49 protein-coding genes and 5 tRNA genes (1 of these 54 running past the window's edge) are annotated in these 57671 nt (G+C 74.2%); 28 read left to right on the top strand and 26 right to left on the bottom strand.

Annotated features, from left to right (window positions below):
• The 5 genes from C569_RS0125090 to C569_RS0125070 form a co-directional block, all read left to right on the top strand.
• Positions 1-67, top strand: partial view of an Ig-like domain repeat protein gene (locus C569_RS0125090; protein WP_081636019.1) — the 3' portion only. The gene continues 1751 nt to the left of window position 1, outside the view; only the last 67 of its 1818 coding nucleotides appear in the window; its start codon lies off the left edge, out of view; the stop codon is at positions 65-67.
• A gap of 181 nt (positions 68-248) precedes the next feature.
• On the top strand, positions 249-3434 hold the full coding sequence (locus C569_RS0125085; RefSeq protein ID WP_018788492.1) for an FtsX-like permease family protein: 3186 nt from the start codon (positions 249-251) through the stop codon (positions 3432-3434).
• The gene (locus C569_RS0125080; protein WP_018788491.1) at positions 3431-6157 is read left to right on the top strand and encodes an FtsX-like permease family protein; all 2727 of its coding nucleotides are present in this window, start codon (positions 3431-3433) and stop codon (positions 6155-6157) included. Before C569_RS0125085 ends, C569_RS0125080 begins: the two co-directional genes overlap by 4 nt.
• A gap of 1 nt (position 6158) precedes the next feature.
• Positions 6159-7193 carry an ABC transporter ATP-binding protein gene (locus C569_RS0125075; protein WP_018788490.1) on the top strand — a complete coding sequence of 345 codons (1035 nt, stop codon included), beginning with the start codon at positions 6159-6161 and terminating at the stop codon, positions 7191-7193.
• Positions 7193-7918 (top strand): ABC transporter ATP-binding protein, encoded by a 726-nt coding sequence (locus C569_RS0125070; protein ID WP_018788489.1) that lies wholly within the window; start codon positions 7193-7195, stop codon positions 7916-7918. Before C569_RS0125075 ends, C569_RS0125070 begins: the two co-directional genes overlap by 1 nt.
• Before the next feature lie 60 nt (positions 7919-7978).
• Here the strand turns inward: C569_RS0125070 and C569_RS0125065 are convergent, their stop codons facing one another.
• The 3 genes from C569_RS0125065 to C569_RS0125055 form a co-directional block, all read right to left on the bottom strand.
• The gene (locus C569_RS0125065) at positions 7979-8431 is read right to left on the bottom strand and encodes a GNAT family N-acetyltransferase (protein WP_018788488.1); all 453 of its coding nucleotides are present in this window, start codon (positions 8429-8431) and stop codon (positions 7979-7981) included.
• A gap of 101 nt (positions 8432-8532) precedes the next feature.
• A complete protein-coding gene (locus C569_RS0125060; protein ID WP_051090533.1) occupies positions 8533-10137 on the bottom strand; it encodes an alpha/beta hydrolase in 1605 nt (534 codons plus the stop codon).
• 19 nt (positions 10138-10156) lie between these two features.
• Entirely contained in the window at positions 10157-11269 is a 1113-nt protein-coding gene (locus tag C569_RS0125055; RefSeq protein ID WP_018788486.1) for an ATP-dependent DNA ligase, read from the bottom strand.
• 136 nt (positions 11270-11405) lie between these two features.
• Here C569_RS0125055 and C569_RS0125050 point away from each other — a divergent pair, with 136 nt between their 5' ends.
• Entirely contained in the window at positions 11406-11618 is a 213-nt protein-coding gene (locus C569_RS0125050) for a hypothetical protein (protein ID WP_026268617.1), read from the top strand.
• Between the two features lie 90 nt (positions 11619-11708).
• Positions 11709-12230 (top strand): DUF1990 family protein, encoded by a 522-nt coding sequence (locus C569_RS0125045; protein WP_018788484.1) that lies wholly within the window; start codon positions 11709-11711, stop codon positions 12228-12230.
• Positions 12231-12234: 4 nt separating this feature from the next.
• Here C569_RS0125045 and C569_RS0125040 read toward each other — a convergent pair whose 3' ends face one another.
• From C569_RS0125040 to C569_RS0124995, 10 genes are all read right to left on the bottom strand, one after another.
• Complete coding sequence (locus tag C569_RS0125040) at positions 12235-13149, bottom strand: DNA-3-methyladenine glycosylase (protein ID WP_018788483.1); 915 nt, start codon at positions 13147-13149, stop codon at positions 12235-12237.
• 148 nt (positions 13150-13297) lie between these two features.
• Positions 13298-13957: a hypothetical protein gene (locus tag C569_RS0125035; RefSeq protein WP_018788482.1), complete on the bottom strand. Its 660-nt coding sequence runs from the start codon at positions 13955-13957 to the stop codon at positions 13298-13300.
• A 205-nt stretch (positions 13958-14162) separates the two neighbouring features.
• Positions 14163-14942 carry an anti-sigma factor gene (locus C569_RS0125030; RefSeq protein ID WP_026268616.1) on the bottom strand — a complete coding sequence of 260 codons (780 nt, stop codon included), beginning with the start codon at positions 14940-14942 and terminating at the stop codon, positions 14163-14165.
• Positions 14939-15637, bottom strand: coding sequence for a sigma-70 family RNA polymerase sigma factor (locus C569_RS0125025; RefSeq protein ID WP_026268615.1), 699 nt, complete (start codon positions 15635-15637; stop codon positions 14939-14941). Before C569_RS0125025 ends, C569_RS0125030 begins: the two co-directional genes overlap by 4 nt.
• An 81-nt stretch (positions 15638-15718) precedes the next feature.
• Positions 15719-16576: a spermidine synthase gene (locus C569_RS0125020; protein WP_018788479.1), complete on the bottom strand. Its 858-nt coding sequence runs from the start codon at positions 16574-16576 to the stop codon at positions 15719-15721.
• Positions 16576-17547 (bottom strand): hypothetical protein, encoded by a 972-nt coding sequence (locus C569_RS0125015; protein ID WP_018788478.1) that lies wholly within the window; start codon positions 17545-17547, stop codon positions 16576-16578. Before C569_RS0125015 ends, C569_RS0125020 begins: the two co-directional genes overlap by 1 nt.
• Positions 17548-17572: 25 nt before the next feature.
• Positions 17573-20047 (bottom strand): AAA family ATPase, encoded by a 2475-nt coding sequence (locus C569_RS0125010; RefSeq protein WP_026268614.1) that lies wholly within the window; start codon positions 20045-20047, stop codon positions 17573-17575.
• A complete protein-coding gene (locus C569_RS0125005; RefSeq protein ID WP_018788476.1) occupies positions 20047-21195 on the bottom strand; it encodes an exonuclease SbcCD subunit D in 1149 nt (382 codons plus the stop codon). The genes C569_RS0125010 and C569_RS0125005 overlap by 1 nt, the downstream gene beginning before the upstream one ends.
• 11 nt (positions 21196-21206) lie before the next feature.
• Positions 21207-22955, bottom strand: coding sequence for an ATP-binding protein (locus C569_RS0125000; RefSeq protein WP_018788475.1), 1749 nt, complete (start codon positions 22953-22955; stop codon positions 21207-21209).
• A gap of 614 nt (positions 22956-23569) precedes the next feature.
• Entirely contained in the window at positions 23570-24382 is an 813-nt protein-coding gene (locus C569_RS0124995) for a pyrimidine reductase family protein (protein WP_018788474.1), read from the bottom strand.
• A gap of 150 nt (positions 24383-24532) precedes the next feature.
• Here C569_RS0124995 and C569_RS0124990 point away from each other — a divergent pair, with 150 nt between their 5' ends.
• From C569_RS0124990 to C569_RS0124965, 6 genes are all read left to right on the top strand, one after another.
• Positions 24533-25078, top strand: a complete 546-nt coding sequence (locus tag C569_RS0124990; protein WP_026268613.1) for a plasmid pRiA4b ORF-3 family protein — start codon at positions 24533-24535, stop codon at positions 25076-25078.
• 393 nt (positions 25079-25471) lie between these two features.
• Complete coding sequence (locus tag C569_RS0124985) at positions 25472-26785, top strand: ABC transporter substrate-binding protein (protein ID WP_018788472.1); 1314 nt, start codon at positions 25472-25474, stop codon at positions 26783-26785.
• 119 nt (positions 26786-26904) lie between these two features.
• Positions 26905-27885 (top strand): carbohydrate ABC transporter permease, encoded by a 981-nt coding sequence (locus C569_RS0124980; RefSeq protein WP_018788471.1) that lies wholly within the window; start codon positions 26905-26907, stop codon positions 27883-27885.
• Between the two features lie 105 nt (positions 27886-27990).
• Positions 27991-28791 carry a carbohydrate ABC transporter permease gene (locus tag C569_RS0124975; RefSeq protein WP_196806780.1) on the top strand — a complete coding sequence of 267 codons (801 nt, stop codon included), beginning with the start codon at positions 27991-27993 and terminating at the stop codon, positions 28789-28791.
• Positions 28788-30221 (top strand): GH1 family beta-glucosidase, encoded by a 1434-nt coding sequence (locus C569_RS0124970; RefSeq protein WP_018788469.1) that lies wholly within the window; start codon positions 28788-28790, stop codon positions 30219-30221. The genes C569_RS0124975 and C569_RS0124970 overlap by 4 nt, the downstream gene beginning before the upstream one ends.
• 82 nt (positions 30222-30303) lie before the next feature.
• Positions 30304-31350: a LacI family DNA-binding transcriptional regulator gene (locus C569_RS0124965; RefSeq protein ID WP_018788468.1), complete on the top strand. Its 1047-nt coding sequence runs from the start codon at positions 30304-30306 to the stop codon at positions 31348-31350.
• Positions 31351-31371: 21 nt separating this feature from the next.
• Here the strand turns inward: C569_RS0124965 and C569_RS0124960 are convergent, their stop codons facing one another.
• Together C569_RS0124960 and C569_RS0124955 are read right to left on the bottom strand one after the other, a co-directional pair.
• Positions 31372-32583 carry an acyl-CoA dehydrogenase family protein gene (locus C569_RS0124960; RefSeq protein WP_018788467.1) on the bottom strand — a complete coding sequence of 404 codons (1212 nt, stop codon included), beginning with the start codon at positions 32581-32583 and terminating at the stop codon, positions 31372-31374.
• The gene (locus C569_RS0124955) at positions 32584-33642 is read right to left on the bottom strand and encodes a phosphotransferase family protein (protein WP_018788466.1); all 1059 of its coding nucleotides are present in this window, start codon (positions 33640-33642) and stop codon (positions 32584-32586) included.
• 151 nt (positions 33643-33793) lie between these two features.
• On the opposite strand from C569_RS0124955, the gene C569_RS0124950 reads away from it, so the two are divergent.
• The gene (locus C569_RS0124950) at positions 33794-34498 is read left to right on the top strand and encodes an amino acid-binding protein (RefSeq protein ID WP_026268611.1); all 705 of its coding nucleotides are present in this window, start codon (positions 33794-33796) and stop codon (positions 34496-34498) included.
• A gap of 81 nt (positions 34499-34579) precedes the next feature.
• A complete protein-coding gene (locus C569_RS0124945) occupies positions 34580-35656 on the top strand; it encodes a GNAT family N-acetyltransferase (protein ID WP_018788464.1) in 1077 nt (358 codons plus the stop codon).
• A 177-nt stretch (positions 35657-35833) separates the two neighbouring features.
• Here C569_RS0124945 and C569_RS0124940 read toward each other — a convergent pair whose 3' ends face one another.
• Complete coding sequence (locus C569_RS0124940; RefSeq protein WP_018788463.1) at positions 35834-37399, bottom strand: aldehyde dehydrogenase family protein; 1566 nt, start codon at positions 37397-37399, stop codon at positions 35834-35836.
• 415 nt (positions 37400-37814) lie between these two features.
• On the opposite strand from C569_RS0124940, the gene C569_RS0124935 reads away from it, so the two are divergent.
• Positions 37815-40685 (top strand): glycoside hydrolase family 9 protein, encoded by a 2871-nt coding sequence (locus tag C569_RS0124935; protein WP_018788462.1) that lies wholly within the window; start codon positions 37815-37817, stop codon positions 40683-40685.
• A gap of 59 nt (positions 40686-40744) precedes the next feature.
• Here C569_RS0124935 and C569_RS0124930 read toward each other — a convergent pair whose 3' ends face one another.
• The 4 genes from C569_RS0124930 to bioB all read right to left on the bottom strand — a co-directional run bounded on the left by C569_RS0124930 (position 40745) and on the right by bioB (position 43581).
• Positions 40745-41698, bottom strand: coding sequence for a hypothetical protein (locus tag C569_RS0124930; RefSeq protein ID WP_018788461.1), 954 nt, complete (start codon positions 41696-41698; stop codon positions 40745-40747).
• Between the two features lie 151 nt (positions 41699-41849).
• Positions 41850-42356: a GNAT family N-acetyltransferase gene (locus tag C569_RS0124925; protein WP_018788460.1), complete on the bottom strand. Its 507-nt coding sequence runs from the start codon at positions 42354-42356 to the stop codon at positions 41850-41852.
• A gap of 3 nt (positions 42357-42359) precedes the next feature.
• Positions 42360-42578 carry a hypothetical protein gene (locus C569_RS0124920; protein ID WP_018788459.1) on the bottom strand — a complete coding sequence of 73 codons (219 nt, stop codon included), beginning with the start codon at positions 42576-42578 and terminating at the stop codon, positions 42360-42362.
• 7 nt (positions 42579-42585) lie between these two features.
• Positions 42586-43581 (bottom strand): biotin synthase BioB, encoded by a 996-nt coding sequence (gene bioB, locus C569_RS0124915; RefSeq protein ID WP_018788458.1) that lies wholly within the window; start codon positions 43579-43581, stop codon positions 42586-42588.
• Between the two features lie 161 nt (positions 43582-43742).
• Between bioB and C569_RS0124910 the strand changes: the two genes are divergently transcribed.
• From C569_RS0124910 to C569_RS0124895, 4 genes are read left to right on the top strand one after another with little or no spacing between them, the layout of a single operon-like run.
• Positions 43743-44879: an 8-amino-7-oxononanoate synthase gene (locus C569_RS0124910; protein ID WP_018788457.1), complete on the top strand. Its 1137-nt coding sequence runs from the start codon at positions 43743-43745 to the stop codon at positions 44877-44879.
• Positions 44876-45607 carry a dethiobiotin synthase gene (gene bioD / locus C569_RS0124905; RefSeq protein ID WP_018788456.1) on the top strand — a complete coding sequence of 244 codons (732 nt, stop codon included), beginning with the start codon at positions 44876-44878 and terminating at the stop codon, positions 45605-45607. Before C569_RS0124910 ends, bioD begins: the two co-directional genes overlap by 4 nt.
• A 46-nt stretch (positions 45608-45653) precedes the next feature.
• Positions 45654-47312: a sensor histidine kinase gene (locus tag C569_RS0124900; protein ID WP_026268610.1), complete on the top strand. Its 1659-nt coding sequence runs from the start codon at positions 45654-45656 to the stop codon at positions 47310-47312.
• Entirely contained in the window at positions 47309-47986 is a 678-nt protein-coding gene (locus tag C569_RS0124895; RefSeq protein ID WP_018788454.1) for a response regulator transcription factor, read from the top strand. The genes C569_RS0124900 and C569_RS0124895 overlap by 4 nt, the downstream gene beginning before the upstream one ends.
• A 15-nt stretch (positions 47987-48001) precedes the next feature.
• On the opposite strand, the gene C569_RS0124890 is transcribed toward C569_RS0124895, so the two are convergent.
• From C569_RS0124890 to C569_RS0124875, 4 genes are all read right to left on the bottom strand, one after another.
• On the bottom strand, positions 48002-48823 hold the full coding sequence (locus C569_RS0124890) for an ABC transporter permease (protein WP_018788453.1): 822 nt from the start codon (positions 48821-48823) through the stop codon (positions 48002-48004).
• Complete coding sequence (locus C569_RS0124885) at positions 48820-49752, bottom strand: ABC transporter ATP-binding protein (protein ID WP_026268609.1); 933 nt, start codon at positions 49750-49752, stop codon at positions 48820-48822. The genes C569_RS0124890 and C569_RS0124885 overlap by 4 nt, the downstream gene beginning before the upstream one ends.
• 137 nt (positions 49753-49889) lie before the next feature.
• On the bottom strand, positions 49890-51053 hold the full coding sequence (locus C569_RS0124880) for a cytochrome P450 (RefSeq protein WP_018788451.1): 1164 nt from the start codon (positions 51051-51053) through the stop codon (positions 49890-49892).
• Positions 51054-51062: 9 nt separating this feature from the next.
• The gene (locus tag C569_RS0124875; RefSeq protein WP_018788450.1) at positions 51063-51731 is read right to left on the bottom strand and encodes a methyltransferase; all 669 of its coding nucleotides are present in this window, start codon (positions 51729-51731) and stop codon (positions 51063-51065) included.
• A gap of 190 nt (positions 51732-51921) precedes the next feature.
• Between C569_RS0124875 and C569_RS0124870 the strand changes: the two genes are divergently transcribed.
• Positions 51922-52722: a hypothetical protein gene (locus tag C569_RS0124870; protein ID WP_026268608.1), complete on the top strand. Its 801-nt coding sequence runs from the start codon at positions 51922-51924 to the stop codon at positions 52720-52722.
• A 197-nt stretch (positions 52723-52919) separates the two neighbouring features.
• On the opposite strand, the gene C569_RS0124865 is transcribed toward C569_RS0124870, so the two are convergent.
• Complete coding sequence (locus tag C569_RS0124865; RefSeq protein ID WP_026268607.1) at positions 52920-53522, bottom strand: TetR/AcrR family transcriptional regulator; 603 nt, start codon at positions 53520-53522, stop codon at positions 52920-52922.
• 275 nt (positions 53523-53797) lie between these two features.
• Between C569_RS0124865 and C569_RS0124860 the strand changes: the two genes are divergently transcribed.
• The 4 genes from C569_RS0124860 (at position 53798) to C569_RS0124845 (ending at position 54994) form a co-directional block, all read left to right on the top strand.
• A tRNA-Gly gene (locus C569_RS0124860) sits at positions 53798-53870 on the top strand.
• 34 nt (positions 53871-53904) lie between these two features.
• Positions 53905-53975 (top strand) — tRNA-Cys (locus C569_RS0124855).
• A 13-nt stretch (positions 53976-53988) separates the two neighbouring features.
• Positions 53989-54063 (top strand) — tRNA-Val (locus tag C569_RS0124850).
• A gap of 112 nt (positions 54064-54175) precedes the next feature.
• Positions 54176-54994, top strand: a complete 819-nt coding sequence (locus C569_RS0124845) for an isocitrate lyase/phosphoenolpyruvate mutase family protein (protein WP_018788447.1) — start codon at positions 54176-54178, stop codon at positions 54992-54994.
• Positions 54995-55076: 82 nt separating this feature from the next.
• On the opposite strand, the gene C569_RS0124840 is transcribed toward C569_RS0124845, so the two are convergent.
• Positions 55077-55322, bottom strand: coding sequence for a DUF6458 family protein (locus C569_RS0124840; RefSeq protein WP_018788446.1), 246 nt, complete (start codon positions 55320-55322; stop codon positions 55077-55079).
• A gap of 158 nt (positions 55323-55480) precedes the next feature.
• Here C569_RS0124840 and C569_RS0124835 point away from each other — a divergent pair.
• The 3 genes from C569_RS0124835 (at position 55481) to C569_RS0124825 (ending at position 57449) form a co-directional block, all read left to right on the top strand.
• Positions 55481-55553, top strand: a tRNA-Gly gene (locus C569_RS0124835).
• An 11-nt stretch (positions 55554-55564) separates the two neighbouring features.
• A tRNA-Val gene (locus C569_RS0124830) sits at positions 55565-55636 on the top strand.
• 166 nt (positions 55637-55802) lie between these two features.
• Positions 55803-57449 carry a PKD domain-containing protein gene (locus tag C569_RS0124825; protein ID WP_026268606.1) on the top strand — a complete coding sequence of 549 codons (1647 nt, stop codon included), beginning with the start codon at positions 55803-55805 and terminating at the stop codon, positions 57447-57449.
• Positions 57450-57671: the final 222 nt, after the last annotated feature.

The following is a 57671-nucleotide window of genomic DNA, read 5'->3' as shown; positions in this document are numbered from 1 at the left end:
CGTACTCGCCGGCACCACTCTGGTCCTCACGGCTCGCCGACTCCGAACGCACCACACGTCCGACTGACCGCCGGGAACCCGGCAGCCAGCGCGCCAACCCTCGTACCGGTCTCCTGGACGAGGGTTGGCGCGGCAGGGCGAAGGGCTGCCGGGGGACCGATAACGATCATGTAACGGACGCGAACCTTTTCTGGGGCGTCACCGCTCTCTCTCGGCATCGGCCCGCCGGGGCCAGGAGAGGACGTCGGATGAAGCTGGTGTGGAGGCGGGCGAAAGAGGCCCGAGGGCTGCTGCTTGCTGCCGCTGTCGCGGCACTCGTCGCGGTCGCGCTTGTCACCGGGCTCTCCGACTACAACCGCCGGGCGGTGGAGGCCGGCGCCCGCGCCGTGCTCGACGCCGCGCCGGCCGAGGAACGCAGCCTGCTGATCAGCGGCTCCGGCGGCGCCGACGCCGTCGCGTTCGCCGAGCGGGACCGCGCGGTCCGGGAGCAGTTCGCCGACGGGCTCGGCGGCGCCCCGGTCACCGTGGCCGCGACCCGCTCCGGGACCGGCCGGGAGCTGACCGGTGACGTGGGTGCCGCCCGTACCGACGACGACCCGATGTTCGCCAACCTGGCCACGCTCGACGACCTGCCCGCGCACGCCGAACTGGCCGCTGGGGCGTGGCCGGTGCCCGGCAGCAACCCGTTGCAGGTGACGGTGCCGGAGAAGGTGGCCGCGCAACTGGGCCTGGAGGTCGGGGAACGGGTGCCGCTGTACGACCGGGGTGCCGAACGCGCTGGCACCGTGGTGGTCGTCGGCACGTGGCGCCCACGGGACGCGACCGCGGCGTACTGGCGTCTCGCCCCCGGGGTGGGGGAGAGCCAGGGCGACGCGGAGGTCACCTCGTACGGGCCGTTCGCGCTCGACCCGGCCGACTTCGCCCGCACCTTCCCGGGCTCCACCTCGGCGGCCTGGGTGGTCGACCCCGACCTGGTGGCGGTCGAGCCGGCCCGGCTGTCCGCCGTGACCACGGCGCTGGACGAGATCACCGGGAAGCTGCCCGAGGCCACCGGCCTGGGCTCCTCGACCCAGCAGGTCAGCCACCTGGACCGGCTCGTCGACCGGCTCAGCCGGGCCGACCTGGTGGGCCGGTCCGCGCTGCTCACCCCGCTGCTGCTGATCGTGGTGCTCGGCGGGTACGCACTGGTGCTGGTGGCCGCGCTGCTCAACGAGGACCGGCGGGCGCAGACCGCGCTGCTGCGGGCCCGGGGCGCCGCCCGGGGGCAGATCGCCGGGCTGGCCGTACGCGAGGCGACGCTCGTGGTGGCCCCGGCGCTGCTGCTGGCCCCGGCACTGACCGGGCAGGCGATTCACTACCTGGGCGCGGACCTGGGGCTGGCCGGCGGCGACCTGGCCCGGGTGTGGATGGTGGCGGTCGGCGCGGCGGTCGGCTGCCTGCTCGCCATGACACTGCCGGCGATGCGCCGGGCCGGCACGTACGTCGCGGACATGGCCGCCCGGTCCCGCCCCTCCCGAGGGGCGGCGGTGCAGCGGGCGAGCGTGGACGTGGCGCTGGTGGCGCTCGCCGTGCTCGCCTGGACCCAACTGCGGCAGTACTCCTCGCCGCTGGCCGGCGCGAACGGCAGCCTCGGCATCGACCCGCTGCTCGCCGCCGCGCCCACCATCGGCGTGCTGGCCGGTGCGGTGATCGCGCTGCGGCTGCTGCCCCCGACCACCCGGATCGCGGAACGCTTCGTCGACCGGCGGACCTGGAACGCCACCATGTTCGGCATGTGGCAGGCGGGCCGCCGCCCACACGCCGGGCCGGTGCTGCTGCTCGCGCTCGCCGTCGGCGGCAGCACGCTCGCCTGGTCGCTGGTCGCCTCCTGGGAACGCTCGCAGCGCGACCAGGCCCAGCACACGGTCGGTGCGGACCTGCGGCTGACCGAGCGCAACGGCACCGCCCCGGCCGACCGGGCCGCCGCGCTCGCCGCCGTGCCCGGCCTGGCCCGGGTGCTGCCCGCCTGGCGCGACGACGCGCGCCTGGGCCGCGAGGCCCGGCAGGCGACGGTGGTGGCGGTGGACGCCGCCGCCGCGAAGGGCATGATCCGGCTGGACGACGCCGACGGCGGCGCGTCCGCCGGGGCCCTGCTGGACCGGCTCGCCGAGGGCCGGGCCACGCCGGTCGGCGGTGTCCTGCCCGCCGGGGCGAAGACGCTGTCGGGCACCGTCCGTACGCCGGTCGAGAGCATGTTCGACACGCCCCAGGTGGTGGTGACCGCGCTGCTCACCACCGACGCGGGGGCCACCTGGCGGGTCCGGCTGGCCGAGGCCGGCGGCGAGGGACGGCCGGTGCGCTTCTCCGTGCCGCTGCCGGACACCGGCGGCGTCCCGCTGCGCCTGGCCGGCTTCGAGGCCGACGGCGGCGACGCCACCGGCAGCTCGTACCGGCTGCTCCTGGACGAGCTGCGGCTCACCGACGCCTCCGGAGCGGCCCTGCCGGTGCCGGTGGAGGGGGCCTGGCGGGTGATCGACCCGGGCAGCGGCCCGCGCCGGGACGCGCGGGCGACCCCCACCCGGGTGGACGCGACGCAGAGCTTCGATGTGCCCGAAGGGCTGTTGCAGTTCGCCCGCACACCCTCGTCCCGGTTCGCCGTGGTGCCCCGGGCCGAGGATCCGCCGGTGCCGGTGCTGATCACGCCGGGGGTCGCCGCCGCGCTGAGCGTGCAAACCGGGGACACCGTCAAGCTGTCCGTCGCCGAGGTGACCCTGGAGGTCACGGTGGCCGGCCAGATCGCCGCGATTCCCGGCACCACCGGCGACGGCGTGCTGCTGGACCTGCCCACCGCCACCACGCAACTGCTGGAACGCAGCGGCGGCGTCCGGCCGGTGGCCGAGTGGTGGCTGGACACCACCCCCGGCGGGCACACCGCCGCAGCCGACGCGCTCGCCTCGACCCGCGGCACGGTCCTGCTGGACCGGCGGGCGGTGGCCGCCGAGGCCGCCGAGAGTCCGTACTGGCAGGGTGCGCGCACCGGCCTGCTGGCCGCCGCGCTCGGCTCGGCGCTGCTCGCCCTGGTCGGCCTGGCGGTCGACGTCTGGGCCACCACCCGGCGCCGGCTCACCGAACTGGCCGTGCTCAACACGCTCGGCGCGAACACCCGGCTGCTGGCCCGCGCGTACCTCGCCGAGCAGACCTTCCTGGCCGCGATCGGCGTCGGCGTCGGGATGCTGGTGGGCGCCCTCGTCGCGGCCACCATGGTGCCGCTGGTGATCCTCACCCCGGCCGCGGGACGGCCGGTGCCCGAGGCGGCCTTCACCGTCCCGTGGGTGCCGATCGGGACGACAGCCGCCGGGCTGCTGCTCGCCGCGCTCGCCTTCGCCGCCCTCATCACCACCGGCATCCGCCAGCGGGTCGCCGCCGTGCAGCTCCGGATCGGAGGAGAACGATGAGCCTTCCTGGTGCCGCGCGCCGGGTCCGCGCATACGGGGGACAGTTCCTGCTGCTCGCCGTCCTGACCCTGGTGACCGCCCTGCTGATCACCGGGGTGCCCCGGGTCGCCGACCGGCTGACCGGGCAGGGGCTCACCGAGTACGTCGCCGGGCAGCCGGTGGCCCGCCGCGACCTCACGTACAGCACCGCGCCGACCGTCGTCCCGCCCGCGGAACAGCCCGTCGTCGCCGGCCGAGGGGCGCAGCTCGCGGCGATCGAGGAGAAGATGCCTGCCGAGGTGCGCGCCACGATCGGCGAGCGCTGGTTCGCGGCGCAGACCGTGCCCGGCCGGCTGGTCGGTCCGACGTTGCGCGACGACAAGGGACTGATCGACCTGCACCTGCGGGCCGGAACCGGCATCCGGGAGGCGGCCACCCTGGTCGACGGCCGGTGGCCCGAACGCGGCGTCACACCTGCCGGTGCGATCGAGGTGACGCTCGCCGAGACGATCGCCACCACTCTCGGCCTGGCGGCCGGTGACCGGTTCCGCTTCTCGCTGCTGAACGCCGACGGCAACGTCCTCAAGTCCCGCCCGGTCGACCTGGTCGGTGTGTGGCGGCCGAACGACCCGGCCGGTGGTGTCTGGGACACACTGCCGTCGATGCTGAAGCTCGCCCCGCCGGAGAACGACGGCGACCCGTTCGTGGGCGTCGCGTACACGGCCGACGCGGGCCTCGACTCGATCACCGGTCAGGGCTGGCCGGTGACGTTCGGCTGGCGTTACCGGATCGCCCCGGACCGGCTCGAACCGGGCCGCCTCGACGCGCTGATCGCCGACGTCGACGGGCTGGACCGGGCCCGGCCCACCGAGATCGAGATGGCGCTCAGCCAGGGCGTGGACATCCCGCTTCGGCGCTTCGCCGACTCGCTGGCCGCCGCGCAGACCCTGCTCGCGGTCATCGCGGCCGGGCTGCTCGCCACGCTGGCCGGGCTGACGCTGCTGGCCGCCCGGCTGGCCGCGCGCCGCCGCCGCGCCGAGTTCCACCTGATCCGGGCGCGCGGCGGCTCGACCGGCGCGGTGCTGCGCCGTGGCCTGGCCGAGTCGCTGCTGGTACTGCCGGCCGCGGCCGGTGTCGGCTGGCTGCTCGGCGGGTTGCTGCCCGGCTCCGGGGCGTCGTGGGGCTGGGTGCTGATCGCCGCGCTCCTGGCCACGCTGCTGCCGCCGCTCGCCGCGCTCGCGGCCGGCCGCGCCGGTGGCCGCTCCGACCTGGGCGGCCGGTCGCCGGCCGTCCGGCTCACCGTCGAGGTGGTCGTGCTCGGGCTCGCCGTGCTCGGCGCGTTCCTGCTGCGCCGCCGTGGGCTCACCGCCGGTACGGTCGACCCGCTGCTGATCTCCGTGCCGGTGCTGCTGGCGATCGCGGCGGCGCTGCTGGTGCTGCGCGCGTACCCCTGGCCGTTGCGGCTGGTGAGCCGCCTCGCTGCCCGGGCGCGCGGCAGCGTCGCGTTCCTCGGCACCGCCCGTGCGGGCCGGGCCGCGAGCACCGGGCCGCTGGTCGTCGTGGTGATGGCCGTCGCCACCGCCGCGTTCTGCGGCGTGGTGGCGACCGGCATCGAGACCGGCCGGGACACCGCCGCCGCCCACGCCGTGCCAGGTGACCTGCTGGTACGCGGGGAGCGCTTCACGCCGGACACCGCTGGGAGACTGGCCGAGCTGCCCGGGGTACGCGCTGTCGCGCCGGTGCTGACCATTCCGGCCGAACGTCCGTACGCCGACCGGGCCGGACGCCCCGCCCCGATCACCGAGCTGCGCGTGGTGCTCGTGGACGGGGAGCGGTTCGCCGAGGTGGCGCGGCAGGCAGACGTACCGGTGAGCGTGCCCGACCCGGTGCGGGCCCGCACCGACGGGAGCACGCCGCTGCCGGCGCTGGTGTCCCCGGCGGTGGCCGGGGAACTGGCCGACGCCGGGCTCGCCGACGCGCAGGGTGACCGGCCCGCCTGGCTGGACGTGCAGGGCAACCGGCTGCCGGTGCGGACCGCCGCCACAGTCGACGAGTTCGCGCTCGTGGGCGAGGACGTACGCCGGTTCGTGGTGCTGCCGTGGCCGGCGTTGCCGGCCGACGCCCCGCACCAGCTCGCGCCCACCGGTTTCGTGCTCGCCGGATCCGGTGTCGACGCGGCCGAGGTGGACCGGGTGGCGCAGGACGGGCAGCGGCGCTACCTGCGCATCGGCGGGGTCGATACCGGGGACAAGGCCCGCGCGCCCGAGGTGACGACCCGTTCGGCGGTGCGCGCCGACCTGGGCGGGGCCGGCGTGAACGGCCTGCTGGTCTTCGGCTTCGTGCTCGGCGCCGGCGGCGGCGCCGCGCTGGGGCTCCTGGGGCTCGCGCTCGCCGTGCTCGCCGGGGCCCGCTCGCGCGGGCAGGTGCTGTCCCGGCTGCGCACCATGGGCCTGTCCCGCCGGCAGTGGCGCGGGCTGCTGATGGTGGAGCTGACGCCGCTGGTGCTGGTGTCGGTGCTCACCGGAGCGGTGGTCGGCGCGTTGCTGCCGCTGCTGCTCACACCGGTGCTCGGCCTGCCCGCCTTCACCGGGGGCGTGGAGGTGCGCCCGAGTTTCGAACCCGGCCTGATGGCCGGGGTGTCGGTCCTGGCCATGCTGGCCCTCGGCTTCGCGATCACCGTGGAAGCCGTGAACAACCGCCGGTTGCGCCTCGGTGAGGTGCTACGGCTCGGAGAGGAGAGCTGACATGACCGCGACCGCTTCCGGCCATCCGGGTCCGGCGCGTCTCACGCCGCGCGGCGAACCGTCGCCCGCCGTACCGGATCTGGCGTCGCTGCAACAGCGGGCCGCCCAGCGCGCCGCCGAACGGGCCGGCGGGCGCGACCGGCTGCGCGGGCACATCGTCTGCGACGGCCTGGTGCGCATCTTCAAGACCGAGGGCGTCGAGGTCGTCGCGCTCCAGGGCCTCGACCTGGTGATCGACCGGGGCGAGCTGGTCGCGATCGTCGGCGCCTCCGGTTCCGGCAAGTCGACGCTGCTGAACATCCTCTCCGGCCTGGACACCCCGACCGCCGGTATCGCCCGGGTCGCCGACTACGACCTGCTGTCGCTGTCGAACAAGCGGCGGCTCGCGTACCGGCGCGACGTGGTCGGGTTCATCTGGCAGCAGACCGGCCGCAACCTGCTGCCGTACCTGACCGCGCTGGAGAACGTGGAACTGCCGATGAAGCTGGCCGGACGGGCCGGCGGCGGACGCAAGCGGCGGGAACGGGCCCGTGAGCTGCTGGACATGGTGGGCGTCGGCTACTGCGCGGACCGCCGGCCGGGTCAGATGAGCGGCGGCGAACAGCAGCGCTGCGCGGTCGCCGTGGCGGTCGCGAACGACCCGGAGATCCTCTTCGCCGACGAGCCGACCGGCGAGCTGGACGAGGCCACCGGCGCCGAGGTCTTCGCCGCGCTGCGCACCATCAACGCCGAACTGGGGGTCACCATCGTGGTGGTCACCCACGACCACGCCGTGGCCGGGCAGGTCCGCCGCACCGTCGCGATCCGCGACGGCCGGACCGCCTCCGAGGTACGCCGGACCGCGCGCGTCACCGCCGACGGCGGCACCGAGATGGTCAGCGAGGAGTACGCGGTGCTGGACCGCACCGGCCGGATGCAGCTGCCGGCACAGTTCGTGGAGGCGCTGTCCCTGCGCGACCGGGTCCGGCTCAACCTGGAACCCGACCACGTCGAGGTGCGCCCCGGCGACCGGGCGCACGGCGAGGAGAGTGAGTGATGACCGACCAGACAGTGGCGCTGCCGGCCGTGCCGGCGTCGGCCGTCGAGGACGTGGTCCGGGTCGAGGGGGTGAGCCGTACCTTCGGCAAGGGGAAGCACGCCGTCCACGCCGTGCGGGACGTCTCGTTCACGGCGGGACGCGGTGAGCTGGTCGCCGTCCGGGGCCGCTCCGGCGCCGGCAAGACCACGCTGCTGAACCTGGTCGGCGGCCTGGACCGGCCGGACGCCGGGCGGATCCGGGTGGCCGGGCACGACGTCACCGCCGCCGGTGAGCGGGAGCTGCTGTCGTTGCGCCGGGGCACCATCGGGTTCGTGTTCCAGACGTTCGGCCTCGTGCCGATCCTGTCCGCGGCGGAGAACGTGGGGGTGCCGCTGCGGCTGGCCAGGGTGCCGGCCGCCGAGCGGGAGCAGCGGGTGGCGGTGCTGCTGGAACTGGTCGGGCTGGGCGGGCACGCGGCGCAGCGCCCGTACGAGCTGTCCGGCGGCCAGCAGCAGCGCGTGGCGGTGGCCCGGGCACTGGCGAACGAGCCGGACCTGCTGATCGCCGACGAGCCGACCGGTCAGCTCGACTCCGAGACCGGGCGGTCGATCATGGATCTGCTCCGGGCGGTGGTGCACGCCCGGGGCATGACCGCGCTGGTCGCCACGCACGATCCGGCGCTCATCGAGCTGGCCGACCGTACGCTTACGCTGCGCGACGGCCGGTTGGTGCCGGAGGACTGATCCGGGTGACCGGGCCGTCACCGGCGGCGGCCCGGTGCTCGGTGCGGGGTGGCGGCCGGGTCAGAGCGCCAGCTTCATGCCCTCGTGGCTGGCGACGAAGCCCAGGTCGCGGTAGAACCGGTGCGCGTCGGTGCGCTGCTTGTCGGTGGTGAGCTGCACCAGGGCGCAGCCGCGCTCCCGGGCCCGGTCGATCGCCCAGCACATCATCGTCCGGCCCAGCCCCCGGCCGCGCCGGTCCGAGCGGACCCGCACCGCCTCGATCAGGCACCGTTGCGCCCCGTGCCGGCCCAGCCCCGGGATGTACGTGAGCTGGAAACAGCCGACCAGTTCCCCGCCGTCGTCGGCGACGATGAGCTGGTTGCGCGGGTCGGCGTCCAGGTCCGCGAAGGCCCGCTCGTACGCCTCGTCCACCTCGGGCAGGTCGCGGGTGCGGCCCAGCACGTCGTCGGCGAGCAGCGCGAGCACGGCGGGCAGGTCGGCGCGAACCGCCTCCCGGAAGATCACCTCGGTCACCCGGCCAGCCTGGCACAGTGCCTCGCCCCGCTGTGGCCGGGGCGGCTTCCCGCCCCGGCCGCCCGCGCACCGTCACCGGCGTCCGGACCCCGGCCGCGCCGTCACCGGGCGGGGCAGCGCAGCCCCTCCCGGGGGACGGTCAGCGAGATCAGGTACGCGTCGACGGCCGACGTCACACACGACGTCTGCGGGTAGGCGGTGTGCCCCTCGCCCTCCCAGGTCAGCACGCGCCCGACCCCGAGCATGGACGCGAGCGCGGGCGTCTGCTCGTACGGCGTGGCCGGGTCGCCGGTGGTGCCGACCACCAGGATCGGCGGGGCGCCGTCCGCCCGGCCGGTCGGGTAGGGATCCCGCTCGCCGGGCCACTCCACGCAGCTCAGCATCCCCACCGCCAACGCGGGACCGAACAGCGGATATTTCTGCCGCCACTGCGACTGCAACGAGCGGACCTGCTCGCGGGTCGGCTTCTCGGTCTCGTCGGCGCAGTTGACCGCCAGATTGGCGTCGAACAGGTTCGAGTAGTGCCCGTCGGGCTCGCGGCCCGCGTACGAGTCGGCCAGCTTGAACACGCCGTCCGGGTCGCCGCCCTGCAGCTCGTCGATCGCCCGGGCCAGCTCCTGCCAGCCCTGCTCGGTGTAGAGCGACGAGATCACCGCGTAGAAGACCCATCCGGCGGTGGCCTCGCGGCCGTCCTGCGCGCGTACCGGGGAGGCCTTCGCCTTGGCGATCGCATCGGTGACCGCGCCCCGGGCGTCCGGGGCGATCGGGCAGCGACCCGCGTTCGCCGCGCACCACCTGGTGAAGTTGTCGAACGCCCGCTCGAAGCCCTTGGCCTGGCTCTCCGACCCGGCGATCAGGTTCTGCCGCGGGTCGACCGCGCCGTCGAGCACCAGTGCGCGCACGCGCTGCGGGTAGAGCTGCGCATAGGTGGCGCCGAGCAGTGTGCCGTAGGAGTAACCGAGGTACGTCAGCTTGTCGTCGCCGACCGCCGCGCGGACCGCGTCCATGTCCCGCGCCGCCTGCTCGGTGGCGTAGAGCGGAAGCTGGTCGCCGTACTTCGCGCCGCACCGCTCGCCGATGCGCCGGTTGAGGCCGACGAAGCCGTCGAACGACGACTGGCTCTCCGGGTCGGGGTCGTAGCCGAAGCTGGCGTCCAGGTCGGCGTCGGAGATGCACTTGACCGGGCTGGACCGGGCCACCCCGCGCGGGTCGAAGCCGACGATGTCGAACCGGTCGGTGATCGCCGTCGGCAGGCCGCCGAACGCCGGCCCGAAGGACAGGTAGACGGCGGTGTCGACGCCCGACGCCCCGGGACCGCCCGGGTTGATCACCAGCGAGCCGATCCGGTCACGCTGCTTGGTCGAGCGGGCCCGGATCAGCGCGATCTCGAACGTCTCCCCGGCGCCCGGCCCGGCGGTCGCGCCGGTGGTGGCCCCGGTGCCCCAGTTGCGCGGTACGGCGATCCGGGCGCAGTCGTAGCGCATGTCCGCCGCGCCCCGGCCGACCAGCTCGTCGGGCACCTCCGGGCAGGCCCGCCACTGCGGGGCGGTGCCCGGCGCAGCGGCCTCGCCCTCGCTCTCGGCGCGCGGGGCGAACGCCGGCAGCGTGCAGCCGGCGGTGAGCACCACCGCCGCGACGAACGCGGCCAGGGCGGGCCGGAACCGGCGGGGCCGGTCGGGGAAGCGGGTCACGTGGACGCCCTCCATGATCGTGTCGACCGTCAGGTTACGCCCGGCCGCGGGTGTCACCGGCCGTCGCCGCCGGGTCGCCGCGCAGCACCTCGTCGACGTCGTAGCGGATCGGGCGGTCGAGCTGGCCGTAGTCGCAGGAGCGGGGATCACGATCGGGCCGCCAGCGCAGGAACCGGGCGGTGTGCCGCAGCCGGTCGCCCTCCATGGCGTCGTACGCCACCTCGACCACCAGTGCCGGACGCAGCGGCTCCCACTCCAGGTTCTTGCCGCCGGTCCACCGGCTCACCCCGCCCGGGATGCGCTGACCCCGTTCGTGGTCGCCGTGCACCCACGGGTGCTCGCCGCCGACGTCGCGGTAGGGCTCCAGCTCGTCGAGCAGCTCCTTGCGGCGGGCCATGGTGAACGAGGAGCTGACGCCGATGTGGTGCAGCACGCCGTCGTCGTCGTAGAGGCCGAGCAGCAGCGAGCCGACCACCGGACCGGACTTGTGCCAGCGGAAACCGGCCACCACCGCGTCCATGGTGCGCGCGTGCTTGACCTTGAACATGAGCCGCTTGCCCGGCTCGTACGGCAGGTCGGCCGGCTTGACGATCAGCCCGTCCAGCCCGGCTCCCTCGAACACGTCGAACCAGCGGCGAGCCGTCTCCGGGTCGGTGGTCACCTGCGTGACGTGCACCGGCGGGCGCACCCCGGACAACGCCTGCTCCAGCCGCTCCCGGCGCCGGGGGTAGGGTTGATCGACGAGCAGCTCGTCGTCGATCGCCAGCAGGTCGAACGCGACGAAGTCGGCCGGGGTGGTCTCGGCCAGCAGTTTCACCCGGGAGGCGGCCGGATGGATCCGCTGGGCCAGCAGCTCGAAGTCGAGCCGCGGCTGGCCGCCCGGGCCGTCCCGGCGGATCACGATCAGCTCGCCGTCGACCGCGCACCGGGGCGGGAGCTGCCGGCGGGCCTGCTCGACCACCTCCGGGAAGTAGCGCGTCATCGACTTGCCGCCCCGGCTGGCCAGCTCGACCTCGTCGCCGTCGCGGAAGACGATGCAGCGGAAGCCGTCCCACTTCGGCTCGTAGGTCAGGCCGTGATCGGTGGGCAGCTCGGACACGCTCTTGGCCAGCATCGGCTCGACCGGAGGGTTGATCGGCAGGTCCACGGCGACCAGTCAACCAGACCCCACCGACAGTGGTGAGGCAGATCACCGCCGGTGGCCGGGTGTCGTGTCCCGTGCCGGCCGCGTTCGTCACCGCCGCCCGAATGGTGAAACCGCAGGTCAGAGCTACCGTCGCGGCGTGCCGGAGTGGAGTTGCGGATGCTGCGGGCGCTGGCGGGTCAGCGTCGAGATGATCCGTGGCCGGTACCGCTACCGGCTGGCGCACCGCTACCCGCCCGAGCACGGCGGCGGGGCGAACGTCCTCGGCGAGGTCGGCTCGGTCACCGAGCTGGAACGCCTGCTGAAGCGGTATGCCCCGGTCACCCTGGCCGACCTCCGCGAAGCCGCCTGACAGCGCGCCGCCTGACCTCCGCGCCGCCTGCCCCGGACCTCAGCTCACCACAGCGCTCCCGGGCGGCCGTACCCTGGCAGGGGTGTTCCCGTGACCGAGGAGGTGACCGGCGTGCCGGAGCTGACGTACCCGGAGGTGGGCGCGACCCGCGACGGCGGCCGGCCGGCCGGTTACCACCATCTGCGCCACCGGGTCCGGCTGCCGGACGGCGCTTTCCCGGTCGCGGCGGACGCGGTGCTCGGCTGGCGGCTGCACCGGGCGGCCGGCGTGGTGATGCGGACGGACGCGCCGCGCGCCGCGCCCGGGGTACGGGTCACGCCGGGACTCGGTGTCGGCCCGCTGCGGCTGTGGGGGCCGACCGAGGTGGTCTGGACGGTGGACGAGCCGGACCGGGCCGGGTTCGGCTACGGCACGCTGCCCGGCCACCCGGAGGTCGGCGAGGAGGCGTTCCTGGTGACCAGGGGCGCCGACGGCGTCTGGTTCGAGGTGACCGCGTTCAGCCGCCCGGCCCACTGGTACGCGCGGGCCGGCGGGCCGGTCGTGCTCGGCTTCCAGCGGGCGTACGCCTGGTGGCTGGGGCGGACGCTGCGGCGGCTGTGCCGGCGGCGCTGAGCGGTCAGTAGCGGGCGAAGGAACGGATCGGGGCGCGCGGGCCGTACTTCGGGGCCTGCACGCCTGCCGCCTCCAGCAGCACGCACACCCGGCCGCGGTGCCCCCGGAACGGCTCCAGCAGCGCCAGCATCCGGGCGTCGTCGCCGCGGGGCTCCCCGGCCAGCGCCCAGGCCACCGTGTTCGGCACATGGTAGTCGCCGACGCTCACCGCGTCCGGATCCCCGTACGCGATCCGCACCACCTCGGCGGCGGTCCACGGCCCGATGCCGGGGATCGCGGTGAGCCGCCCGGTGGCCTCCGCCGAGTCGGCGCAGCGTTCCAGCCGATCCGCGACGGCCGCCGCGCGGCGCAGCGTGTCGGCGCGCCGCTGCTCGACCCCGAACGGATGGAACACCCAGTACGGCGTGGCCGCCACCGCGGCGGGCTCCGGCGGCAGCAGCAGTGGTTGCAGCGGGCCGGGCGCGGGCTCGCGGAAGTGCCGGACGGTCGCGGCGTACGCCCGGTACGCCTCCTTGCCGGTGACCTTCTGCTCGAAGACCGCCCGCAGCAGCCGGGGAAAGATCTGGCCGGTGGCGGGCATCCGCAGCCCGTGGTGGGTGTGTGCCAGCCGGGCCACCAGCGGATGCGCGGCGGCGAGCGCGGCGAACCCGGTCAGGTCGTCGCACAGCCCGGCGATCCGGTCGGCCCGGTCGACCACCCGGGCCGCGCCCGGACCGTACCCCTCGGCGAGCAGCTCGCCGGCTTCCGGGCGCAGCGCCAGCGTGGCCGGGCCGTCCGGGGTGCGGGTGGCCCACCAGAAGGTGCCGGCGGCGATCCGCGCGCACGGATCGTACGGGCTGAACGTGAGCGCCCGCACCGACGGGGCCAGGCGGTAGCCGGCCGGCGGGCGCAGCGTGCGGCGGGCGTCGGGCGAGGTCACCGGGTCACTCTGCCACGCGGCCCGGCCGTGACGCCGGGCACGCCCGGCCGGGAGGCGGGCCGATGCCGGTACGGCCCACCTCCCGGGGTTCGCGACGGTGACCGGCCGCGCCCTCCCCGGCGGCGACCGGTCACCGTGTCCTGGTGCGTCAGTACGAGTAGTCCGAGCCGCCGCCGGAGCTGTCCGAGCTGCCCGCGGCGGGCGGCGCGACCGGCTTGGGGGTGCCGGTCGGCAGGCAGGTCAGGTTCTTCTTGCCGTTCGGGTCGACCACGAACCAGGTGCCGCCGACGCCCTGGCCCTTCCACTGGCCGGGCTCCTTGTCGCCGATGTAGCGGTAGACCGGCCAGCCGCCGATGGTGAGCTGCCGGGTGCCGTCCTGGCGGGTGATGGTGCCGACCTTGTCGTCGGAGACGCCGCGCAGCTGCGGGTTGCCGTCGGTGAGCGACGGCGGCCACACCTCGGCGCACTGGTCCACGCAGTTGGACTGCGGCGGGTCGTCGGAGTCCTTGTCGAACCGGTACAGCACCCAGCCGTCCTGGTCGGTGACGACGGTGCCCATCCGGGGCAGCTTCTTGCCGACCAGCTCGTCGGTGATCTGCACGTCGGACGGGGGCGCCTGGTCCGCGACCGGCTCCTGCTCGGGAGCCGCCGACGCCTCCGGTTCGGCCGCCGCGGTGGGTTCGGCCGCGGCGACGGCGACCGGCTCGGCCGCGCCCGAGTCCGCCCCGTTGTAGCCTGCGGGGGCGCAGGCCGTAAGTGCGACCATCGCGCTCGCGACGATGACGGTCGTCCGCTTGTGGTGTGCCACGTGCCCTCCTCGTTCTTGGCAGTTCGCCGAGTAGTACGGGCGCGGCACTGTCAAGGTTGAACCCGCAATGGTGGCACATTTCACAGTGGACCGATTGAACCGATGGACGCCGGCGTGCGTACGTCAGCACGAGGGGGTCCATCGGCCCGGGCACGACACGACGGCGCCGGGTGGCTCAGCCACCCGGCGCCGTCGTCGTACCGGATCAGATGCCGTCCACCGTCACCAGCGGACTCGCCACGCCGTTCGCGTCGACCGACTGCACCTGGAGCTTGTCCATGTCACGCACCGGTGTCGAGGTGGTGATGGTCAGCTCCAGCGGAAGCTGGTTCTGGTTCGTGCCGTAGCCGCCGACCGGCACCGACCAGGAGGAGACCACCTCGCTCGTGGCGTTCTTGCGGACCATCACCAGCCGGCACGTGCGCGGCCCCGGCAGGCGGCTGAGCTGCACCGCGATCTGCGTGCCGTACTCCTTGCGGGCCAGCCACATCGTGGTCTGCACGCCGGTCGCAGGGTCGGTCGCGTTGTGCTGGTCGCCCTCGATCCCCTCTTTCCCGCCGACGCCCGGGTCGTTCGGGTCGCCCGGCTCTCCGCTCGGCGCCACCGTCGGCGCGCCCGGCGTCGGCACCGCCTGCGGCGGCGCCGGCTCGTCGCCGAGCATCCCGGCCGCCGCCGCGCTCACGCCGCCGAACACCACCACTGCCGCCGCTGTCGCCAGCAACTGCCGCGCCCGGGTACGACGCCGGTCCCGCCGCACCGCCATCAGCGTCCGGTCCAGCAGCGCCGGATCGGTGTGCGTCTGCTCCAGCGCGGCCATCGCCTCGCCGTCGATGCCGGAGAGCAGCCCCACCACCGGGACCATCGTCTCCAGTTCCGCCGCGCAGGCCCAGCAGGTGGCCAGATGCTCCTCGAACCGCTCCGCGTCCTGCGCGTCCAGCACGCCGAGCGCGTACGCGGCGACGTCCATGTGATCGGCCCGGCTCATTCGGTCACCCCCCTCTCCTGCAGAGCCGTGCGCAGCGCGCGCAGCGCGTAGTAGACCCGCGACTTGGCGGTACCGAGCGGAAGCCCCAGCTCCTCGGCCGCCTCCGGCACGGTGCGCCCCCGGAAGTACGTCGCCACCAGGATCTCCCGGTGCGACTGGCTCAGCGTACGCAGCGCGTCCGCCACGGTCATCGTGCGCAGCACCCGGTCGGTGCTGTCCGACTCGGCGAACATGGTCAGATCCCGGTCGTACGTCTCGGGCGGGCGGGCCTGCTCGCTGCGGTGCTCGTCGATGGCGATCCGCCGGGCCACCGTGACCAGCCACGGGCGCAGCGAACCCTGCCCCTGCACACCGAGCCGGTGCGCGTTGCGCCAGGCCCGCAGCAGCGTCTCCTGCACGATGTCCTCGGCGCGCTGCCGGTCCCCGCCCGTCAGCCGCATCACGAACATCAGCAGCGGGCCGGCGTGCTCGGCGTACAGCAGGCGGATCAGCTGGTCGGAGTGGCTCGCCTCGGTGGAGGTCGCCTGGTGGCGTCCAGGAGCGGGTCGCGGCGGCACCGGGTCATTCTGGCGGTCGGTGGACCGGGCGTCGACCCCCCGGCCCGAACGCGAGGTGCGCGAGTGTGGTTGTGCCCGGGCGGACATCCACTCGGGCCGCGCCATCTCGCCGTGCCAGCCGGCCGCCACCGCATGCATGCAGACCTCCGCTGTCCAATGACATCAGCCGGCCCCCACGGGCATGGCCGCCCGGTGATACGCAGCGACCAGCCGATCGGATCAACGCTCGACCGAAAAAATTCCCGGCGGCGGGGGAGTGGAGTCGACGGCGTCCGCATCGTGGACCACCGCGGCACCGCTGGTGAACCGGTCCAGCTCCGGGCCGGCCAGCACCCGGCCGGGGAACCAGTCGCCGGCCGCCCGCCGGGTCAGCTCCGGCACCGGCGGCTCCACCCGGGACGCCACCAGCACCAGGTTGCCGTAGCGCCGGCCGCGCAGCACCGCCGCGTCGCCGACCAGGCAGGCCCGGGGCAGCACGGTCCGCACCGTCGCGACCTGCCCGCGGGCGTGCCGCAGCGGCGGGCCGTCCGCCACGTTCGCCAGGTAGCTGCCGCCGGGCGCGAGCACGCGGGCCACCTCGACGGCGTACTCCACCGAAGTCAGATGCGCGGGGGTACGGGCACCGGCGAACACGTCGGCCACGATCACGTCGTACGCGCCGTCCCGGCTCGACGTCAGCGTCGCCCGCGCGTCGGCCACCCGGACCTTCAGGCGCGGATCCGACGGCCACGGCAGCTCGCGGCGCACCAGATCGACCAGCGCCCCGTCCACCTCGGACACCCGCTGCGCCGAACCGGGCCGGGTGGCCCGCACGTAGCGGGGCAGGGTGAGCGCGCCGCCACCCAGGTGCAGCACCCGCAGCGGCGCCCCGGCCGGCGCCACCAGATCGAGCGCGGCGGCCAACCGCCGGACGTACTCGAACTCCAGGTGCGCCGGGTCGGTCAGGTCCACATGCGACTGCGGCGCGCCGTCCAGCAGCAGCGTCCAGGAGCCCGGGCGGTCGGCGTCCGGCACCAGCTCGGCCCGGCCGGTGTCGACGTCGGCCACCACCCGGTCGGAGTCGCGTCGCCGCCCCATCAGCGCCGCATCCCGCGCGCCGCGGCGGTGAGCACCCGGTGCAGCAGCCGCGCGTCGCCGAGCATCCCGCGCAGCCGGCGTTCCAGCCCGGCGATCGGCACCAGGTTCTGCGGGGCGCGCGGATCCTTGTACGGGGTGGAGGCGAACCGGGGCAGCGTCACCAGCGACAGGTCGGCCAGCGCGATCGCCTCCGGCACGGTCAGGTCGGCCGAGCACTCCACCCGCACGATGCCCGCCCAGGGCGCGCCCGCTCGCACCGGCAGCCGCAGATACCACGACCAGCCGCCCCAGGCCGTGCCCAGCCGGAACACCGGGCACCGCTCACCCGGCGCCAGCCCGGTCACCACGGCGGTGAGCCGGGCGTCGAGGTACTGGCTGTGCTGCGTCTTGATGTACCCGAGCGTGCGCGGCAGGTTGCGCCGGCTGCGCAGCGGGCCGTCCACCACCAGCAGGTCGCCGTCGGTGCGCACCGCGTCGGACACGGCCACCTCCAGCGCGGTCAGCGGCGCCTGCACCGCGGCCGGCAGCTTGCTCAGCTCACCGGTGCCGCTTACCCGGTGCACCGGGTAACGGACCGACCCGGCGATCACGTCCTGCGCCGACGGGCTGGCGGTGAACAGGCCGCGGCCCACCCGGGAACCGGCCATCTCGGCGGCGCCCCGCTCCAGGTCGCAGCGCACCACACCGGCCGCGTACGAGGCGGCGATGCCGGGGAACGAGCCGCCGTCCTCCTCGGCCGTCCAGACGCTGGCGTCGATCCGGCGTACCCCGTCGACGAGCAGCACCACGTCCGGCACCCGCACGTCCGCGCGGGGACCGATCGCCCGCCAGTCGGTGGCCGGCAGCTCGACGTCGGCGTCGACCTGGGCACTGCTCGGCGCGGCCGGCCCGGACCCGCCCGCCGCCTCGAACGACGCGCCGTACGCCGGATCCCAGGCGTCGACGAAGAACGCCGGCGACGGCCCGGTCACGCCGCGCCCCGCCGGAGCGTGCCGGTCACAGGCCGGTCCGTTCCACGCGGGCCGTCCGCGCGTCCTTGCGGACCTCGAACCGGACCGGGATGCGCTCGGCCAACGCCGGCACGTGGGTGACCACGCCGACCATCCGGTCACCCCGGGCGGCCAGGTTCTCCAGCGTCGCCGCGACCGTGTCCAGCGTCGCCGCGTCGAGCGTGCCGAAACCCTCGTCCAGGACGATCGACTCCAGGCTCGCGGCCGTGGTGGACATGCCGGCGAGCTGCTCGGACAGCGCCAGCGCCAGTGCCAGCGACGCCTGGAACGTCTCCCCGCCGGACAGCGTGCGCACCCCGCGCCGCAGACCGGCGTCGTGGTGGTCGACCACGAAGAACTCACCCTTGTCGTGCACCAGGTCGTACTGCCCCCCGGACAGCTCCCGCAGGATCCGCGACGCGCCGTCGACCAGCAGGTCCAGCGCCTCGGTGAGCAGCCAGCGCTCGAAGTTGTTCGCCCGCAGGTGCGCGGCGAGCGCCCGCGCCACCCGCGCCTCGTGCTCGTGCCCGGCCCGCTGCTCCCGCAGCCCGGCGGCCTGCTCGCGGCGCTCGTCGAGGCGGCGCAACTCCGCCTCGGCCCGCTCCACCGCCACCGCCACGTCGCGCGGCGCGTCCCGCGGGGCGTCCAGCCCGGCGGCGGTGAACGACGCGGCGATCCCGTCGGCGACCTCGGCCGCGGCCCGCTGCGCCGCCGCCACCGAGTCGGCCAGCCCGTCCCGCTCCGCGCGCCGCGCCCGCGCCTGCTCGCCCGCCCAGCCGGCCAGCGCCGTCCACGCCGCCGCCACGTCGTCCCGGTCGGCGGCCGGCGGCCCGAACCGGGCCAGCCCGTCGCGGACCGCGTCGAAGTCACGCCAGGCCCGGCGCAGCCGCTCCTGCGCGGCGTCCAGCGCGCCCCGCGCCCGCCGCGCCGCCTCCCGGCCGGCCCGCACCGCGCCCGCCGCCTCATCCAGCGCGGTCCGCAGCCGCGCGTGCTCGGCGAGCGCCTCGCGCAACCGCTCCGGCGCGGGCGCGTCCGCCAGTTGCTCGTCCAGCTCGGCCAGGCGCGCGCCGAGCTGGTCGTGCTGGGTCCGGGCGCGCAGCAGCACCCGGTCCAGGTCACGGGCCGCGGCGTCGCGTTCCTGCACCAGCCGTTTGGCCGCCTCGCTCGCCGCCCGCGCCGCCTTGCCCGCCTCGATCGCCCGGCTCACCGCCGAACCCTCCGGCACCGCCGGCACCGTGCCGACCGTCTGCTCGCACACCGGGCACGGCGCGCCGCCGACCAGGTGCGCCCGCAGGGCCACCGCCTGATCGGCGGCCTTCGCCTCCTCGTGCGCGCGGAACGCCGACTCCAGCTCCGCCTCGGCGCGCTGCGCGTCCGCCCGCGCCGCCGCCAGCGCCGCCACCGCCGCGTCGTGCTCGGTCCGCGCCGCGTCCACCGCCGCGCGGACCGTCGCCGCCTCCGCGGTCAGCCGGTCCCGGTCCGCGTACGCCCTCAGGTGCAGCCGCACCGCGCTCTCGTCACCGGCGGCGGCCAGCTCCCCGCGCAGCTTCTCCTCGCGCTCCTCGGCCAGCCCGACCGCGCCCGCCGCCTCGTCGGCGGCCACCCGGGCCGCCGCCACCGCCCGCGCCAGCTCGGCGGTGCCGTCCGGCGGCCGGACCCCGGCCAGCACACCCAGTTCGGCGTCGAGGGCGGCCAGCGCCGCGGCCCGCTCACCCGCCGTCGCCCGGGCCCGCTCCCACTCGGGTACGGCGGCAGCGACCGCCGCGGCCAGTTCCCGCATCGCGTCCACCCGCTCCCGGGCGGCGGCCAAGGCCTCGTCGTCGACGTCGGCGAGCCCGCCGAGCATCTTGTCGACCGCCTCCAGCTTCGCCTCGGCCTGCCCGGCCCGCTCGACCGCCTTCTTCTGCACCGACTCGTAGACGCCCAGCCCGAGCAGGTTCACCAGGATCTGCTGGCGGGTGGCCGGCTTGGCGTGCAGGAAATCGGCGAACTGCCCCTGCGGCAGCACCACGCAGGAGGTGAACTGCTCGTACGGCAGCCCGACCGCGTCCAGCACCGCCTGTTCCATCTCGGCCGGGGTGCCCGCCACCACCTCGCCCAGATCCTCCGGGCTGAGCCCGGTGTCGAGCTTGGTGACGTCGAAGCCCGGCGGCATGAGCTGCAGCCCGGCGTTCGCCGTCTTCACGGTGCCCCGGCCGTCGCGGCGCACCACCCGGGTCGCCACGTAGCGGTCCCCGGCGGACTCGAAGACCAGCCGCACCCGCGCCTCGGTGGCCGACGGCGCCAGCGCGTTCGCCAGCCCCCGGGCGCCGCCCCAGCGCGGCACGGTGCCGTAGAGCGCGAAGCAGATCGCGTCGAGCACCGTCGACTTGCCCGAACCGGTCGGCCCGATCAGCGCGAAGAAGTCGGCGTCGGTGAAGTCGACAGTGGTCTCGTCACGGAACACAGTGAACCCGGCCATGTCCAGTCGCATCGGTCGCATCAGTGCTCCACCTCCTCGAGCAGCTCGTCGAAGAGTTCCCGGACACCATCGTCGGCGTGCCCGCGGCTGTCCAGGTAGTCGCCGAACAACTCGCCCGGCGACCGGCCGGCCCGCTGGGCGGTCCGCGTGCCGCTGCCCGGCGCGGGCATCAGCTCCGGGTCGATCCGGATCTCCAGCGCCCGGGGCAGCAGCTCCTGCACCTCCTCGCGCAGCCCGGCCCGGGGCTGCTCCCGGACGTAGACGCGCAGCCAGCCCTCCGGCGGCTCGACCTCGGCGAGCTGTGCCAGCGTCCCGCGTACCGTGCGCAGCGGCACCGCGCCCGGCACCGGTACCTCGCGGACGCGGGCGGCGGTCGTGGCGGTCACCTCCACGATCGTCACCGACCCGACGTTCTCCTGCTCGCCGAAGTCGACGGCGAGCGGGCTGCCGCTGTAGCGGATCGGGCACGGGCCGATGACCCGCTGCGAGCGGTGCAGGTGACCCAGCGCCACGTAGTGCGCGTTGCCGGGGAAGACGGTGGCCGGTACGGCGTATCCGAGCACGGTGTGCGCGTCCCGCTCGCCGCCGCCGGTGCTCGCCCCGACCACTGTGAGGTGCGCGGTCACCAGGTGCACGCGGTCCGGCTCGGTGAACCCCTCGGCGAGGCGGTCCAGCACCCGGCCCAGGTGGTCGGCGTACGTCTGGTTAGCCTCGGCCGGGGTGAGCGTGTACATCTCCACCGCGCGCACCGCGTACCGCTGGGACAGGAACGGCAGCGCGGCGAGCCGCCACCGCTCCCCGCCCGCGGTGACCCCGTCGACGACATGCTCGTCCGGGTTCTCCCGGACACTGCCGCGCAGCGTGATCCCGGCCGCCTCGGCCCACGGCCGCAGCGCGTCCAGCGCCGCGCCGTTGTCGTGGTTGCCGCCGATCGCCACCACGTCGGCCCCGGTACGCCGCAGCGCGGTGAGCGCCCGCGTCACCAGCCGGGTCGCCTCCGGGGCCGGCGCGGCGGTGTCGTACAGGTCACCGGCGACGATCACCAGGTCGGGCCGTTCGCGCTGGGCGATGTCGATGACCTGGCCGAGGACCTGCTTGTGCTCCTCGGCCCGGGACTGCCCCTTGAGGACCTTGCCGACGTGCCAGTCGGAGGTGTGCAGGATCTTCATGTGGGTGCCGCCTAGAACGGGATGTCGTCGTCGGAGGAGCCGGAGCCGACCACGGCGAACGGATCGGCGGCCTGGGTGATCGACCGTAGCGTCTCCGAGGGCGCGCGGCCCGCCTCCGAGACCCGGGTGGCCCACGCCGGGAACGGGAACTCCAGGCACAGCGGCACCGGGATGTCCGGCTGGTTGACGAACATGGTGCCGGGCTTGGCCAGCAGCGCCCGCTGCCGCTGGGCGGGCGGCAGGAAGCCGTACTCCGGGCGGGACGCCTCGGCCGGGTCGAGCCGGCCCACCACCCGGATCGCCGAGTTGGTGACGATCCGCCGCTCCACCTCGCTGGCGGTCTGCTGCGCGCCGACCAGGATCACGCCCAGCGAACGGCCCCGCTCGGCGATGTCGAGCAGCACCTCCTTGATCGGCGACGAACCCTCCCGCGGCGCGTACTTGTTCAGCTCGTCGAGCACGACGAACAGCAGCGGCTTGGCGGTGCCGGCCTTCTCCTTGCGCTCGAACTCGCTCTTGAGCGTCACGCCGACCACGAACCGCTGCGCGCGATCCGGCAGGTTGTGCAGGTCGACCACAGTCACCTGGGCGCTCTCCGCCGTGTTGATCGAGTGCGGGCGGCGGGTCGCCAGGTCACCACGGATCAACCGGCCCAGGTCCTTCTTGCTGCCGATCAGCCGGCGGGCGAACGCGTTCACGGTGCCCAGCCCGACCGCGCTGCCCGCCCACTCGCCGCGCGTCTCGTCGTCGTTGAGCTGCTCGACCACGTGGTCGACCAGATCGGCGTACGAGCCGAGCCGCACCCCGTCGATGCTCACCCCGCCGTCGGCGGGCTGGGCGTAGCGGGCCAGGTGCGCGGCCACCGAGTGGACCACCATCGTGTACTGCTGGCGCTCGTCGTCGGCGTCGGCGAACACGTACGGCAGCAGCCGGTCGGCGCAGAACTCGCTCAGCGTCCAGTAGAAGCTGTCCACCCCGGTGAGCCGGCTGCTCACATCCGGCGTGCCGGAGGAGTCGCCGACCCGGGGCGGGGCGTACACCCGCACGTCCGGGAAGGCGCCCGCGTCAAGGCCCAGCTTCGCGTACGCCGCCCGGGTCGGGTCGTCGAGCCGGGTGTTCGGGTGGTCGAGGAAGAGCAGGTCCTCGCCCTTCACGTTGAAGATCAGCGCCTTCGCGTTCACCGCGTCGCCGCCCAGCACGCCGGAGCGGAACACCGAGTAGAGCAGGAACGTGGCGAAGCTCGTCTTGGTCGCGACACCGGAGATGCCGGAGATCGACACGTGCGCGCCCCGGGTGCCGTCGAGGAAGTCGGCGTTGAGGTAGACCGGCACGCCGTCGCGGCCCATCCCCATCGGGATCCGCCGCTCCATCCGGTCGAAGTGCAGCGCCCGGGCCCGCGCGTCACCCTCGGCCCGGTGCACCACGGCACCCGGCGTGGGCGGCACGTAGAACTCCGGGTCGACCCGCGTGGTGGTCACCTCGGCGGCCTCCTGCACCTGCGCCGGCAGTGTGCCGTCGGCGATGGCGAAGACGTCGGAGTCGAACTGCGCCCCCTCGTGCCGGGCGCGCACCTGGGTCACCACCCCGGCGATCGTCACCGGCTCGCGGTCGGGCAGGTCGCGGCGGGTCACCACCACGTCGTCGAGTTGCAGGTAGCTGCCCGGCGCGACAGCCGTCCAGAAGGTGAGCGGGGTGGCGTCAGCGGTGCCGAGCACCCGGCCGACACCCTCGCCGGGCCCGTCGAGCTGATCGTCGGTCATCGGCGGTCTCCGGTCGGCTGGTCGTACCGTTGGCGGTGCACGTCGTGCATCCTGCCCGAGGGATGCGACAGGTTGCCACGCGACGCGGCGGACGCCACGTCACCCGTGCGCCGAACGGTAGCCACCCGAATCCGCCCGCTCACGATGCGTGCGTTTCCGCCACGTGCGCCCCTCCCGCCGCCCGGCGCCGTCACGCCGTCGCCGTGCCGCGCGCCGCGTCGCCAGCCGTGCCGTCGTGCCGCGCGCCGCATCGCCAGCCGCACCGCCGTGCCGCCAGCCGCACCGCCGTGCCGCCAGTCGCTGCCCGCCGGGTTGCGAGGTGTCCGCCCGGTGATCAAGCGGTGCCGTCAGGTGGTCCGAGGTGCTGCCCGGCGCCGTACGGTCGGGCCCGGCGGCTCGGTGGAACACCATGGGTGTCTCCGCGGGCCGATGACACCCATCGCGTTCCACCCATCGCCCGCCCACCGCGACCGCGCCGCTTCCCGTCCGTGCCCCTCCCGGCAGGCGGGAGCCGTGTCCCACCGGTCAGGACACCGCAGGAATCTTGGTAGGAAAGGGCCCCCATAGGGGCCGTCCGGTACCAAGATCTCGCGTGCCGCGTGCCGCGTGCCGCGTCAGGCGGCGGGGGCGGAGCCGGCGGGCGGTGTCTCGGCCAGGTCGCGGGCGTAACGCAGCATCAGCACCCCGTCGGCGGCGGCCAGCACATGGCGCAGCGGCAGGTGACGCGGGACGCTGGCGTCCCCGGCGGTGATCCGGCCCGGACCGGCGCCGGCGAGCAGCGGCGCCACCGTCAGGCACAGCTCGTCGACCAGGTCGGCCGCGGTGAGCGCGCCGAACAGGTGCGGGCCGCCCTCGCAGAGCAGCTGGTTCAGCCCGCGCCGGCGCAGCTCGGCCAGTCCGGCGACGAGATCGACCCGCCCGGCCCGCCCGCTGTCGTCGGCCCGCCCGGTGCCGCAGCGGACCACGTCGGCGACGTCGGTCAGCCCGGGCGGTGGGAGGGCGTCGGCGTGGGTGAGCACCACCGGCCGGACCGGCGCGTCGGCGAAGGCGGCCTGTGCCGGGTCGAGGTCGAGTGAGCCGGAGACGACCACCAGCGTCGGGAACTCGGCCAGTCCCTGCTCGCGGCGCCAGGCCCGGCGCTCCGGGCTCAGCCGGACCGCCCGGTAGCGCTCGTGCCGCAGCGTGCCGGCGGCCACCACGAGGCCGTCGCAGAGCATCCGCAGCAGCCCGAAGACCCGCTTGTCCGGCTCGCCGGACAGCCCGGCGGAGTAGCCGTCCAGAGTGACCGCGCCGTCGGCGCTGGCCACGAAGTTGACCCGCAGATGCGGGCCGGTGGTCCGGCAGTACAACGCGGTGAGCTGCGGATCGGTGAGCGCACCGGTGACGGGTGCGGGCCAGATCCGTTCGATCGGGGTTCCGACGCTCATTCGCCGGCCGGACCGGTGACCGGAGGGGTGGGTTCGGGGGTACGGTGCTGGCAGTCGCACCACTTCCGGCCAGGACAGTCGTCGTGCCGCCGTTCCCGGCAGGATCGGCAGATCATGCACCCAGCCTATGCCCAGGAAGGATGGGACGTCGTGTCGCGTCAAATCTTCCAGCTCATGGTGTCGTTGGCCGGCGTCCGGCCGCCGGTGTGGCGGCGGGTGCTGGTGCCCGGCGGCTACACGCTGGACCGGCTGCACCGGGTGATCCAGCACGCGATGGGCTGGCGCGACTGTCACCTGCACTCGTTCGACGTGGACGGCCGGCAGTACGGCGAGCCCGACCCGGACGGCGAACTGGCGCTGCGCGACGAGCTGGACGTCCGGCTGGACGCGCTCGTGGGCAAGGGCGACCGGTTCCGCTACACGTACGACTTCGGTGACTGGTGGGAGCACGACCTGGTGGTGGAGGACTGCTGCGCCGCCGACCCGGACGAGCGCTACCCGCTGTGCCTGGACGGGGAGCGGGCCTGCCCGCCGGAGGACGTGGGCGGCCCGGCCGGATACGCGGTTCTGCTGGCCGCGCTCGCCGACCCCGCACACCCGGAGCACGTGGCGATGCGGGAGTGGGTCGGCGCCGCGTTCGATCCGGCCGGGTTCGATCCCGGCCGCGCCACCGTCCTGTTGCGCCGCTGCTGTTGACCGGGCGACCCGCGCGCTGACCGAGCGACCCGCGCGCTGACCGAGCGACCTGCGCGCTGACTGAGCGACCCGTGCGCTGACCGGGCGACCGCCGCGCTGAGCGACCCGGGTGCTGAGCGAGCCACCCGTGTCGCTGACCCGGCGCCCCCCGCGCTGCTGATCGAAGCGACCGTCGCGCCGCTGGCCGAGCGGCCTTGGGCTGGGATCGGCCGCGGGCGCGGTAACGAAATGGGAACGCTCCCAGCGGTCTATTGACACGCCTGTCACCTCCCGGCAACCTCATGGGAGCGCTCCCGAGAGTGGTGCGGATCTCCCTCCTGCCCGCTCCGGCCCGCGCGACGCACCCCCCACCACACAGCAGATATCGCCTCACCACCGAAAGAGGGGTCTCGGATGAGCGTCCCAATCCGTCGTCGGCGCTTCGCGGCCATCGCGCTCGCGTCCGTCGTCGTGCTCGGCACCACCGCCGCCTGCGGCGACGACTCGGACAGCAGCGGCAGCGACGGCGGCCCGGTCACCCTGGTCGTCGACGTCTTCGGCGACCAGGGCTTCGGCTACGAAGAGCTGTACAAGCAGTACGAAGCGGAGCACCCGAACGTCAAGATCCAGGAGCGGGGCAAGGGCCTCGGCCTCGGTGACTACAACACCCGCCTCACCCAGCAGATCACCGCGGGCTCGGGCGCCGGCGACGTGGTGGCCCTGGAGGAGGGCACCATCGTCCAGTTCTACGCCCAGGCCGACAAGTTCGTGAACCTCGCCGACCACGGCGCGAACGACCTCAAGGGCAACTTCCTGCCGTGGAAGTGGGAGCAGGGCACCACCCCCGACGGCAAGGTGCTGGGCCTCGGCACCGACGTCGGCTCGATGGCGCTGTGCTACCGCAGCGACCTGTTCAAGGCCGCCGGGCTGCCCACCGACCGCGAGCAGGTCGGCGCGCTCTGGCCGACCTGGGACGAGTTCATCGCCGCCGGCCAGAAGTTCGCCGCGGCCGACAAGAGTCACAAGTTCGTCGACTCGGCGACCAACTTCTACAACGTGGTGCTGATGCAGGTCGCCGGCCAGGGCACCGGCTACACGTACTACGACAAGAGCAACAAGATGGTCATCGACCAGAACCCGGACGTGAAGACGGCGTACGACCTCACCACCAAGATGATCGCCGCCGGGCTGTCCAACAACCTCCAGTCGTTCTCGAACGAGTGGAACGCCGGCTTCAAGAACGGCACCTTCGCCACCATCGCCTGCCCCGCCTGGATGACCGGTGTCATCAAGGGCCAGGCCGGTGACGCGGCGGCCGGCAAGTGGGACATCGCCAAGGCGCCGGGCGCCGGTGGCAACTGGGGCGGCTCCTTCCTCGGCGTGCCGAAGTCGAGCAAGCACCAGAAGGAGGCCGCGGAGCTGGCCAAGTTCCTGACCAGCGCCAAGGGCCAGATCGGCGCGTACAAGGCGGTCGGCAACCTGCCCTCGAACCCGCAGGCGCTCACCGACCCGGCCGTGGCCGACTCGACAAACGACTACTTCAGCAAGGCCCCGGTCGGCAAGATCTTCGCCGCCGGTGCCACCGACCTGAAGCCGGTCTACCTCGGCCCGAAGAACAACGCGGTCCGCACCGCGGTGGAGAACAGCCTGCGCGCCGTGGAGCAGGGCAAGTCGGCCGACGAGCAGTGGCAGGCGGCCCTGAAGAACGGTGCGGCCGCCGGTAAGTGACCGGTTGAGCCGCCCGCGGGTGGCGTCGGCAGCCCAGGCTGCCGGCGCCACCCGCGGTGCCCGCAGAGTCCGGCGTCGCCCGTGTGGCGGGTGACGCCGGCTGAGGAGAAGGACTCCCCATGAGCCTCGACCTGCACGCCGCGGCGCCGCCCGAACCCGGCCCGCCGCGGGCCGCCCGTCACACGCGCAGCCGTGCCGCCTCACTGACGCGCCTGGACCTGAAGTACTCGCCGTACCTGTACGTCCTGCCGTTCTTCGTGATCTTCGCCGTGTTCGGCGTGTATCCGATCGCGTACACGGTCTGGATCGCGCTGACCGACCGGTCGCCGCTGAACTCGACGATCTCCTTCGTCGGGATGGACAACTTCGTCGAGCTGATCACCGAGGACCCGCAGTTCTGGAACGCGGTGGTCAACACGTTCGGCATGTTCCTGCTCTCCACGGTGCCCCAGCTGCTGCTGGCGCTGATGCTCGCCAACGCGCTGAACCGGAAGCTGCGCGCGCAGACGTTCTTCCGGATGGCCATCGCGATGCCGATCATCACCTCGACCGCCGTGGTCGCGCTGATCTTCTCGATGATCTACGCCAAGGACTTCGGCCTGGTCAACTGGCTGCTCGACAGCGTCGGCCTGGACCCGATCGACTGGCGGGCGAACCGCTTCGCCTCCTGGTTCGCCATCTCCACCATGGTCGACTGGCGCTGGGTCGGCTACAACGCGCTGATCTACCTGGCCGCCATGCAGTCGATCAGCAAGGACATGTACGAGGCCGCGGCGCTGGACGGCGCCTCCCGGCGGCGCCAGTTCTGGTCCATCACGGTGCCGCAGCTGCGCCCCACGATCATCTTCACGCTGATCATCTCCACCATCGGCGGCCTCCAGCTCTTCACCGAGCCCCTGCTGTTCACCAGCGGCTCGGGTGGTCTCTCCGGTGGTTCGGAGGGGCAGTTCCAGACCATCACGATGTACCTGCTCGACGTGATGAACCAGCGCTTCCGGTGGGGCTACGCCGGGGCGGTCGCGCTCGTGCTCTTCGTGCTCATCGCGTTGATGTCGGCGATCAACTACCTGCTCGCCCGCCGCATCAGCTCCGACAAGTGAGGTGACGAGATGACGACCACCGCGGTCCGTCCGCCCACCCGGCAGAGCCCGCCGGTGAAGACCGCCCACCGGGCCGAGCGGCTCTGGAAGGCCAGCCCGCTCACCATGATCGGCCTGATCTTCGGCGTGCTGCTGTCCCTGTTCCCGTTCTACTGGATGATCGTGATCGCCAGCCGGACGAACGACGCGGCCAACTCCTGGCCGCCGCCGTTCCTGCCCGGCGGCAACCTCGGCGAGAACATCGAGCGCGTGCTCGCCAACAGCGACGCCAACATCGTCAAGGGCCTGATGAACTCGTTCCTGGTCTCCGGGACGATCACCGTCGCGACCGTGTTCTTCGGCTCGCTGGCCGGCTTCGCGTTCGCCAAGCTGCGCTTTCGGGGCAAGAACGCGCTGCTGCTGATCATCCTCACCTCGATGATGGTGCCGATCCAGCTCGGCGTGCTGCCGCTCTACATCCTGATGGCGAAGCTCGACTGGCTGAACACGATGCCGTCGGTGACCGTCCCGTTCCTGATCGGCGGCTTCGGCATCTTCATGATGCGCCAGTACGCCGAGCAGGCGGTACCAAACGAGTTGATCGAGGCCGCCAGGGTCGACGGCTGCTCCACCTGGCGGGTGTACTGGCACGTGGTGGCACCCGCGCTGCGTCCGGCCGCCGCGGTGCTGGGCCTGCTGACCTTCATGGAGCAGTGGAACCAGTTCTTCTGGCCGTTCGTGGTGCTGGCGGACCCGTCCAACCCGACCGTCCAGATCTCGCTGCGCAGCCTCAACACCGCCTACTTCGCCGACAACTCGCAGATCTTCGCCGGTACGTTGATCGCGACCCTGCCCCTGTTCGTCGTGTTCGTTCTGTTCGGCCGCCAGATCATCGGCGGCATCATGGAAGGCGCCGTCAAGTCGTGAGCAACCCAGCAAGCCCGCCCGCCGTCGGCGTCCTCGACGCCGGTCCGGCCCTCTCCTTCCCGCCCGGCTTCCTCTGGGGCGCGGCCACCGCCGCCTACCAGATCGAGGGCGCGGCGACGGAGGGCGGCCGTGCCTCGTCGATCTGGGACACCTTCAGCCACACCGAGGGCCGGACGGTGGCCGGGCACAACGGCGACGTGGCGTGCGACCACTACCACCGGATGCCGGACGACGTGCGGCTGATGGCCGACCTGGGCCTGCGGTCGTACCGCTTCTCGGTGAGCTGGCCGCGGGTGCAGCCGGGCGGCACCGGCGGAGTCAACCAGGAGGGCATGGACTTCTACCGCCGGCTGGTCGACGAGCTGCTCGGCCACGGCATCGAGCCCTGGCTGACGCTCTACCACTGGGACCTGCCGCAGCCGCTGGAGGACGCGGGCGGCTGGCCGGCCCGGGACACCGCGGGCCGCTTCGCCGAGTACGCCCACCTGGTCGCCGAGGCGCTCGGTGACCGGGTGAAGTACTTCACCACGCTGAACGAGCCGTGGTGCTCGGCGTTCCTCGGCTACGGTTCCGGCGTGCACGCGCCGGGCCGCTCCGACGGCGCGGACGCGGTCCGGGCCGGGCACCACCTGATGCTCGGGCACGGCCTGGCGGTGCAGGCGGTCCGCGCGGCCCGCCCGGAGGCGCAGCTCGGCATCACGGTCAACCTGTACCCGGTGACCCCGGCGACCGGGTCGGCGGCGGACGCCGACGCGGCCCGCCGGATCGACGCGCTGGCGAACCGGTTCTTCCTCGACCCGGTGCTGCGCGGCGCGTACCCGGCGGACCTCGTCGCGGATCTGCGTCAGGTCACCGACATGGGGCACGTGCGCGACGGTGACCTGGCGACCATCTCCACGCCGCTGGACATGGTCGGGATCAACTACTACAGCCGGCACGTGGTGGCCGCGCCGGTCGAGGGCGCGGAGCCGGAGCCCTACTGGCGGGCGCCGTCCTGCTGGCCGGGCAGCGAGGACGTCCGGTTCGTCACCCGCGGTGTCCCGGTGACGGACATGGACTGGGAGATCGACGCCCCGGGTCTGGTGGAGACGCTGGAGCGGGTCCACCGGGAGTACACCGACCTGCCGCTCTACGTCACCGAGAACGGCTCGGCGTTCGTCGACGAACTCGTCGACGGCCGGGTGGACGACCCGGACCGGCTGGCCTACTTCGCCGCGCACCTGCGCGCGGCGCACGCCGCGATCGAGGCCGGCGTGCCGCTCAAGGGGTACTTCGCCTGGTCGCTCCTGGACAACTTCGAGTGGGCCTGGGGCTACACGAAGCGGTTCGGCATGGTCTATGTCGACTACGACAGCCAGGCCCGGATCGCGAAGTCCAGCGCCAGGTGGTACGCCGATGTGATCCGACGCAACGGTCTGCCCGCACAATAAGCTGGGCCAGCCAGTAACGGGCGGCCCGGCGCCGACGCCTCAGTCGGTGCCGGGCCCGTCCGACCGTCGGAGGAGCACAACGATGACAACGCAGCGCACCCGCTCGCTCGGGCGTCCGACCCTCGACGCGGTCGCGGCCCGCGCCGGCGTCGGGCGCGGCACGGTCTCCCGCGTGGTCAACGGCTCGCCGCAGGTCAGCCCGGAGGCCCGGGCCGCCGTCCAGCAGGCCATCGCCGAACTGGGGTACGTGCCGAACCGTGCCGCCCGTGCGCTGGTCACCCAGCGGACCGACTCGGTGGCCCTGGTGGTCTCCGAGTCGGGGGAGCGGGTCTTCACCGAGCCGTTCTTCGCGGCCATCGTCCGGGGCGTCAGCTCGGGGCTGGTGGAGACGCCGATGCAGCTCTGGCTGGCCATGGTGCAGTCACCGATCGAGCGGGAACGGGTCGAGCACCACCTGACCAACCAGCACGTGGACGGCGTACTCCTGCTGTCGCTGCACGACGCCGACCCGCTGCCCACGCTGCTGGAGGAGCGCGGCCTGCCGACGGTGCTCGGCGGCCGGCCGGCGCGGATGCTGCGCCCGAACGCGCAGCCGGCGTGGTTCGTCGACATGGACAACGTCGGCGGTGCGCGGCAGGCGGTGGAGCACCTGTTCCGCCGCGGTCGCCGGCGGGTCGCGACCATCGCGGGCCCTCAGGACATGGGCGCCGGCCTGGCCCGGCTCTCCGGCTACCAGGAGGCCGTCCGCGCGGCGGGCGGCCGGGTGGATCCGAGCCTGATCGCGTACGGGGACTTCAGCGAGGGCAGTGGTACCGCGGCCATGCGCCGGCTGCTCGACGCCTGCCCGGAACTGGACGCCGTGTTCGTGGCCTCCGACCTGATGGCCTTCGGCGCGTTGCGCGCGTTGCGTGAGGCCGGCCGCCGGGTGCCCGAGGACGTGGCGGTGATCGGCTTCGACGACGCCCCGATCGCGCGTCAGGCCGAGCCGCCGCTGACCACTGTGTTCCAGCCGGTGGAGGAGATGGGCCGGCAGATGGCCCGGCTGCTGGTGTCCCGTATCCGCGGCGACGAGGTGCCCTCCCCGCACGTGCTGCTGGACACCGAGCTGATCCACCGCGCCTCCGCCTGACCCGTCCGGCGGGGGAGCGGATCAGGACCAGCGGCGCAGCTCCCGGCGGGCCAGCGACGCGCGGTGCACCTCGTCCGGCCCGTCGGCCAGGCGCAGCGTGCGGGCCGCCGCCCACAGTTCGGCCAGCGGGGTGTCCTGGCTGACCCCGGCCCCGCCGTACGCCTGGATCGCCTTGTCGATCACCCACTCGGCCATCAGCGGCGTGGCGATCTTGATGGCCTGGATCTCGGTGTGCGCGCCCTTGTTGCCGACGGTGTCCATCAGCCACGCGGTCTTGAGCACCAGCAGGCGGGCCTGCTCGATGCGGACCCGTGACTCGGCGATCCACTCGCGGACCACGCCCTGCTCGGCGAGCGGGCGGCCGAACGCGATCCGGTCGAGCACGCGCCGGCAGAGCAGCTCCAGGGCCCGTTCGGCCATGCCGATCAGGCGCATGCAGTGGTGGATCCGGCCGGGGCCGAGCCGGGCCTGGGCGATGGCGAACCCGGTGCCCTCCTCGCCGACCAGGTTGTCGACCGGTACCCGGACGTCGCAGAAGTCGATCTCGGCGTGGCCGCCGTGCGGGGCGTCGCTGTAGCCGAAGACCCGCATCCCGCGGCGTACCGTCACGCCTGGGGTGTCCCGGGGGACCAGGATCATGCTCTGCTGGCGGTGCCGGTCGGCATCCGGGTCGGTCTTGCCCATCACGATGAGGATCTCGCAGCGCGGATCCATCGCCCCGGACGACCACCACTTGCGCCCGTTGATCACGTAGTGGTCGCCGTCGCGGGTGATCCGGGTGGCGATGTTCGTCGCGTCCGAGGACGCCACCTCCGGCTCGGTCATGCAGAACGCGGACCGGATCTCACCGGCGAGCAGCGGCATGAGCCACTGCTTGCGCTGCTCCTCCGAGCCGAACTCGGCCAGCAGCTCCATGTTGCCGGTGTCCGGCGCGGCGCAGTTGAGCGCCTCCGGGGCCAGGTGCGGGCTGCGGCCGGTCAGCTCGGCCAGCGGTGCGTACTGGAGGTTGGTCAGCCCGGCGCCGTAGCGGGCGTCGGGCAGGAACAGGTTCCACAGTCCGCGCTCCCGCGCCTGCGCCTTCAGCTCCTCCATCACCGGCGGGCGGGCCCACGGGTCGCCGGCCGCGAGCACCTGCTCGTGGTGCACCGGCTCGGCCGGGTACACGCACTCGGTGAGGAACGCCTCCAGCCGTTGCCGTAGCTCGATCGTCCGGTCGTCGTACGCGAACTCCATCTAGCTCTCCCTCACCGCGCGCAGCCCGTGCGCCACGAGCGGCGCCACCAGGTCGCCGATCCGGTCGAAACCCTCGCCCAGCGTCTGCCCGAGCGTGTGCCGGTAGTGGATGCCCTCGCAGATGACCGCGAGCTTGAAGCAGCCGAGCGCCACGTGCCAGTGCAGCGGGCCGACGTCGACGTCGCTGCGCCCGGCGTACCGCTCGATCAGGTCGGCGCCGGTCGGGAACCCGGCGCGCGGCCCGATGCCGTCGGCCACCGGGTTGCCGTCGCCGAGCACGTCCCAGTACGTCAGCAGCAGCCCGAGGTCGGCCAGCGGGTCGCCGAGCGTGGCCATCTCCCAGTCGAGCACGGCCCGTACCGTCATCGGGTCGACGGTGGCGAGCAGGTTGTCCAGCCGGTAGTCGCCGTGCACGATCCGGCCCGCGTTCGCGCCCTCGGGCACGCTGGCGGCCAGCGCGTCGCGCAGCTCGTCGATGCCGGGCAGCGCCCGGCTGCGGGATCGGTCGAGCTGGCCGGCCCAGCGGCGTACCTGCCGGGCCAGGTAGCCCTCCGGGCGGCCGAAGTCGGCCAGCCCCACCTCGGCCGGTTCGACCCGGTGCAGCGTGGCGAGCGTGTCCATCATCGCCAGGGCGAGGTCGCGCCGCTGCGCCGCGGTGAGCGCATCGGTCTGCTCCCGCCGCCGGTAGACCTCGCCGTCGACCTTCGCCATCAGGTAGAACGGCGCGCCGATGACGCTCTCGTCGGCGCAGAGCAGCAGCGGCTCCGGCACGGGTACGCCGGTCGGCGCGAGCGCCGAGATCACCCGGTGCTCCCGGGCCATGTCGTGCGCGGTGGCCAGGACGTGTCCGAGTGGTGGCCGGCGCAGCACGACCTCGCGGTCACCGGCGCGCAGCAGGTAGGTGAGGTTGGACTTGCCGCCGGCGATCAGCCGCGCCGACAGCGGCCCGCTCAGGTCCGGCCGGTGGACGGCCAGGTGGGCGGCGAGCCGGTCGAGGTCGAGCCCGCGCGGGGCCGGACCGGTCGAGGGCACGGCGACGTCGGCGGCCGGATTGGTCATCCGATTAGTTGATGGCAGCTCAGCTTTGTTGTCAAGGTCGGGGTTTTCCCGGCGGGACATGCCCCTGCAACAGGGGCGAAATGGTCAACCGGCAGGCTGGGCCCCAGCCTGCCGGCCGCTCGGTCGGCCCGCCCAGCGGAGGGGATCAGACATGCTGCTGAGAGTTCGGGTGACTCTGCCGGACCGTCCGGGCACGCTCGGCCAGGTGGCCCGGACACTCGGCGTCTCCGGCGCGGACATCGTGCAGGTGGTGGTGCTGGAACGGCTCGGCGGCCGGGCGGTGGACGACTTCACTGTGGTGTGGCCGGGTGCGGCGCGGGTGGAGCGGATGCTCGCCGGACTGGCAGCGATCCCGGGCGTCCGGGTGGACGGCGTGTGGCGGGCGATCGGCGCGCCCACCACCACCGGTCAGGACGCCGAACTGCTCGCCCAGGTGGCGGCGAACCCGGTCGACGGGGCGGCCACGCTGGTCGACGCGGTGCCGGGGCTGCTCGCCGCGGACTGGGCGGTGGTCGCCGTCGTACCACTGGACTGGGCTTCGCGCAGCGGCGAGGCCGGCGTGGCCGCGATCGGGCACGCGAGCTGGCGGGCGCCGTCCCCGCCGCGGCTGCCGGAGGTGACCCCGCTGCGGGCGCGCGCCATGACCAGCCCGGACGGGCACCACTACGCGGTGGCGCCGTTCGGGCGGGCCGGGCTGGTGCTCGTGGTCGCCCGCGACCACAGCGAGCCGCTCGCCGCCGCCGGGTTCCACTCCACCGAGGTGGACCGGCTCGCCCAGCTCGTCCGCGCCAGCGCGGTGATCCTCGGCGACCGGCTGGACCTGGTCGGCGCGCCGCCCGTGACCACCGTCACCTGACAGGACGGCCCCGCGTCACTCCGGGGCAACGGGACCGCAACAGGCAGACGGCATGGTCGGTGCTGAGGAAGGGAGACAACCATGGCGCTGTGGCGGATCCGAGCCACCGTGGACGACCGGCCGGGCTACCTGTCGGTGCTCACGGCGAGCCTCGCGTTGCGCGGGGTCAACATCCTCAGCGTGCAGGTGCACACCACCGAGGCCGGCGCGGTCGACGACTTTCTGGTCGACGCGCCTGAGCAGGTGACCGAGGCGGAGCTGTGGGCCGCCGTGGAGCGGGGCCGGGGACGGGACTGCTGGATCGCGCGCAGCGGGGCGCGCGGGCTGGCCGACGAGCCGACCCGGCTGCTCGGGCTCGCCGGGCGGCTGGTCCGCGACCCGGAGGCGACCGGGGAGGTGCTACGGACGCTGCTGGGCGCCGACACGGTGACCTGGCGTCCGACACCCGCCGCCTCGCCGGGCGGGGTGGGCGGCACGACGATGGTGCTCACCGACCCGGCCGGCGGCGCCCACGAGCTGCACCGCCGGGAGCCCAGCTTCACCCCGGCCGAGTACGCCCGTGCCCAGGCCCTGGTCGAGCTGGCGGCGACGCTGGCCCGGCGGGACGCCGACCGGGTCACGCTGGTGCTGCCGGACGGCGGCGAGGTGTCGGTGCGGGCCGCGACCGCCGAGGACGTGCCCGCCGTACGCGACCTGCACGTCGCCTGCTCGGCGCGCAGCCGGCAGCGGCGCTACCTGAGCGGGGCGGCGGACCCGTCGCCGGCCCGGCTGCGGCGGCTGCTGGAGCCGGCCCGGGGCGTGACCCTGCTCGCCACGGCGGGCTCCGGCGGGGCGGCGGAGCCGGTCGTGGCGATGGCGAACCTGCTCGGCGAGGGCGACGAGGCGGAGGCGGCGCTGCTGGTACGCGACGACTGGCAGCGCCGGGGCCTCGGTTCGGCGCTGCTGCGCCGCCTGATCGGCCACGCCGACCGGGCCGGGTACGCCGCCGTGCTGCTGCACGTGCAGTCGGAGAACACGGCGATGCTGCGGACGCTGCGCCGGCTGGACCGGCCGGTGGCGATGGAGCGCGACGGCAGTGTGCTGACCGCGGCGCTGCCGCTGTCCCCACGGCCGGCCGCGCGGGACGGGGCGATCATGCCGGCGCAGCGGCCGAGGTGAGCTGACGGCCGCCGGCCGGACCCCGCGGGTGCGCCGCAACGGCGCGGCGCAACCCGAGGGGTACGGGCCCGGCGGCCGGAACCGGCGCGGTCACGCGCCACAGGGGCCGGCCTCCGATACGGGGGACGGTGACACGGCGGGGCTCCCGATGCGGGGGCCCCGCCCGTCTGTGCGCGATCAGGTGGCCGGGTAGCTGCTGTAGTCGGGGAAGTTGCCGTAGAGCCGGCCGTCGCCGCCCACAGTGACCGCCTGCACGAGCAGGTCGCCGCCGACGAACGCGCCCTTCCAGGACGCGCCCCGGCCGCCGAACGGCTCGTCCCGGTCGCCCCGGGACCGCGGCTTGTTGATGCCCACCTTGAACGCCTGCAGGTCCACCGCCAGCTTGCCGGCGAACTCCTCGTCGTCGCACGCGAGGGACGCGACGAGCGCGCCGTTGGAGGCGTTCATCTGGGCCAGCAGCTCGTCGGTGGTGTCCACCACGACGATCGTGTCGACCGGGCCGAACGGCTCGGCGTGCATGAGGCGGGACCGGCCGGGCGGGGCCAGCAGCACGGCCGGGGCGACGTACGCGGAGGTGTCCTGCCCGTCCAGGAACGGCGCGCCGTCCAGCTTGCCGCGGTGCAGCGGCACGGCGCCGCCGCGTACCGCCTCGTCGACCTTGCGCCGCAGCTCCCCGGCCTTGGCGGCGCTGATCAACGGCCCGAAGTCCAGCTCGGGCAGCGGGTCGCCGGCCGACCAGTCGTCACCGACGGCGAGCGGGTGGCCGAATCGGATCGAACGGACCACGGGGAGGTACATGTCGAGGAACTCGTCGACCAGGTCGCGCTGGACCACGAACCGGGGGTACGCGGTGCAGCGCTGCTTGCCGTACTCGAAGCCCTTGCGCAGGTGCGCGGCGAGCGAGTCCCACTGGGAGAAGTTCCAGATGCCCCAGGCGTTGAGGCCCTCCTGCTCGATGAAGTGCCGCTTGTCGCAGTCGAGCAGCGCGGCGGCCACCTTGCCGCCGTTGGAGCGCCCGCCGACGAACGCCACCGCGCCGATCTCCGGCGCCCGGACGAGCACCTCGGACAGCTCCTCGCCGCTGCCGGACAGCAGCGTGGCGGGCAGCCCGGCGCGGCGCATCAGCGCGTGCGCGACGGTGAGGCAGACCGCGCCGCCCTGCGACGGGGTCTTGGCGATCACCGCGTTGCCGGCGAGCAGCTGCACCAGCTCGGCGTGCACCAGCACGCTCATCGGGTAGTTCCAGGAGGCGATGTTGCTGACCGGGCCGGGCAGCGGCTCCCGCCCGTCGGCGAGCATCCGCTCGATCTCCTGCACGTACCAGCGCACGCCGTCCAGCGCCCGGTCCACGTCGGCGCAGGCCAGCCGCCACGGCTTGCCGATCTCCCAGACCAGCAGCAGAGCCAGTAGGTCGCGGTGCCCGGTGAGCGCGTCGAGCGCGTCGGTGACCCGGGCGATGCGCTCGGCCAACGGGGTCTGCGCCCACTCCCGGTGCGCGCGGGCGGCGTGGGCCACGGCGGCGCGGGCCGTGTCGGCGTCGAGCCGGGCCAGGTGGGCCAGCACTGTGGCGTCCACCGGGGTGCGTACCGCGGTGGGCGTGCCGAGCGCGCGCCAGTCGCCCTGGACGAGGTTGTGCAGGGTGGTGGTGCCGTCGGGACCGGTGCCGAACGCCTCGGGCGTGGCGGCCACCGCCCGGGCGAGCGTGTCGGACCAGGAGGTGCCCTCGGCGAGTCGTCGAGCCATCGCGATCTCCTCAGTGTCGTCCGGGGAGCGGCGGCATCGACGGCACCGCAGGTGAGGCGTAACTGTCCCGCGGGGCCGAACGGCCGGGCAACAGTACGTTCGTATGCCAGGACGGCCGAGCCGTCGCCGACGCCCTCGAAGGCGCGTTCACGACCGCGGCAAGCTCGTTGAGCTGGGACATGACGCCCCAGGCATCGGCCTCAGTCGATTATGTGATCCAGCTCCCGATGGTCGCCCGGGTGCCCCGGGTCGGCGCGGTCTTCCGCTGTGGTGAACGGCGCATTACATTGTCGGTTGTCCATGGGAGCGCTCCCGGGCCTCCTGTGGACACCCCACCACCACCGCCACGCGGCAGCCGGAGCCCGAACCCGTTTCCGCTCCGGCTGCCGCCCGGCACCAGCCACAGGAGCTCGCCATGCCCCGTCCGATCCCGCCGCCCGGAGGCCGGTCCCGGCTCCGCCGGCTGTTCGCCACCGGCGCCGCGCTGGCCGTCGGCCTGGCCGCGGCCGTCGCCGCCCCGACACCCGCGTCCGTCTCCGCCGCACCGGCCGCACCCGCGTTCAACTACGCGGAGGCGTTGCAGAAGTCGCTGTTCTTCTACGAGGCGCAGCAGTCGGGTCGCAAGCCCTCCTGGAACCGGGTCTCCTGGCGGGGCGACTCGGCGCTCACCGACGGCGCCGACGTCGGCGTCGACCTCACCGGCGGCTGGTACGACGCCGGCGACCACGTGAAGTTCGGCTTCCCGATGGCGTTCAGCGCCACCATGCTGGCGTGGGGCGCGGTCGAGTACCGCGACGGGTACGCCGCCTCCGGCCAGCTCACCCACCTGCTGAACAACCTGCGCTTCGTCAACGACTACTTCGTCAAGGCGCACCCGGCCCCGAACGTCCTCTACGGGCAGGTCGGCAAGGGCGACGACGACCACAAGTGGTGGGGTCCGGCCGAGGTGATGCCGATGGCGCGGCCCGCGTACAAGATCGATGCGAGCTGTGGCGGCGCGGACCTGGCGGGGGAGACGGCGGCCGCGATGGCCGCCTCCTCCATGGTGTTCCGGCCCACCGACGCGGCCTACGCGGACAAGCTGCTCGGCCACGCCAGGCAGCTCTACACGTTCGCCGACACCGTGCGGAAGAACTACCACGAGTGCATCACCGACGCGACGAGCTTCTACCGGTCGTGGAGCGGCTACCAGGACGAACTGGTGTGGGGCGCGATCTGGCTGTACCGGGCCACCGGCGACACCGCCTACCTGGCCAAGGCCGAGAGCGAGTACGACAAGCTCGGCACCGAGCCGCAGTCCACCACCCGCTCCTACAAGTGGACCATCGCCTGGGACAACAAGCAGTTCGGCGCGTACGTGCTGCTGGCGAACCTGACCGGAAAGCAGCGCTACGTCGACGACGCCAACCGGTGGCTCGACTACTGGACGGTGGGCGTCAACGGGCAGCGGGTGCCGTACTCGCCCGGCGGGATGGCGGTGCTCGACTCCTGGGGCGCGCTGCGGTACGCCTCCAACACCGCGTTCGCCGCGCTCGTCTACAGCGACAGAACCACCGACGCCACGCGTAAGGCGCGCTACCACGACTTCGCCGTCCGGCAGATCAACTACGCGCTGGGCGACAACCCGCGCAACTCCAGCTACCAGATCGGCTTCGGCGCCAACTCGCCGCGCAACCCGCACCACCGCACCGCACACGGCTCCTGGTGGGACAGCCAGACCGTGCCCACCGAGACCCGGCACGTGCTCCACGGCGCCCTGGTCGGCGGCCCGTCGGCGGCCAACGACGCGTACACCGACAGCCGGTCGGACTACGTGATGAACGAGGTGGCCACCGACTACAACGCCGGCTTCACCTCCGCGCTGGCCCGGCTGACGAACGAGTACGGCGGCAGCCCGCTCGCCGGCTTCCCGGTCGCCGAGACGCCCGACCTGGACGAGCTGACCGTGGAGACCACTGTGATGCAGGCCGAGCCGCGCGCCACCGGGCTCAAGGCGGTCATCTACAACAAGTCGGCGTTCCCGGCCCGGGCGCTGACCACCGGCAAGTTCCGGTACTTCTTCCGGCCCGACGGCACCGGCCCGGTGACGGTCACGCCCGGATACACCCAGGGCTGCCCCTCCCCGTCGACCGCGAAGCAGTTCTCCGGCGACATCTGGTACGTCGAGGTCGACTGCACCGGCCACACCATCGCGCCCGCCGGGCAGTCGCAGCACCGGATGGAGGTCCAGTTCAAGATCGGGGTGCCGGAGGGCGGCACCTGGGATCCGGCGAACGACCCGTCGTACCAGGCCACCGCCGGGCCGAACCGGAAGGTGCCGCTCTACTCCGGCGGCGTACGCGTCTGGGGCGAGGAGCCCGGACCGGCCACCCCGGACACCACCGCGCCGACCGCGCCCGGCACGCCCGCCGCGTCCGCCGTTACGTCGAGCGGGCTCACGCTGACCTGGGCCGCCTCCACGGACACCGGCGGCAGCGGCCTGGCCGGCTACGAGGTGACCCGTACCTCGGCCGGGGCCGACCCGGTCGTCACCGTCTCGGCCGGCACCACCCTGGCCGTGACCGGGTTGGCGCCGGTGCGGACGTACCAGTTCACCGTGCGGGCGCTCGACGGCGCCGGCAACCGGTCCGCGTCGTCGGCTGCGGTGAGCGTCACGACGCCGGCCGCCCCGGCGCCGGACACCACCGCGCCGACCGCGCCCGGCACGCCGACTGCCTCGGCGGTCGGCCCGACCGGCCTGACCCTGACCTGGGGCCCGTCCACCGACGCGGTGGGCGTGACCGGGTACCGGGTCTACCGGGGCGGGAACGTCCTGGTCGGTACCGCCACCGGCACCACGCTGGCGGTGACCGGGCTGACCGCCTCCACCGCGTACACCTTCACGGTGGTGGCGGTGGACGCGGCCGGCAACGTCTCACCGGCGTCGCCCGGCGTCACGGTGACCACCACGGCCCCGCCGGCCGGCGGCGGCTGTGCGGTGACCTGGACGGCGAACACCTGGGACACCGGGTTCACCGCGAACATCACGGTCACCAACACCGGCACCACGGCGATCAACGGCTGGACGCTCGCGTTCACGTTCGGCAGCAGCGGGCAGAAGGCCGGGCAGGCCTGGTCGGCGAACGTGAACCAGACCGGCGCGGCGGTGACCGCGTCGAACCTGTCCTACAACCGGACGCTGGCGCCGGGGGCGTCGACGAGCTTCGGCTTCAACGGCACCCACACCGGCACCAACCCGAAGCCCACCTCCTTCACGCTGAACGGCTCCGCCTGCACGACGTCGTAGCCGGTCCCTAGCTGATCTTGGCGAGTTGTCGTTCACCGTGAACGACAACTCGCCAAGATTCACATCTCTGCGTTCCAGCCGGCCGCGATCAGAGCGCGGCGGACGGTGGCGGCGACCTCGTCGGGGCGGCTGCGGAGCAGCCAGGCGGGAAACCGCAGGATCCGGTCCCCGGCGGTCCAGACGTCGTTCTGCCGCTGCATGTCCGCCGCCCAGTGGCGGACATCCATGTGATGGGCGCCGTCCACCTCCACGTGCAGCCGCCACCGCCGCCAGTACGCGTCCAGGAAACGGAGACGGCCGGACTGGTCCCGGCGGCGTTCCTGCAGGTCCGGCACCGGCAGTCGATGCCGCCGGCAGAGCGTCAGGAAGTCCAGCTCGGACAGTGCCTCGGCCCCGCCGGCGATGTCAGCTGTCGTTCGCCGGATCAGCTCGCGTCGCGGTGCCCGGGGGAGCACATCGAGCACGGCGAGGATCTCCTCCGGTGACACCCGGCGCTGCTGACACGCCGCCGCCAGCACCGACCGGGCCTCGTCGTCGGAGCGGGCCCAGCCCGCGCCGTCCACCACCGCCCGCGCGGTCGTCGTGCGAGGAGGGCGTGCGACCTGCCGGTGCGAGTCCGGCAGTACCGACGACCGGTGCACCACGACACCGGTGACGTCGAGCGGGAGCCGGCGCAGCAACGTGGGCGGGTGGCGGCCGGCGGGAACGAGCACATGCAGCGGCTCCCGCCGCAACCCTCGGACACCGGCCTCACCGGCTGCGGTGACACCGGCCAGCACCGCCCCGGATCCGGCGGCGAGCACCGCCACCCACAACTGCTGGTCCCAGGTCAGCCGCCCGTTGCCGGTCACCAGGATGCCGCGGCAGATCGACCGCCAGCGACCGGAACGGACCAACCCCCGCACCGTGCCCGGGGTGAGGAGCGCGGTCGCCTGCGCCCACGTCACCACGCCCGCCTGGTCGAACGCCAGCCACTCCAACCGGCCCGCGTCGTGCGCGGGCAGCCACCCCATCACCCGCCCGAGTCTCCCGGCCGCGAAGCGGTGGCGTCGCCCCGTCCACAGGGCACGGCGCAATCTTGGCGAGTTCTTGTTCCGTCCGAACCACAACTCGCCAAGGTCCGCCGCCCGCCGCCCGCCGCCGCCGCCCGCCGCAGGAGCGCGGTCAGCCGGACAGATCCTCGGCGAGCAGGTCCATCAGCAGCGCGTCGTGCCAGCGCCCGTCCGCTCCGCGCTCGTAACGCCGCATGATGCCCACCGGGCGGAACCCCACCTTCGCGTACGCCCGGATCGCCGCCGTGTTCGCCGCCGCCGGGTCGATGGTGAACCGGTGGTGGCCGTACTCGTCGACCAGGTGCCGGACCAGCGTACGGATCGCGTCGCCGCCCAGCCCCGAGCCGCGTACCGCCGGGTCGAGGAAGACGTCCAGGCTGGCGTGGCGGTAGTCCGGGTCGGTCTCGGCGTACCACTGGATCGCGCCGACCAGCCGGCCGTCGTGCTCGACGGCGTAGACCGTCAGCGCGTCGTCGGCCAGGTCGGCCCGCACCGACGCGGCCAGGTCGTCGCCGCCGCGCCACCAGCGGCGCACCTCAGGGGTGGCCCGGATCGCGGCCAGGGCGGGCACGTCGGCGTCGGTCACCGGCCGTAGCGTCACCGCACGCCCCCGCAGCACGTCTCAGCCCCGCCGCTCGCCGTGCTCGACGCAGACCGCCGACCACCCGGCCGGTACCACCTGCACCTTCATCCGCCGCCGGCAGGACGCGCACCAGCGCGGCGGCTCCCAGGCACGGGCCGCCTCGCACGCCGGGTGCGGCCCGGTCGCCACCGACTCGCCGCACCTGTCGCACCAGCGCACGGCCGGGAGGGCCGCCGTGGCGGGTGAGGATTCGGTCACCGCTGCCTCACAGGGTCGCCGAGAGCGCCTTCACCGGCATCTTCAGGTCTTCCAGCAGCTCCAGGTCGGCCGTCGCGGGCCGGCCCAGCGTGGTCAGGTAGTTGCCGACGATCACCGCGTTGATGCCGCCGAGCAGACCCTCGCGGGTGCCGAGGTCACCGAGGGTGAGCTCGCGGCCGCCCGCGTACCGCAGGATGGTGCGCGGCATGGCCAGCCGGAACGCGGCGATGGCGCGCAGCGCGTCCTTGCCCTCCACCACCGGGCGGTCGCCGAGCGGCGTGCCGGGGCGCGGGTTGAGGAAGTTCAGCGGAACCTCGTGCGGGTCCAGCTCGGCGAGCTGGGCGGCGAACTCGGCGCGCTGCTCGACCGTCTCGCCGAGGCCGAGGATGCCGCCGCAGCAGACCTCCATGCCGGACTCGCGGACCATCCGCAGCGTCTCCCAGCGCTCCTCCCAGGAGTGCGTGGTGACCACGTTCGGGAAGTAGGAGCGGCAGGTCTCCAGGTTGTGGTTGTAGCGGTGCACGCCCATCTCGACCAGCTCGTCGACCTGCTCCTTGGTGAGCATGCCGAGCGACGCGGCGACCTGGATGTCGACAGCGGCACGGATGGCGGCCACACCCTCGCGCATCTGCTTCATCAGCCGGGCGTCCGGGCCGCGCACCGCGGCCACGATGCAGAACTCGGTGGCCCCGGTCGCGGCGGTCTGCTTCGCGGCCTCGACCAGCGCGGGAATGTCCAGCCAGACCGAGCGCACCGGCGAGGTGAACAGGCCGGACTGCGAGCAGAAGTGGCAGTCCTCCGGGCAGCCGCCGGTCTTCAGCGAGACGATGCCCTCGACCTCGACCTCCGGACCGCACCAGCGCATCCGGACCTCGTGGGCCAGCTGGAGAGCGGCGGGCAGGTGCTCGTCGGGAAGGTTCAGCACCGCGAGGATGCCGGCCTCGTCGAGGCCGACGCCGTTGCCCAGCACCCGCTCCCGGGCCTGGTCGAGGATCTCTGGCATGGCTCGTAACCTAACAGGCCACCGTGAGCGCGGGAAACCGCCGCTGCCGGCCCTGCGGCGAGCCGGGACCGCGCCACGCCGGGGCCCTCGGCGCGGGTGGTAACTTCGCCCCGCGGAAGCGCCCGGCGGGGCGGGGAGAGTCGGCGGGAGGGGACGGCACGGTGGCGGACTGGCTGGCGGCCCTGGACCGCCGCGCCGAGCTGCGGGCCCGGGCGGGGCTGACCCGCACGCTGCGCCCCCGGGCCGCCGACGACGCAGTGGTCGACCTGGCCGGCAACGACTACCTCGGCCTGGCCACCCACCCCGAGGTCACCGCCGCCGCGGCGGAGGCCCTGTCCGCGTACGGGCTGGGCGCCACCGGGTCGCGTCTGGTGCGCGGGTCCACCGACGCCCACCACGCGCTGGAGGACGACCTGGCCGACTGGCTCGGCGTCGACCGGGCGCTCGTGTTCTCCTCCGGCTACCTGGCCAACCTCGCCGCCGTCCGGGGGCTGACGCAGCCGCGTACGCTGCTCGTCTCCGACGCCCACAACCACGCCTCGCTGATCGACGGCTGCCGGATCTCCGGCGCCGAGACGCTCGTGACGCCGCACGCCGACGTCGCCGCGGTGGCCGCGGCGCTGGCCGCCGCGCCGGGCCGCCCGGCGGTGGTGGTGACCGAGTCGGTGTTCTCCGTCGACGGCGACCTGGCCCCCCTCGCCGAGCTGCACGCGGTGGCCCGCCGCCACGGCGCGCTGCTGCTCGTCGACGACGCGCACGCGCTCGGCGTCACCGGCCCGGCCGGCGCCGGCGGGGTCGCCGCCGGCGGGCTCGCCGGCGCGCCCGACGTGGTGGTCACCGCGACGCTGTCCAAGGCGCTCGGCGGGGCCGGCGGCGTGGTCGCCGGGCCGGCCGAGTTCGTCCGCCACCTGGTGGAGACCGGCCGCACCTTCATCTTCGACACCGCGCCGCCGCCCGCGGTGGTGGCCGGGGTGCACGCCGCGGTACGGCTGGCCCGCACCGGTGACGCGCTGCGCACCGAACTGGCCGACCGGGTCGCGGCGGCGGTGCGCCGCCTCGGCGGGGCCGGGCTGTCCGTGTCCGCCCCGGACGGCGCGGTGATCTCGGTGACCGCGCCCGGCCCGCAGCAGGCGACTGCCTGGGCGGCCGCCTGCCGGGACCGCGGCGTCGCGGTCGGCTGTTTCCGTCCCCCGTCCACCCCTGACAACCGGTCCCGGCTGCGGCTCACCGTCAGCGCCGGCGTGGACCGGGCCGACTTCGACCGGGCGCTGGACGTGATCGTGGAGTGTGCGCCATGAGCTTCGGCGACGCCTGGACCGGGCCGGTGCTGGTGACCGGCACCGACACCGAGGTCGGCAAGACGGTGGTGACCGCCGCCGTCGCCGCCGCCGCGCAGGCGGCCGGCCTGCGGGTCGCCGTGGTCAAGCCGGGCCAGACGGGTACGGCGACAGGCGAGCCCGGCGACGTCGACTCGGTGACCCGGCTGGCCGCCCCGCTCACCGGTCGGACGCTCGCCAGCTACCCCGATCCGCTGGCCCCGCTGGCCGCGGCCCGGGTGGCGGAGCTGCCGCCGCTGGAGCTGTACAGCGCCGTCGACGCGATCCGCGAGGAGGCGGACAAGCACGACCTGGTGCTCGTCGAGGGCGCGGGCGGGCTGCTCGTACCGATGGGGTTGCGCCCGTCCGGCGAACCGTGGACGGTGGCCGACCTGGCGGTGTCGCTCGGCGCGCCGGCGGTGGTGGTGGCGCGGGCCGGGCTCGGCACGCTCAACCACACGGCGCTGACGCTGGAGGCGCTGGAGCGGCGGGCCGTCCCGGCCGGTGTGGTGATCGGCGCCTGGCCGGCCGAGCCGGAACTGGTGCACTGGCTGAACCTGTCCGAGCTGGTGCCGAACCTGCTCGGCGCGGTGCCGGCCGGCGCGGGCGGGATGGACCCGGGCGTGTTCCGCCGATCAGCGCCCGGCTGGCTCACCCCAGCCCTCTACGGCGTGCTGGACGACTGGCGGGCCTGGGCCGAGGAGACCTGACTTTCGTCGGTGCCCGCCCCGGCCGGGCGTGGGTAGCGTGACCGCCGTGGAACCCCGCGAACGCCAACGCCGGGCCGGTGACCTGCTGCTCTGGGCCGTACTCGCGGCACCCGTCGCGTACGGCCGGCTCACCCCGCCGCAGATCGGTGAGCTGCCGCCGCTGGCCGCCGCGCTGGCGCTGCTCGGCGTGGCGGTGTGCATCGGCCGCCGGTGGCCGCTGGTCGCGGTGCTCGCGGTGGTGGCCGGCTCGCTCGTCGACGGCAACGTGGTGTTCGCCATCCCGGTTTTCGGCTACCTCGCCGGACGGCGCAGCGACCGGGCCGCACCGGCCGCCGCCGTCTTCGCCGCCATCGCGGTCACCGGCTCGGTGCTCAACCTCGGGCTGCTCGGCACCGAGCCGTCCACCTGGTTCCTGCTCGCCTCGGTGCTTCTCTTCGCCGGGGTGTTCCCCTGGCTGCTGGGCCGGTTGCGGCGGCAGCACCGCGCGCTCGCCGACGCCGGGCTGCGGCACGCGCGGGCCGAGCGCCGGGCCGAGGTCGAACGGGTACGCCTGCGCGAGCGGGCCCGCATCGCCCAGGACATGCACGACTCGCTCGGTCACGACCTGAGCCTCATCGCACTGCGGGCGGGCGCGCTGGAACTGGCGCCGGACCTGTCCCCGGCGTACCGGGCGGCGGCCGGTGAGCTGCGGGCGAGCGTCGCCGCCGCCACCGAACGGCTGCACGAGGTGATCGGCGTGCTGCGGGAGGAGCGCACGCTGCGGCCGCCGGGGGAGACGGTCGCCGACGTGGTCGACGGCGCGCGCGACGCCGGGATGACTGTCGACCTGCGCGCCGACGAGGCGGACCTGCCGCCGCTGCCCGCGCACGCCGTGCACCGGGTGGTCCGGGAGGCGCTCACCAACGCCGCCCGCTACGCCCCCGGCGCCCCGGTCACCGTCGCTGTGACGCGCGAGGCCGGTGCGGTGACTGTCGCGGTGGTGAACGCGCCACCACCGGGCGGTCCGCTGCCCGGGCCGCCGTCGCACGGCTCCGGGTTGCTGGCGCTGCGCGAGCGGGTACGCCTCGCCGGCGGCACCCTGGACGCAGGCCCGCGCGACGGCGGCTGGGCGGTCACCGCCCGCGTCCCGCTCGCCGACGCGGCCCGTCCGGGCACGCCGCCGCCCGGCCGCGCGGACGCCGGTTCATCGGTCGCCGGCCCGATCCGGGCCTCCGGGACGTCGGCCCTCGCAGACGCCGGTCCGCCGGTCACCGGCCCGACTGACGGTTCCGGGGCGACCGCCCCGCGACCCGGCGACGACGACCTCGCGGAGATCGACCCGCTCGACCCCGGACGCGTCGGCGTACCCGGCCGGGACGGACACGGGGACGCGGAGCGGCGGCTGCGGGAGGCCCGGCGGCGGGTGCGGCACAGCCTGCTCGTCGCGTTCGGCGCGCCCGCCGGGCTGGCTCTGGTGCTGGCGGGCGTCTACTACCCGCTCGCCACGGCCGGCGCGGTGCTCGACCGGGCCGGCTACGAACGGCTGCGCCTGGGTGAGCCGCGTGCCGCGCTCGGGCTGCCCCGGCGGGAGGCCGACCCGCCCGCCACCGGCGCGGTGCCGGGCTGCGAGTTCTACACCGACGGCAACTTCCCGTTCGCCCAGGCGACCTGGCGGCTCTGCTTCGCCGACGGGCGGCTGGTCAGCAAGGAGCGGATCGGATCATGAGCGACGACCACGGGCGTCCACTGCGGGTGGTGCTCGCCGACGACGAGGCACTGGTCCGGGCCGGGGTCCGGGCGATCCTGGCCGCCGACCCCGGCATCGAGGTGGTCGGCGAGGCGGGCGACGGCCTGGCCGCGGTCGAGCTGGTCCGCGCGCACCGGCCCCGGGTGGCGCTGCTGGACATCCGGATGCCCCGCGGCGACGGGCTCAGCGCCGCCGCGCAGATCCGCCGGCTGGTGCCGGAGACGGCGGCTGTCATGCTCACCACGTTCGGCGACGACGACCTGATCGCCCGCGCGCTCGGCCACGGCGCCGCCGGGTTCCTGCTCAAGTCCGGCGACCCGCGTGAACTGCTGGCCGGGGTGCGGGCGGTGGCCGACGGCGGGGCGTACCTGTCGCCGCGGGTGGCCCGCCGGGTGATCGAGTTGAGCGGCGGCCGGCTGGCCCGTGGCCCGTACGCGCGGGACCGGCTGGCCGGGCTCACCGACCGGGAACGCGACGTGTTGGCGCTGGTCGGCGCGGGGCTGTCGAACGCCGAGATCGCCCGCCGGCTGCACCTGGTCGAGGGCACCGTGAAGAGCTACCTGACCAGCATCTTCACCCGGCTGGACGTGCGCAACCGGGTGCAGGCGGCGATCCTCGCGTACGAGGCGGGGCTGGTCCCGCCCACCGGCTGACCAGCCCCACCCCGCTCAGGCGTCGCGCCGGGCCAGCGCCCACCGGCCCAGCGCCAGCGCGGCGGCGGTCCAGGCGGCGAGCAGCAGCAGCCCTGCCGCCGCCGGGTACGGCTCGGTGTCCCCGGCGAGGAAGTGGTTGCCGGCCACCCCGGGGAACGCATCGGCGATCCGGGTGAGCACCGTGATGTCCGGCTCCTGCAACGACAGCGGCACGATCATCAGCAGCGCGAACAGCACGGTCAGCGTCAGCACCGCGCCGCGCAGCGCCGCCGCGAGGCCGAGCGCCAGCACGCCGACCAGCGCCAGGTACGCCGTGCACGCGACCACGTCGGCCACCGTGCCGCCCAGCGGGGCGCGGCCCCACTCGCCCAGCACCGGCCGGGCCACCACCGCGCCCACGGTGCCGAGCAGCAGCCCGAGGCCGAACGTCACAGCGCCCACCACCGACGCCTTGGCCGCCAGCACCCGTCCCCGCGACGGGGTGCACCGCAGCGTGGTGCGGATCGTGCCGGTGGCGAACTCGCTGGTGATCGCGAACAGGCCAAGCGCCAGCACCACGTACTGGGTCAGCTCCAGCGACCCGGCCACGATCTCGCCGACGTCCACCACGCCCGAGTCGTTCGCCGGGTCGTCGTCGGTGTTGCCGTTGCGCGCGTAGATGGCGAGCTGGACGCTGGTGGCCGTCATGGTCAGCACCGCCGCGAGCAGCGTCCACCACGTGGAGCGGACCGACCAGAGCTTCGTCCACTCGGCGGCCACCGCCCCGGCGAGCGGATGTCCGGCCGGGGCGGGCCGGGTGGTCCGCCGGGCCGGGTCGAGCGTGGACTGTGCGGTCATCGGGTGTCACCTCCGGTCGGGCCGGCGGCGTACTCCACGCTGTCGGCGGTCAGCTCCAGGAACGCCTCCTCCAGGGAGGGGGCGACGGGGGTCAGCTCGTGCAGGCGTACCCCCATCTCGTACGCCAGGTCGCCGACCCGGCCGGCGGTGCTGCCGGCGACGGCCATCCCGCCGTCGGCGGCGGTGACCGTCGCGCCCTCGGCGGCCAGCCGGTCGCCGAGGGCGGCGAGCGCGGCCGGCTCCGGCCCGCGTACCCGGACCGACGCGGCGGGCCGGGCGGCGATCAGCTCGGCCAGCGGCGCGTCGGCCACCAGCCGGCCGCGCCCCAGCACCACCACCCGGTCGGCGGTCTGCTGCATCTCGCTCATCAGGTGACTGGAGACGAGGACGGTGCGCCCCTCGTCGGCGAGGCGGCGGGTGAACCCGCGGATCCACCGCACGCCGTCCGGGTCGAGCCCGTTGACCGGCTCGTCGAGCAGCAGCACCGGCGGGTCGCCGAGCAGCGCGCCCGCGATGCCGAGGCGCTGACCCATGCCCAGCGACAGCGCCCGGCCCGGCTTGCCGGCGGCGCGGGCGTCCAGGCCCACCAGGTCGAGCACCTCGGTCACCCGCCGGGCCGGTACGCCGTTGCTGTGCGCCATCGCCCGCAGGTGCGCCACACCCGAGCGGGCCGGGTGCACGCCTGTGGCGTCGAGCAGCGCGCCGACCTCGTGCAGCGGGTGCCGCAGCGTCCGGTAGTCCCGGCCGTTCACCAGCGCCTGCCCGGCGGTGGGGCGGTCCAGGCCGAGCACCATCCGCATGGTGGTGGACTTGCCCGCGCCGTTCGGGCCGAGGAACCCGGTGACCTGCCCGGGGCGGATGTCGACGGTCAGGTCGTCGACGGCTGTCACGTCGCCGAACCGTTTCGTCAACGCACGAAGTGTGATCATGCGGCGACGCTATGGGGCGACGGGGGTGCCGCACCGCCGTCGAACGGCAGCCACCCGCCCTGACTTTCGTAAGGAAGGGCCCCTCGTTAACGCCTCCGGTAGAGGAAGGGCCCCTTGTTAACAAACACCCGCAGCGCTCAACCGCGGCGGACCACGAACGCGTCCGGCATCCGGAAGGTGAGGTTGTCCGGGCACCACGGCGGTCGCACCACAGTCACGCCGTCGAGCAGCGCTGCCGCCTCGGCGACCACCACAGCGGCCTCCATCCGGGCGAGCTGCGCCCCGACGCAGCGGTGCGGCCCGGCGCCGAACGCCAGGTGCCGCCGCGAGCCGGGCTGCCCCGGGCGGAACTCGCCCGGCGCGCCCACCACGGCCGGATCACGACCGGCACGGGCCAGCCAGGCCACCACGCTGGTGCCCGCCGCCACCGGCACCTCGCCGAGCGTGGTGTCGACTGCCGCCACGCGCCGCCAGGTGACGATCGGCGGCTCCAGCCGCAGTCCCTCCTCGACCACGTCGTCCACGGCGACCGTGCCCGCGCGCAGCCCGGCCCGTACCGCCGGTTCGCCGGACAGCCGGTGTAGCAGCAGGGTGAGGAACTGCGAGGTGGTCTCCTGCCCGGCGACCAGCAGGAAGAACAACGCGCCGACGACCACGTCGGGGGAGTGCCCGGCCTCGCGCAGCCGCGCGGCGAGCCCGCCCCCGGTCGCGGCGAACTCCCGCAGCACGGTGTGGAACCGGCCCACCTCGGCGGCCAGCGTGAGCTGCCGGGCGGAGTCCAGCGGCGCCCAGAACAACTCCAGCGCGGCCCGGGCGAAGTCCTTCACCGCGCCGACCGGGGCCTCCGGCAGCTCCACCAGCCGGGCCAGCACCAGCAGCGGCAGGTCGGCGGCGAGACCCGCGTACAGGTCGACCGGTCGGCCCGCGTCCAGCGCCGCGGCCAGCCCGGCTACCCGCTCCCGGACCAGCCCGGTCAGCCACTGACGCTGGGCGTCCACCCGGTGCGGGTGCAGCGCGTCGGCGACGATGCCGCGGATCTCCGGGTGACCGGCGCCGCCGTTGTTCGCCAGCGTCGGCGGCAGCCGGAACCGGTGCCCGGCGAGCACCCGCAGCGCGGCCACCGGGATCGGGGTGACCGCGTCGAGCGCGTTGTCCGGCCGGAACGTCGCCGGATCGGTGAGCACCCGGCGTACGAGCGCGTGCCGGGTCACCACCACGTGCGGCACGCCGACGTGGTCGACCACGGTGGCCGCGTCGGGCCACGGCCCGTCGACGGACTCCCCCCAGCCCCGGAACAGCACGCGGTAACGCTAGCGGCGGGCGCCGGGCGGGTTCGGGTCCAGCTCCCACACGGTGGTGTGCTTCACCCGTACGCTCTCCAGCGCCTCCGACACCGGCACGTCGTACGCGGCCAGCTCGTGGAACCGCTCGCGGGGCAGGAACGCCCGGCCCGGGTCGCCCACCAGCACCCGGGCGCCGGCACGGGCGGCCCGGAGCAGGAAACGCAGCATCCGGCGGGCCATCGCCTCGCTGTAGAAGACGTCCCCGGCCAGCACCACCTCGGCGTCACCGGCGTCGGAGTCGAGGATGTCGGCGAGTTCGGCGTCGACGCGTACCCCGTTGGCCTCGGCATTGAGCGCGACGGCCGCGACGGCCCGCTCGTCCACCTCGACCGCCCGGACGGCGGCGGCGCCGGCGCGGGCCGCGGCGATGGCGACCAGGCCGGAACCGGAGGCCAGGTCCAGCACCCGGTGGCCGTCGACCAGCTCCGGATGGTCGGTGACGTAGCGGGCCAACCCCTGCCCGCCGGCCCAGGCGAACGCCCAGAACGGTGGCGGCTGGGCGCTGCGGAACTCACCCTCGGTCAGCTCCCAGAGGCCGATCGGCTCGTCGGCCTGGTGCAGCCGCACCTCGGGAACGAACGCCACCGGGGCGAGGCGGGCGTGCAGCCGGACGAACGCGGCGGACAGCTCGGACACCGGAGAATTGTGTCCCACCGGGTGTCCGGACCCGCATCCCGGGCGTGTCACGGCGCGGTCGTGACCGGTTCACCACGGTCGGTGAAACAGCCCCCCTGTTGTGGCGTTGGATGCGAACACGCCCGTCTACCGGCCCGCCCGGCGGGCTTCTAGCGTTGCCTGTGGACACGACCGAGAGCGAGGAGGCGTGGTGAGCGGGTGGCGGCACGCGCTGCGGATCGGACTGGTGCTGACGTTCGTGGCCGGGACCGGGTACGGCGGAGCCCTGCCGGCGCGGGCGGCGGCGGCCTTCTCCACCGAGTTGAGCGGTCTGCCGGACGAGTTCACCGCCGGGAACCGGGTGGAGACGTTGTCCGCCGTGGTGTCCCGCTCGGACGGGGGCGGCTGTGTCAAGGTGCGCTGGTCGATGCTGGTGCGGGTGCAGGGCCTGCGCCTGGACCAGTTGAAGGTGGACCGGGTGGAGGACAACGGCTCGTTCCCGCTGGAGATCCGCACCGAGGAGGACACCGCCCGGCTCACCGACCGGCAACTCGACCCGGGTGTGCTCTGCCCCGGCCGTACCGTGACCGCCCGCTACCGGGTGGCGTTCGCCGAGGACGTCGGGCGCGGGCGGGTGAGTTTCGCCGCCGAGGCGTACGACCCGCAGTTGCGGCTGCTGGCCCGGCGTACCGCCTCCCGGGAGGTGGTGGGGGAGGAGGCGCCGACGCCGGCACCCACCAGCGCGGAGCCCACGGAGACGCCGACCGGCGAGCCGCCGGCCGAGGAGCCCACTGACGAGCCGACCGACGCCACGGTGGTGGAGCCGCCCGCGCCGGGTGGCGTGGCCGGGCGGCCGGTGGCCGACAGCGGCGGATTCGGCATCGTGCAGGCCGCGTTCCTGCTCGGCGGGCTGCTGCTGTTCCTGGGGGCCGGTCTGCTGCTGCGGATGCGCCGCTTGCTGCGCCCGTCCGCCGACCCCTCCTTCGAACGCCCCCGCCCACGCTGGCACTGACGCTCGCCGCCTCGGCCCCCCACAGGCTGACCCTCCCCGTCGCCCGTCCCGGTCGCCTCTCCCCGTTGATCAAGGGGTTTGCGTTCTCTGCCGACCGGGATGGGGACGCAAACCCCTTGATCACCGGTACGGGCGGGCCAGGGCGGGCGGGCCAGGGCGGGCCAGGGCGGCGGGGCGGGGTGGAGGGGAGCAGGCGGTCAGTCGAGCTGGCTGGGTTCCAGGCCCAGTTCCCGGGCGGCCACCAGGCGGATCCATTCGGCGATCTGCCGGCGGGTGATCACCCGCTCGTGCACCGCGATCTGGACCGCCAGTCCGTCCATCACCGCGCTGATCCGCCAGGCCGCGCCGGCCGGGTCGGGGCAGTCGAACGTGCCCTCGGCGACCCCGGCGGTGATCACCGCGGCCAGGTCCTGCCGCCACCGCAGGTCGAGGCGGCGGGAGAGTTTCTCCAACTCGGGCGTACGCAGCGACTCCGCCCAGCCGTCGATCCTCATCGACCAGGAGGTGGCCCGGCCGGTCGGCGTGTAGAGGCGCAGCATCCGCCGCATCTTCGCCAGCGGCGGGGCGGAGGAGCGCAGTACCGCGTCGAGGCGGGCGAGATCCTGCTCGACCGCGTACGCGAAGGCCTGCGCGAGCAGCCGGTCCTTCGTCGCGAAGTGGTAGAAGACGAGCGCCTGGCTGACCCCGGCGGCCTCGGCCACGTCCGCGGTGCGGGTGTTGGCGAGCCCTCGTTCCGCGATTACCTCGCAGGCCGTACGCAATAGCGCGTCCAGGCGGATCTCGGCGGCTCGTCTCGTCACGGCGTTACGGTAACCCATCCTCATGACCACAGGGAGTTACCGAAGCGGCCGGTCGGCGGTGGGACAGTCGGATGCCGGACACTCGGCTCGCCGAGCAAATTCCGCAGGTCGCGGCCCTGCCTGCGGGCCTGCGGGGGCATCCGCCCAGGCTCCTAGGAAGCCTGCGCGCTGCGGCGTCGGCGACATCGGGACGCGCCGGAACGGCCCCCGATTTGGCAACCGTTCCCGGGCTCGGCTAAAGTTCTCATCCGTCACCGGATAACACCCGGGGGCGTGCGGACGTAGCGCAGCTGGTAGCGCATCACCTTGCCAAGGTGAGGGTCGCGGGTTCGAATCCCGTCGTCCGCTCGGAGATGCCGCCACGCAGTTCGGGGGCAACCTCGGTGGAGTGGCCGAGAGGCGAGGCAACGGCCTGCAAAGCCGTGTACACGGGTTCAAATCCCGTCTCCACCTCGGCATTGGACGAGGGCGATTGGCGCAGTGGGAGCGCGCTTCCTTGACACGGAAGAGGTCACTGGTTCAAACCCAGTATCGCCCACCAGCGGAAAGGCCGTGTCGATCATTCGACACGGCCTTTCTCGTCGTCATCGACCAGTCCAGTACCGCGCCGCTGGCCATTGCCGTGACCGGACGACCCCACCCAGACTGGCCCGGTGGACGATCAGCAAACCCGAGCCCGACAGTTCCGTGCCCTGCACCTGCCCGGTGAGCCACTGATCCTGGTCAACGCCTGGGACGCGCTGAGCGCCCGGCTCGTCGCCGCGGCCGGCGCCCGGGCGGTCGCGACCACGAGCGCCGGGGTCGCGTGGAGCCGCGGCGCCCCGGACGGCGACGCGCTGGCCCGGGACACCGCCGTCGACGTGATCCGCCGGGTGGCCGACGCGGTCCGCGTGCCGGTCACCGCCGACATCGAATCCGGGTACGGCGACAGCCCCGCCGAGGTCGCCGAGACGATCACCGCGGTGCTCGCCGCCGGGGCCGTCGGCGTCAACGTGGAGGACTCCTGGCACGACGGCGGGGGACCACTGCGCCCGGTCGACGAGCAGGTCGCCCGGCTCGCCGCGGTCCGGGCCACCGCCGACCGCGCCGGCATCCCGCTGTACGTCAACGCGCGGGTCGACACCTGTCTGCGCGGGGCCGGTGGCGTACCGGAGACGGTCGCGCGCGCCGAGGCGTACCTGGCGGCCGGCGCGGACGGGATCTTCGTACCCGGAACCGTGGCGCCGGAGACGGTGGCCGCGCTGGCGGCGGCGATCCCGGCGCCGCTGAACGTGCTGGCCGGGCCGGGCGCGCCGCCGATCGCCGAGCTGGCCCGGCTCGGCGTGGCCCGGGTGAGCATCGGGCCGGCGGTGGCCGAGGTGGCGTACGCGGTGGCCCAGCGGGCGGCGGCGGAGGTGCTCGGCGCCGGGACGTACGGCGCACTCACCGGCGGGCTCGACTTCGACGCGCTGAACGAGCTGATGCGCGACTGACCCCGCCACACGCCGACGGGGGCGCCGTGTGGCGCCCCCGTCGGGTCGGGGACCGATCAGCTCCGTCGGCCCCCGGGTGCTGTCACATCGGCGGCGCGACGTCCCGGCGCTCCTCGACCCGGCGGTACTCCACCGGCTGCTCGGCGTCGGTGGTGACCACCTGACGACGGCGGCCCCGGACCAGCGTCGTCATGATGAGGCCGAGCACGCCGGCCGCCATCAGGATCCAGCCGACGACGTCGAGGTCGATCCCGCCGACGCTGGCGTTGAGCGCGAACGTGAGGATCGCGCCGACCGCGATCAGGAAAATGCTCGTACCGATACCCACGACAGCCTCCTTCGGGGGATGGTTGTGCTGTCACCGGCCTCAGTACCCCGGCGGTGAACAGCGCAACCACACGGCCACCCGACGCGGCGGGGGCCTGCCGCACGGCGATCTTGGCATCGGGTAGAGTTCACCCCGTCGCCGGCGCGAACCGGCGGCACGCGGACGTAGCGCAGCTGGTAGCGCATCACCTTGCCAAGGTGAGGGTCGCGGGTTCGAATCCCGTCGTCCGCTCGCGATTGCCCGGGCGATTGGCGCAGTGGGAGCGCGCTTCCTTGACACGGAAGAGGTCACTGGTTCAAACCCAGTATCGCCCACCGAGAGTCACCCTCCCCGCCCGCCGGTGCCACCGGTCGATCGGCGGACGTAACCCACCGGACTGTTCGTGCCGGCCACATCGGTCACCCGGCTCCGCCGTGCGGGTTATTCAGCTGCCGCCACCACGCGTGTCACTGTGATGCCCGATACGCAGGAGGCGGTCACATGCACACGATCGAGCGGGGACGGTGGCGGCGGACAACCGTCCGGTTGGGGGTGGCGGCTGTCGTCGCGGCGGCCGGGGTGACGGTCCCGGCCGCGCCCGCGCAGGCCACCGCGACGCGGACGGTGGCGTTCTTCAGCATGGACGAGCCGGCGGCGTCGACGATGCTGACCGACTACAGCGGCAACGGCCGCCACGGCACGATCGGCGGCGAGGTGGTCGCCGGCGCGCTCTACGCCGGGGCGACCGGCCACCGCTTCGCCACCCACCTGCCCACCGACAAGGAGTACGTCCCGGGTCACGTCGACCTGGTGCCGCACAGCACCGACTTCAACCCGGACGCCGGAGACTTCTCGGTGACCATCCGCTACCGGACCACGTACTCCTTCGGGAACATCCTCCAGAAGGGACAGGGCAACACGGCCGGCGGCTACTGGAAGTTCGAGGCCCCGAACGGCAGACCGAAGTGCCTGTTCCGGGGCGCGGACGGTGCCTCCCGCACCGGCTACACGGACGTGCCGATCTCCGACGGCCAGTGGCACACGGTCACCTGCAACCGCACGTCGGCGTACGTGGAGATGTACGTCGACGGCGTCCGGACCAGCCGCCTGAACGGGCCGACCGGCACCATCGCCAACACATGGCCGCTGTCCGCCGGCGGCAAGAGCCAGTGCGACGGCACGAAGGTCACCTGCGACTACTTCGCCGGCGACATCGACTACGTGAAGATCCTGAAGGGATCGGGCGGCCCGGCCAACCAGGTGCCGGTGGCAGCGGTGACGCCCACCTGCTCCGGACTGGTGTGCTCGTTCTCCGGCGCGGCCTCCACCGACGCCGACGGCGCGATCCAGGACCACAGCTGGAGCTTCGGCGACGGGGACACCACCGGTACGGCCTCCGTGCCGACCACGTCGCACACGTACGCGGCCGCCGGCACCTACCCGGTCACGCTCACCGTCACCGACGACCGGGGCGCCACCGGCACCGCGACCGTCGACGTGACTGTCGCGCCCGTACCGCAGCGGATCTCGTTCGTCGGCCAGGCCACCGCGAACGCCAACTGGACCAGCCACACAGTCACCGTTCCGGCGGGCGTGCAGGCCGGTGACACGCTGCTGCTTCTGCTCAGCCAGAACACGCACACCGGCACCGGTGAGCCGGCCGGGGTGACCGGCTGGACCAGGCTCGACCGCGTCGACGGCGGCTTCGCCACCACCACCGCCTGGTGGAAGACCGCGAGCGCGGGTGACGCCGGCACGGCGGTCCGGGTGACACTGGACAGTCAGGCGAAGGGCAACCTGGTGCTGGCCGCGTACCGGGGGGTGGCACCGGGCGCGCCGGTCTTCGCCGGGGCCACCGACCCGGCGAGCACCGCCACCCGGATCACCCCGTCGGTGCCGGTGACCGCCGTGCAGAGCTGGGCCGTGTCGTACTGGCTGCACGGCGACAGCACCTCCGCCGCGCTCACCCCGCCGTCCGGCGTGGCGGTGCGCAGCAACACCTCGCAGACCGGCGGCGGCCGGGTGACCGGCCTGCTCGCCGACTCGGCGAGCGGCGTGCCGACCGGCAGCTACGGCGGGCTCACCGCCATCGGTGCCGCGGCCAGCACGACCACCACCACGTGGACGTTCGTCCTGCCCCCGGCCTGACCCATCGGGTACGCGTGCAGGCCGGCACCCCGTCGTCGGGGTGCCGGCCTGTCTCGCTTACTTGTTCCAGTGTTCGGCTACCAGGTCGGCGGCCTGCTGCTCCCACTGGGCGTAGTGGTCGGGGTAGGCGGACACCTGGACGGTCTGGGCGGCCTTGGTCAGGGGCATGTCCTGCCAGCCGTCGACCTGCTTCAGACCCTTCAGGAACGCCAGGGTGGAGTA

It is taken from the genome of Micromonospora sp. CNB394, assembly GCF_000374985.1.
Lineage (GTDB): Bacteria > Actinomycetota > Actinomycetes > Mycobacteriales > Micromonosporaceae > Micromonospora > Micromonospora marina.
Note: the sequence above shows the minus strand (reverse complement) of the source record. Positions and strands in the feature narration are given on the sequence as shown.

Coding starts and splice junctions, on each gene's coding strand:
- C569_RS0125085 (WP_018788492.1), top strand. CDS start 249: ATGAAGCTGGTGTGGAGGCGGGCGAAAGAGGCCCGAGGGCTGCTGCTT.
- C569_RS0125080 (WP_018788491.1), top strand. CDS start 3,431: ATGAGCCTTCCTGGTGCCGCGCGCCGGGTCCGCGCATACGGGGGACAG.
- C569_RS0125075 (WP_018788490.1), top strand. CDS start 6,159: ATGACCGCGACCGCTTCCGGCCATCCGGGTCCGGCGCGTCTCACGCCG.
- C569_RS0125070 (WP_018788489.1), top strand. CDS start 7,193: ATGACCGACCAGACAGTGGCGCTGCCGGCCGTGCCGGCGTCGGCCGTC.
- C569_RS0125060 (WP_051090533.1), bottom strand. CDS start 10,137: ATGGAGGGCGTCCACGTGACCCGCTTCCCCGACCGGCCCCGCCGGTTC.
- C569_RS0125030 (WP_026268616.1), bottom strand. CDS start 14,942: ATGAGCCGGGCCGATCACATGGACGTCGCCGCGTACGCGCTCGGCGTG.
- C569_RS0125025 (WP_026268615.1), bottom strand. CDS start 15,637: ATGCATGCGGTGGCGGCCGGCTGGCACGGCGAGATGGCGCGGCCCGAG.
- C569_RS0125020 (WP_018788479.1), bottom strand. CDS start 16,576: ATGGGGCGGCGACGCGACTCCGACCGGGTGGTGGCCGACGTCGACACC.
- C569_RS0125010 (WP_026268614.1), bottom strand. CDS start 20,047: ATGCGACCGATGCGACTGGACATGGCCGGGTTCACTGTGTTCCGTGAC.
- C569_RS0125005 (WP_018788476.1), bottom strand. CDS start 21,195: ATGAAGATCCTGCACACCTCCGACTGGCACGTCGGCAAGGTCCTCAAG.
- C569_RS0125000 (WP_018788475.1), bottom strand. CDS start 22,955: ATGACCGACGATCAGCTCGACGGGCCCGGCGAGGGTGTCGGCCGGGTG.
- C569_RS0124995 (WP_018788474.1), bottom strand. CDS start 24,382: ATGAGCGTCGGAACCCCGATCGAACGGATCTGGCCCGCACCCGTCACC.
- C569_RS0124985 (WP_018788472.1), top strand. CDS start 25,472: ATGAGCGTCCCAATCCGTCGTCGGCGCTTCGCGGCCATCGCGCTCGCG.
- C569_RS0124980 (WP_018788471.1), top strand. CDS start 26,905: ATGAGCCTCGACCTGCACGCCGCGGCGCCGCCCGAACCCGGCCCGCCG.
- C569_RS0124975 (WP_196806780.1), top strand. CDS start 27,991: ATGATCGGCCTGATCTTCGGCGTGCTGCTGTCCCTGTTCCCGTTCTAC.
- C569_RS0124965 (WP_018788468.1), top strand. CDS start 30,304: ATGACAACGCAGCGCACCCGCTCGCTCGGGCGTCCGACCCTCGACGCG.
- C569_RS0124960 (WP_018788467.1), bottom strand. CDS start 32,583: ATGGAGTTCGCGTACGACGACCGGACGATCGAGCTACGGCAACGGCTG.
- C569_RS0124955 (WP_018788466.1), bottom strand. CDS start 33,642: ATGACCAATCCGGCCGCCGACGTCGCCGTGCCCTCGACCGGTCCGGCC.
- C569_RS0124950 (WP_026268611.1), top strand. CDS start 33,794: ATGCTGCTGAGAGTTCGGGTGACTCTGCCGGACCGTCCGGGCACGCTC.
- C569_RS0124945 (WP_018788464.1), top strand. CDS start 34,580: ATGGCGCTGTGGCGGATCCGAGCCACCGTGGACGACCGGCCGGGCTAC.
- C569_RS0124940 (WP_018788463.1), bottom strand. CDS start 37,399: ATGGCTCGACGACTCGCCGAGGGCACCTCCTGGTCCGACACGCTCGCC.
- C569_RS0124935 (WP_018788462.1), top strand. CDS start 37,815: ATGCCCCGTCCGATCCCGCCGCCCGGAGGCCGGTCCCGGCTCCGCCGG.
- C569_RS0124930 (WP_018788461.1), bottom strand. CDS start 41,698: ATGGGGTGGCTGCCCGCGCACGACGCGGGCCGGTTGGAGTGGCTGGCG.
- bioB (WP_018788458.1), bottom strand. CDS start 43,581: ATGCCAGAGATCCTCGACCAGGCCCGGGAGCGGGTGCTGGGCAACGGC.
- bioD (WP_018788456.1), top strand. CDS start 44,876: ATGAGCTTCGGCGACGCCTGGACCGGGCCGGTGCTGGTGACCGGCACC.
- C569_RS0124895 (WP_018788454.1), top strand. CDS start 47,309: ATGAGCGACGACCACGGGCGTCCACTGCGGGTGGTGCTCGCCGACGAC.
- C569_RS0124890 (WP_018788453.1), bottom strand. CDS start 48,823: ATGACCGCACAGTCCACGCTCGACCCGGCCCGGCGGACCACCCGGCCC.
- C569_RS0124885 (WP_026268609.1), bottom strand. CDS start 49,752: ATGATCACACTTCGTGCGTTGACGAAACGGTTCGGCGACGTGACAGCC.
- C569_RS0124825 (WP_026268606.1), top strand. CDS start 55,803: ATGCACACGATCGAGCGGGGACGGTGGCGGCGGACAACCGTCCGGTTG.